The sequence below is a fragment of the Geomicrobium sp. JCM 19037 genome, assembly GCF_000698105.1.
GTDB lineage: Bacteria > Bacillota > Bacilli > Bacillales > Marinococcaceae > Geomicrobium_A.
Genome location: NZ_BAWZ01000003.1, coordinates 1 through 56,475, shown reverse-complemented (window position 1 = coordinate 56,475; position 56,475 = coordinate 1). Strand labels below are relative to the sequence as shown.

Annotated in this window: 60 protein-coding genes, 1 tRNA gene, 14 pseudogenes and 1 riboswitch (1 of these 76 only partly in view); of the genes and pseudogenes, 21 read left to right on the top strand and 54 right to left on the bottom strand. The window is 44.5% G+C overall.

Annotated elements, in window-relative coordinates:
- The 16 genes and pseudogenes from lysA to JCM19037_RS02435 form a co-directional block, all read right to left on the bottom strand.
- Positions 1-814, bottom strand: a pseudogene (lysA, locus tag JCM19037_RS02505) (diaminopimelate decarboxylase); it reaches 472 nt to the left of the window's first position.
- A gap of 64 nt (positions 815-878) precedes the next feature.
- Positions 879-2,360, bottom strand: coding sequence for a spore germination protein (locus tag JCM19037_RS02500; RefSeq protein ID WP_042397522.1), 1,482 nt, complete (start codon positions 2,358-2,360; stop codon positions 879-881).
- Positions 2,361-2,364: 4 nt separating this feature from the next.
- Positions 2,365-2,922: a stage V sporulation protein AE gene (locus JCM19037_RS02495; RefSeq protein WP_042397518.1), complete on the bottom strand. Its 558-nt coding sequence runs from the start codon at positions 2,920-2,922 to the stop codon at positions 2,365-2,367.
- A gap of 151 nt (positions 2,923-3,073) precedes the next feature.
- Positions 3,074-3,759: pseudogene (sigF, locus tag JCM19037_RS02490) on the bottom strand (RNA polymerase sporulation sigma factor SigF).
- Positions 3,760-3,828: 69 nt separating this feature from the next.
- The gene (gene spoIIAB / locus JCM19037_RS02485; RefSeq protein ID WP_042397515.1) at positions 3,829-4,269 is read right to left on the bottom strand and encodes an anti-sigma F factor; all 441 of its coding nucleotides are present in this window, start codon (positions 4,267-4,269) and stop codon (positions 3,829-3,831) included.
- Positions 4,270-4,621: pseudogene (gene spoIIAA, locus JCM19037_RS02480) on the bottom strand (anti-sigma F factor antagonist). It abuts the gene before it with no gap.
- A 117-nt stretch (positions 4,622-4,738) separates the two neighbouring features.
- Entirely contained in the window at positions 4,739-5,926 is a 1,188-nt protein-coding gene (locus tag JCM19037_RS02475; RefSeq protein WP_042397513.1) for a D-alanyl-D-alanine carboxypeptidase family protein, read from the bottom strand.
- Between the two features lie 154 nt (positions 5,927-6,080).
- Complete coding sequence (locus JCM19037_RS02470; RefSeq protein WP_152548909.1) at positions 6,081-7,376, bottom strand: pyrimidine-nucleoside phosphorylase; 1,296 nt, start codon at positions 7,374-7,376, stop codon at positions 6,081-6,083.
- Positions 7,377-7,400: 24 nt separating this feature from the next.
- Positions 7,401-8,210 carry a purine-nucleoside phosphorylase gene (locus tag JCM19037_RS02465; RefSeq protein WP_042397508.1) on the bottom strand — a complete coding sequence of 270 codons (810 nt, stop codon included), beginning with the start codon at positions 8,208-8,210 and terminating at the stop codon, positions 7,401-7,403.
- Positions 8,207-9,365: pseudogene (deoB, locus tag JCM19037_RS02460) on the bottom strand (phosphopentomutase). The gene JCM19037_RS02465 and the pseudogene deoB overlap by 4 nt, the downstream one beginning before the upstream one ends.
- A gap of 62 nt (positions 9,366-9,427) precedes the next feature.
- A pseudogene (locus JCM19037_RS26555) lies at positions 9,428-10,053 on the bottom strand (tyrosine-type recombinase/integrase).
- Entirely contained in the window at positions 10,050-10,337 is a 288-nt protein-coding gene (locus JCM19037_RS24830) for a site-specific integrase (RefSeq protein WP_152548906.1), read from the bottom strand. The pseudogene JCM19037_RS26555 and the gene JCM19037_RS24830 overlap by 4 nt, the downstream one beginning before the upstream one ends.
- Positions 10,338-10,615: pseudogene (locus JCM19037_RS29810) on the bottom strand (DUF4227 family protein).
- Between the two features lie 65 nt (positions 10,616-10,680).
- Positions 10,681-11,169 carry a Fur family transcriptional regulator gene (locus tag JCM19037_RS02445; RefSeq protein ID WP_042427450.1) on the bottom strand — a complete coding sequence of 163 codons (489 nt, stop codon included), beginning with the start codon at positions 11,167-11,169 and terminating at the stop codon, positions 10,681-10,683.
- 112 nt (positions 11,170-11,281) lie between these two features.
- Entirely contained in the window at positions 11,282-11,929 is a 648-nt protein-coding gene (gene spoIIM, locus JCM19037_RS02440) for a stage II sporulation protein M (RefSeq protein ID WP_042397504.1), read from the bottom strand.
- Between the two features lie 52 nt (positions 11,930-11,981).
- Positions 11,982-12,533 carry an NUDIX hydrolase gene (locus tag JCM19037_RS02435; protein WP_042397502.1) on the bottom strand — a complete coding sequence of 184 codons (552 nt, stop codon included), beginning with the start codon at positions 12,531-12,533 and terminating at the stop codon, positions 11,982-11,984.
- Between the two features lie 83 nt (positions 12,534-12,616).
- Here JCM19037_RS02435 and mciZ point away from each other — a divergent pair, with 83 nt between their 5' ends.
- On the top strand, positions 12,617-12,760 hold the full coding sequence (gene mciZ, locus JCM19037_RS02430; protein WP_042397500.1) for a Z-ring formation inhibitor MciZ: 144 nt from the start codon (positions 12,617-12,619) through the stop codon (positions 12,758-12,760).
- Here mciZ and JCM19037_RS02425 read toward each other — a convergent pair whose 3' ends face one another.
- On the bottom strand, positions 12,761-13,309 hold the full coding sequence (locus JCM19037_RS02425) for a TlpA disulfide reductase family protein (protein WP_042397497.1): 549 nt from the start codon (positions 13,307-13,309) through the stop codon (positions 12,761-12,763).
- 58 nt (positions 13,310-13,367) lie between these two features.
- On the opposite strand from JCM19037_RS02425, the gene JCM19037_RS02420 reads away from it, so the two are divergent.
- The 9 genes and pseudogenes from JCM19037_RS02420 to JCM19037_RS26535 all read left to right on the top strand — a co-directional run bounded on the left by JCM19037_RS02420 (position 13,368) and on the right by JCM19037_RS26535 (position 19,721).
- Positions 13,368-14,093 carry an undecaprenyl-diphosphate phosphatase gene (locus JCM19037_RS02420; protein WP_307189705.1) on the top strand — a complete coding sequence of 242 codons (726 nt, stop codon included), beginning with the start codon at positions 13,368-13,370 and terminating at the stop codon, positions 14,091-14,093.
- A 262-nt stretch (positions 14,094-14,355) separates the two neighbouring features.
- Positions 14,356-14,455, top strand: a riboswitch (purine riboswitch).
- Positions 14,456-14,534: 79 nt separating this feature from the next.
- The gene (locus tag JCM19037_RS02415; protein ID WP_042397494.1) at positions 14,535-15,110 is read left to right on the top strand and encodes a xanthine phosphoribosyltransferase; all 576 of its coding nucleotides are present in this window, start codon (positions 14,535-14,537) and stop codon (positions 15,108-15,110) included.
- 12 nt (positions 15,111-15,122) lie between these two features.
- The gene (locus JCM19037_RS02410) at positions 15,123-16,619 is read left to right on the top strand and encodes a uracil permease (protein WP_042397493.1); all 1,497 of its coding nucleotides are present in this window, start codon (positions 15,123-15,125) and stop codon (positions 16,617-16,619) included.
- A 94-nt stretch (positions 16,620-16,713) separates the two neighbouring features.
- On the top strand, positions 16,714-17,595 hold the full coding sequence (locus tag JCM19037_RS02405) for a carbohydrate ABC transporter permease (RefSeq protein WP_042397491.1): 882 nt from the start codon (positions 16,714-16,716) through the stop codon (positions 17,593-17,595).
- A pseudogene (locus JCM19037_RS02400) lies at positions 17,592-18,400 on the top strand (carbohydrate ABC transporter permease). The gene JCM19037_RS02405 and the pseudogene JCM19037_RS02400 overlap by 4 nt, the downstream one beginning before the upstream one ends.
- 23 nt (positions 18,401-18,423) lie before the next feature.
- Positions 18,424-18,720, top strand: coding sequence for a hypothetical protein (locus JCM19037_RS26550; RefSeq protein ID WP_238544506.1), 297 nt, complete (start codon positions 18,424-18,426; stop codon positions 18,718-18,720).
- Positions 18,707-19,156, top strand: a complete 450-nt coding sequence (locus JCM19037_RS26545) for an extracellular solute-binding protein (protein ID WP_238544505.1) — start codon at positions 18,707-18,709, stop codon at positions 19,154-19,156. The genes JCM19037_RS26550 and JCM19037_RS26545 overlap by 14 nt, the downstream gene beginning before the upstream one ends.
- Positions 19,153-19,368 (top strand): hypothetical protein, encoded by a 216-nt coding sequence (locus JCM19037_RS26540; RefSeq protein ID WP_238544504.1) that lies wholly within the window; start codon positions 19,153-19,155, stop codon positions 19,366-19,368. The genes JCM19037_RS26545 and JCM19037_RS26540 overlap by 4 nt, the downstream gene beginning before the upstream one ends.
- Complete coding sequence (locus JCM19037_RS26535) at positions 19,365-19,721, top strand: extracellular solute-binding protein (protein ID WP_238544503.1); 357 nt, start codon at positions 19,365-19,367, stop codon at positions 19,719-19,721. Before JCM19037_RS26540 ends, JCM19037_RS26535 begins: the two co-directional genes overlap by 4 nt.
- Here the strand turns inward: JCM19037_RS26535 and JCM19037_RS24825 are convergent.
- The 15 genes and pseudogenes from JCM19037_RS24825 to JCM19037_RS02325 all read right to left on the bottom strand — a co-directional run bounded on the left by JCM19037_RS24825 (position 19,711) and on the right by JCM19037_RS02325 (position 35,874).
- Positions 19,711-20,058, bottom strand: a complete 348-nt coding sequence (locus JCM19037_RS24825) for a hypothetical protein (RefSeq protein WP_152548905.1) — start codon at positions 20,056-20,058, stop codon at positions 19,711-19,713. The genes JCM19037_RS26535 and JCM19037_RS24825 overlap by 11 nt on opposite strands.
- 356 nt (positions 20,059-20,414) lie before the next feature.
- Positions 20,415-20,498, bottom strand: a complete 84-nt coding sequence (locus JCM19037_RS26530; protein WP_238544509.1) for a carbohydrate-binding protein — start codon at positions 20,496-20,498, stop codon at positions 20,415-20,417.
- A 155-nt stretch (positions 20,499-20,653) separates the two neighbouring features.
- A pseudogene (locus tag JCM19037_RS02385) lies at positions 20,654-23,164 on the bottom strand (5'-nucleotidase C-terminal domain-containing protein); the annotation flags it as partial.
- Positions 23,165-23,334: 170 nt separating this feature from the next.
- Positions 23,335-23,934, bottom strand: coding sequence for a DUF4166 domain-containing protein (locus JCM19037_RS02380; protein WP_052363467.1), 600 nt, complete (start codon positions 23,932-23,934; stop codon positions 23,335-23,337).
- 133 nt (positions 23,935-24,067) lie between these two features.
- A complete protein-coding gene (locus JCM19037_RS02375) occupies positions 24,068-24,835 on the bottom strand; it encodes a DoxX-like family protein (protein ID WP_152548904.1) in 768 nt (255 codons plus the stop codon).
- Positions 24,836-26,413: 1,578 nt separating this feature from the next.
- The gene (locus JCM19037_RS02370) at positions 26,414-26,620 is read right to left on the bottom strand and encodes a copper ion binding protein (RefSeq protein WP_042397487.1); all 207 of its coding nucleotides are present in this window, start codon (positions 26,618-26,620) and stop codon (positions 26,414-26,416) included.
- Positions 26,621-26,765: 145 nt separating this feature from the next.
- Positions 26,766-26,906 (bottom strand): glutaredoxin domain-containing protein, encoded by a 141-nt coding sequence (locus tag JCM19037_RS23905; RefSeq protein WP_081828990.1) that lies wholly within the window; start codon positions 26,904-26,906, stop codon positions 26,766-26,768.
- Between the two features lie 13 nt (positions 26,907-26,919).
- The gene (locus JCM19037_RS02360; protein ID WP_052363466.1) at positions 26,920-27,753 is read right to left on the bottom strand and encodes a hypothetical protein; all 834 of its coding nucleotides are present in this window, start codon (positions 27,751-27,753) and stop codon (positions 26,920-26,922) included.
- Positions 27,750-30,181, bottom strand: a pseudogene (locus JCM19037_RS02355) (heavy metal translocating P-type ATPase). Before JCM19037_RS02355 ends, JCM19037_RS02360 begins: the two are co-directional and overlap by 4 nt.
- Positions 30,182-30,273: 92 nt before the next feature.
- Positions 30,274-31,613 (bottom strand): annotated as a pseudogene (locus tag JCM19037_RS02350) (MATE family efflux transporter).
- 465 nt (positions 31,614-32,078) lie between these two features.
- A pseudogene (gene asnB / locus JCM19037_RS02345) lies at positions 32,079-33,909 on the bottom strand (asparagine synthase (glutamine-hydrolyzing)).
- A 214-nt stretch (positions 33,910-34,123) separates the two neighbouring features.
- Complete coding sequence (locus JCM19037_RS28115; RefSeq protein ID WP_152548903.1) at positions 34,124-34,306, bottom strand: fructosamine kinase family protein; 183 nt, start codon at positions 34,304-34,306, stop codon at positions 34,124-34,126.
- Positions 34,303-34,920, bottom strand: coding sequence for a fructosamine kinase family protein (locus tag JCM19037_RS02335; RefSeq protein ID WP_042397483.1), 618 nt, complete (start codon positions 34,918-34,920; stop codon positions 34,303-34,305). Before JCM19037_RS02335 ends, JCM19037_RS28115 begins: the two co-directional genes overlap by 4 nt.
- 13 nt (positions 34,921-34,933) lie before the next feature.
- A complete protein-coding gene (locus JCM19037_RS02330) occupies positions 34,934-35,407 on the bottom strand; it encodes a low molecular weight protein-tyrosine-phosphatase (protein WP_042397481.1) in 474 nt (157 codons plus the stop codon).
- 17 nt (positions 35,408-35,424) lie between these two features.
- Positions 35,425-35,874 (bottom strand): YaaR family protein, encoded by a 450-nt coding sequence (locus JCM19037_RS02325; RefSeq protein ID WP_042397477.1) that lies wholly within the window; start codon positions 35,872-35,874, stop codon positions 35,425-35,427.
- 142 nt (positions 35,875-36,016) lie between these two features.
- Between JCM19037_RS02325 and prli42 the strand changes: the two genes are divergently transcribed.
- Positions 36,017-36,115: a stressosome-associated protein Prli42 gene (prli42, locus tag JCM19037_RS25460; RefSeq protein ID WP_193744223.1), complete on the top strand. Its 99-nt coding sequence runs from the start codon at positions 36,017-36,019 to the stop codon at positions 36,113-36,115.
- 58 nt (positions 36,116-36,173) lie between these two features.
- Here the strand turns inward: prli42 and JCM19037_RS02315 are convergent, their stop codons facing one another.
- The 12 genes and pseudogenes from JCM19037_RS02315 to JCM19037_RS02265 all read right to left on the bottom strand — a co-directional run bounded on the left by JCM19037_RS02315 (position 36,174) and on the right by JCM19037_RS02265 (position 46,946).
- Positions 36,174-36,635: a L,D-transpeptidase gene (locus JCM19037_RS02315; protein ID WP_081829009.1), complete on the bottom strand. Its 462-nt coding sequence runs from the start codon at positions 36,633-36,635 to the stop codon at positions 36,174-36,176.
- A gap of 64 nt (positions 36,636-36,699) precedes the next feature.
- On the bottom strand, positions 36,700-37,725 hold the full coding sequence (locus JCM19037_RS02310) for an aromatic acid exporter family protein (RefSeq protein ID WP_238544502.1): 1,026 nt from the start codon (positions 37,723-37,725) through the stop codon (positions 36,700-36,702).
- 249 nt (positions 37,726-37,974) lie between these two features.
- A tRNA-Arg gene (locus tag JCM19037_RS02305) sits at positions 37,975-38,048 on the bottom strand.
- 55 nt (positions 38,049-38,103) lie between these two features.
- Positions 38,104-38,475 carry a hypothetical protein gene (locus JCM19037_RS02300; protein ID WP_307189704.1) on the bottom strand — a complete coding sequence of 124 codons (372 nt, stop codon included), beginning with the start codon at positions 38,473-38,475 and terminating at the stop codon, positions 38,104-38,106.
- A gap of 61 nt (positions 38,476-38,536) precedes the next feature.
- A complete protein-coding gene (locus JCM19037_RS02295) occupies positions 38,537-38,941 on the bottom strand; it encodes a BrxA/BrxB family bacilliredoxin (protein WP_042397772.1) in 405 nt (134 codons plus the stop codon).
- 91 nt (positions 38,942-39,032) lie between these two features.
- Positions 39,033-40,267: pseudogene (locus JCM19037_RS02290) on the bottom strand (dihydrolipoamide acetyltransferase family protein).
- Entirely contained in the window at positions 40,221-41,021 is an 801-nt protein-coding gene (locus JCM19037_RS28110; RefSeq protein ID WP_255357833.1) for an alpha-ketoacid dehydrogenase subunit beta, read from the bottom strand. Before JCM19037_RS28110 ends, JCM19037_RS02290 begins: the two are co-directional and overlap by 47 nt.
- Positions 40,922-41,257, bottom strand: a complete 336-nt coding sequence (locus tag JCM19037_RS26520) for a hypothetical protein (RefSeq protein ID WP_255357832.1) — start codon at positions 41,255-41,257, stop codon at positions 40,922-40,924. Before JCM19037_RS26520 ends, JCM19037_RS28110 begins: the two co-directional genes overlap by 100 nt.
- Before the next feature lie 14 nt (positions 41,258-41,271).
- On the bottom strand, positions 41,272-42,264 hold the full coding sequence (locus JCM19037_RS02280) for a thiamine pyrophosphate-dependent dehydrogenase E1 component subunit alpha (RefSeq protein ID WP_042397469.1): 993 nt from the start codon (positions 42,262-42,264) through the stop codon (positions 41,272-41,274).
- Between the two features lie 14 nt (positions 42,265-42,278).
- Positions 42,279-43,694, bottom strand: a complete 1,416-nt coding sequence (gene lpdA / locus JCM19037_RS02275) for a dihydrolipoyl dehydrogenase (RefSeq protein ID WP_042397467.1) — start codon at positions 43,692-43,694, stop codon at positions 42,279-42,281.
- A 24-nt stretch (positions 43,695-43,718) separates the two neighbouring features.
- A complete protein-coding gene (locus JCM19037_RS02270; RefSeq protein WP_042397465.1) occupies positions 43,719-44,789 on the bottom strand; it encodes a Glu/Leu/Phe/Val dehydrogenase in 1,071 nt (356 codons plus the stop codon).
- Positions 44,790-44,907: 118 nt separating this feature from the next.
- Positions 44,908-46,946: pseudogene (locus JCM19037_RS02265) on the bottom strand (sigma 54-interacting transcriptional regulator).
- 145 nt (positions 46,947-47,091) lie between these two features.
- Here JCM19037_RS02265 and JCM19037_RS02260 point away from each other — a divergent pair.
- Complete coding sequence (locus JCM19037_RS02260) at positions 47,092-47,343, top strand: DUF2627 domain-containing protein (protein WP_042397462.1); 252 nt, start codon at positions 47,092-47,094, stop codon at positions 47,341-47,343.
- Here the strand turns inward: JCM19037_RS02260 and JCM19037_RS02255 are convergent.
- The 3 genes and pseudogenes from JCM19037_RS02255 to JCM19037_RS29805 all read right to left on the bottom strand — a co-directional run.
- Entirely contained in the window at positions 47,340-47,705 is a 366-nt protein-coding gene (locus tag JCM19037_RS02255) for a hypothetical protein (RefSeq protein WP_042397458.1), read from the bottom strand. The two genes, JCM19037_RS02260 and JCM19037_RS02255, sit on opposite strands and share 4 nt — an antisense overlap.
- 74 nt (positions 47,706-47,779) lie before the next feature.
- Entirely contained in the window at positions 47,780-48,367 is a 588-nt protein-coding gene (locus tag JCM19037_RS02250) for a hypothetical protein (RefSeq protein WP_042397457.1), read from the bottom strand.
- 155 nt (positions 48,368-48,522) lie between these two features.
- A pseudogene (locus tag JCM19037_RS29805) lies at positions 48,523-48,615 on the bottom strand (sporulation transcription factor Spo0A); the annotation flags it as partial.
- A gap of 125 nt (positions 48,616-48,740) precedes the next feature.
- On the opposite strand from JCM19037_RS29805, the gene JCM19037_RS02245 reads away from it, so the two are divergent.
- A complete protein-coding gene (locus JCM19037_RS02245) occupies positions 48,741-49,580 on the top strand; it encodes a tyrosine-type recombinase/integrase (RefSeq protein WP_042397454.1) in 840 nt (279 codons plus the stop codon).
- A gap of 56 nt (positions 49,581-49,636) precedes the next feature.
- Entirely contained in the window at positions 49,637-49,762 is a 126-nt protein-coding gene (locus tag JCM19037_RS28105; RefSeq protein ID WP_152548901.1) for a hypothetical protein, read from the top strand.
- A 55-nt stretch (positions 49,763-49,817) separates the two neighbouring features.
- Here the strand turns inward: JCM19037_RS28105 and JCM19037_RS02240 are convergent, their stop codons facing one another.
- Positions 49,818-50,039, bottom strand: a complete 222-nt coding sequence (locus JCM19037_RS02240) for a helix-turn-helix transcriptional regulator (protein WP_052363465.1) — start codon at positions 50,037-50,039, stop codon at positions 49,818-49,820.
- A gap of 275 nt (positions 50,040-50,314) precedes the next feature.
- Between JCM19037_RS02240 and JCM19037_RS02235 the strand changes: the two genes are divergently transcribed.
- The 7 genes from JCM19037_RS02235 to JCM19037_RS02205 all read left to right on the top strand — a co-directional run bounded on the left by JCM19037_RS02235 (position 50,315) and on the right by JCM19037_RS02205 (position 53,863).
- The gene (locus tag JCM19037_RS02235) at positions 50,315-50,530 is read left to right on the top strand and encodes a hypothetical protein (RefSeq protein WP_042397448.1); all 216 of its coding nucleotides are present in this window, start codon (positions 50,315-50,317) and stop codon (positions 50,528-50,530) included.
- A 4-nt stretch (positions 50,531-50,534) separates the two neighbouring features.
- Positions 50,535-51,746, top strand: a complete 1,212-nt coding sequence (locus JCM19037_RS02230) for an FtsK/SpoIIIE domain-containing protein (RefSeq protein WP_042397446.1) — start codon at positions 50,535-50,537, stop codon at positions 51,744-51,746.
- Between the two features lie 175 nt (positions 51,747-51,921).
- On the top strand, positions 51,922-52,335 hold the full coding sequence (locus JCM19037_RS02225; protein WP_238544501.1) for a replication-relaxation family protein: 414 nt from the start codon (positions 51,922-51,924) through the stop codon (positions 52,333-52,335).
- Positions 52,336-52,427: 92 nt separating this feature from the next.
- The gene (locus JCM19037_RS02220) at positions 52,428-52,841 is read left to right on the top strand and encodes a hypothetical protein (RefSeq protein WP_042397439.1); all 414 of its coding nucleotides are present in this window, start codon (positions 52,428-52,430) and stop codon (positions 52,839-52,841) included.
- A 66-nt stretch (positions 52,842-52,907) separates the two neighbouring features.
- On the top strand, positions 52,908-53,183 hold the full coding sequence (locus tag JCM19037_RS02215; protein ID WP_052363464.1) for a hypothetical protein: 276 nt from the start codon (positions 52,908-52,910) through the stop codon (positions 53,181-53,183).
- A gap of 13 nt (positions 53,184-53,196) precedes the next feature.
- The gene (locus JCM19037_RS02210) at positions 53,197-53,409 is read left to right on the top strand and encodes a hypothetical protein (RefSeq protein ID WP_042397437.1); all 213 of its coding nucleotides are present in this window, start codon (positions 53,197-53,199) and stop codon (positions 53,407-53,409) included.
- On the top strand, positions 53,393-53,863 hold the full coding sequence (locus JCM19037_RS02205; protein ID WP_042397434.1) for a hypothetical protein: 471 nt from the start codon (positions 53,393-53,395) through the stop codon (positions 53,861-53,863). Before JCM19037_RS02210 ends, JCM19037_RS02205 begins: the two co-directional genes overlap by 17 nt.
- A 16-nt stretch (positions 53,864-53,879) precedes the next feature.
- Here JCM19037_RS02205 and JCM19037_RS02200 read toward each other — a convergent pair whose 3' ends face one another.
- From JCM19037_RS02200 to JCM19037_RS25450, 6 genes are all read right to left on the bottom strand, one after another.
- Positions 53,880-54,134: a hypothetical protein gene (locus tag JCM19037_RS02200; protein ID WP_042397431.1), complete on the bottom strand. Its 255-nt coding sequence runs from the start codon at positions 54,132-54,134 to the stop codon at positions 53,880-53,882.
- Positions 54,134-54,826 (bottom strand): N-acetylmuramoyl-L-alanine amidase family protein, encoded by a 693-nt coding sequence (locus JCM19037_RS21885; protein WP_052363463.1) that lies wholly within the window; start codon positions 54,824-54,826, stop codon positions 54,134-54,136. Before JCM19037_RS21885 ends, JCM19037_RS02200 begins: the two co-directional genes overlap by 1 nt.
- A 208-nt stretch (positions 54,827-55,034) precedes the next feature.
- Complete coding sequence (locus tag JCM19037_RS02190) at positions 55,035-55,379, bottom strand: hypothetical protein (RefSeq protein ID WP_042397430.1); 345 nt, start codon at positions 55,377-55,379, stop codon at positions 55,035-55,037.
- 52 nt (positions 55,380-55,431) lie between these two features.
- Positions 55,432-55,584: an XkdX family protein gene (locus tag JCM19037_RS23890; RefSeq protein WP_081828986.1), complete on the bottom strand. Its 153-nt coding sequence runs from the start codon at positions 55,582-55,584 to the stop codon at positions 55,432-55,434.
- 2 nt (positions 55,585-55,586) lie between these two features.
- Positions 55,587-55,787, bottom strand: a complete 201-nt coding sequence (locus JCM19037_RS02185) for a hypothetical protein (protein ID WP_152548900.1) — start codon at positions 55,785-55,787, stop codon at positions 55,587-55,589.
- Between the two features lie 12 nt (positions 55,788-55,799).
- Positions 55,800-56,475: hypothetical protein (locus JCM19037_RS25450; RefSeq protein ID WP_042397424.1), on the bottom strand; the 676-nt coding region annotated here is incomplete at its 5' end.

Genomic DNA, 56,475 nt, shown 5'->3' with positions numbered 1-56,475 from the left:
CTTTCTGATTGGATTTCATTCACAACCGCATGGACGAATGCTTGCGGATGAATCGGGTCATCTTCATTCGTATACCGAATGCCAAACCCTCCGCCTGTGTTCATTACTTCAGGCACAAAGGAGAATTCGTCATTCCAACTCTCAATATGTTTGTACAATACTTGAACAGCTTCTTTAAACCCAGCTGTCTCAAAAATCTGTGATCCAATGTGGCAATGAAGCCAAGTACATGTAGATTCGCATCATGAGTTGCTTTTTTCACAGCTTCCAAGGCTTGCCCACCCGTAAGATCGAAACCAAATTTCGAGTCTTCCTGACCGGTAGATATATATGCATGTGTGTGTGCCTCGACACCAGGCGTAACACGGAACAGTACGTTGGCGACACACCCAAGCCGTTTGCTTTCTTCAGATAGCATGTCGAGCTCATGGAAATTGTCTACGACAAAACAACCAATATTTGACTCTAAAGCTTCAACAATCTCTTGTCTGCTTTTGTTATTTCCGTGAAAATGAATCTTTTCTGGTGGGAAGCCTGCCAATTGCGCAGTGTATAATTCACCACCAGAGACGACATCTAAACTAAGACCAAGCTGGTCGGCAAGCTCGACCATCGCTATACAACTAAATGCTTTGCTGGCGTATGCCACTTGATAGCTTACACCTGCGGTTTCAAACGCTTCTTTAAATGCTTTTGCCTTCTCTTCGATCATTGCCGTGTCATATGCATACACAGGCGTTCCATAAGAGGCAACGATCTCATCTACATCCACGCCTCCGATGGTTCGTTCGGTTTTTTCTACATTTTTGGACATGCCCTCACCTCTTACATTTCATGCCCATTATTGTATCATCTCCACTTCTCAAAAAGAAGCGTTGTTACTTGTTCCCTTGTTTGACCACATCTTTTGGATTCACAATCTTTGGTCGCAACTTCATACTTGGTACAGTCGTTCTCGAAACAATTTGCCACATCCCCACAGGATCAAACGGTAAAAATGGCCATAAATACGGTTTATGAAACGGTTTCATTCGTACCATCCAAATAAAGGCAATCGTGAGTGACAACACGAACCCATATGCGAAAAACAAACCGGTTGCAATGATAAAGAAGATCCTCAAGATCTTTAAAGCAACGCCAAGCTCCGCACTCGGAACTGCAAAAATCCCGACAGCGCCTAAGGAGATGTACAAAATAACTTCAGGAGTTAACAGCCCGACTTGAATCGCTATATCGCCAATAAGTAATGCAGCAACGAGACCTAGGGCTGTCGCAAGAGGTGACGGTGTGTGGATGGCTGCCATTCTCAACAGTTCAATCCCGAACTCTCCAATGAGTACTTGGGCCATTAAAGGGACATTGTTTTCCTCTTCAACCCCTAAATAACTAAGTGTTTCTGGAATCATATCCGGTTGCAACACGAGCAACGTCCATAACGGTACGATTAATACAGCAGAAAGAATACCGATAAACCTTACCCAGCGCAAAAACGTTCCGACCGCTGCAGACTGTCGGTATTCCTCTGCGTGCTGTACATGATGAAAAAACGTAACCGGTAAAATAATGACAGACGGTGATGTATCAACGAACAAGACGATGTGACCTTCTAAAAGGTGAGTCGATGCTACATCGGGTCGTTCCGTATATCTGACGAGTGGAAATGGATTCCACCCTTGGTCAACGATGTACTCCTCGATCGTTTTGTCAGCCATTGAAATTCCGTCAATATCAATACTCTCAAGTTCTTTTTTTAGAATGGTTACAAGGTCTGGGTCTACAATTCCGTGTATGTAGGAAATGCAGATATCGGTTTTTGAACGCACACCGACTTGCATAATTTCATTTCGCAAATTCTCATCACGAACGTGCCTTCTCGTAAGCCCAGTGTTCTCGATGATGTTTTCTGTGTACCCGTCTCGTGCACCACGAACGACACGCTCAGTATCAGGCTCTTGAGGGGAACGTCCTGGATAATTTCTAACATCTACGACGAACGCCTGATTTTCCCCTTCTAGCGTGATAAAGATCAAACCAGAAAGCATGTAAAAAATACAATCCTCAATCGTTTCCGTGTACTCCACTTGCAAATGAGTAAGGTGATTTTCGATCGTCTCTTGAACAGTCGTTGCCTCAGGATCTAAATGATCGAGATGCATGAGCTCTTTTAACACTTCTATGACGTTTTCAATATTCGTAAGTCCGTTACAATAGTAGATTTGAATTTCTTTTTCTAATACATTTAGCTTACGTACACCGACATCAAAACTTTCTTCCATGCCGAGACGTTGTTTGAAGATCTTTTCATTTTTATGAATGTTGGTCGAGAGCGGTGTATGTTCTCGTTTTGATTTTTCTTCCATCGAATTAGCCACTCCTTTCCAATATTAGGTTTAACGCTCGCTGCGTGACAGGTGAGCCGTGATGAGGATGATCTTTGCCGCCCATTTTCCCTAAATCACCTACACCCACGATGATCGGTAAAGCCAATTGATCTAAGATGTAGACCGTATCTCCGTAAACTCGGTGGTCATCAAGCTCTTCGATTCCTTCTTTATCGACCCCATTGGACACAAGGTTTCCATTACGGTCAATGGACACATTGACCCTCGTCCAATCTCCAGACCGATTTGCTGAAGAAACAGCCAATGCCCCGAGCACATGAATGTGACCCTCTTCAACAAGTCTTTTCATTAATCGTTCACCAGGTCCAACGCTCGTCGTGCCTGCATCATCAAACATGACGACTGTCGTGTCATGCTTACTGTGCAAGATCGCCTTATTAAGATCTTCATACGTGCACACAGAGGGATTTCCACCAGACAAAATGATACACCCGAGGTGGAGAACTTTTGTAGCGGCTAGAACGGCCTTAACAGCTATTGCATCCCCGTCCGTGACAAAAATCACTTTACTCATCGTCATTATCCTCTCTCTAGTCTTTCCTATTATGATTCAAGACGTTTTGATTCATGCAGAGATTATGAAACAATACGGTATGTGAAATTTAATGACGATGCACAAAAATCCTCCAAAGTTCCACAATTCATGTGGGGCCTTGGAGGCAAAGATCATTCTACCATTCTTTTCGCATTTTTTCTAATATTTTTTTCTCTAGTCTAGACACTTGCACTTGGGAAATACCGAGCGTTCAGCCACTTCTGATTGTGTTTGATCTTTGTAATAGCGTAAGAATACGATCAATCTTTCCCTTTTTTCCAAATGTGTGACCACATCTCGGAGAGCCAGCTCTTCAAACCACTTCGAATCATCTGGGTCTGACAATTGATCCATTAACGTAATCGGATCTCCTTCATTCTCATATACCGTTTCATGAAGAGATGACAACGTTCGTGTTGCCTCGTTTGCAAATACAACATCTTCAGGTGTGATGTCTAACGATTCGGCAATCTCATTTAAAGTCGGAACGCGCCCTAATTTTTTCGTTAACTCTTCTTTTTCTTTTCGAATTTTGTGATTCAATTCTTTTAATGATCGGCTCACTTTAACCGTGCCATCATCGCGGATAAATCGTTGAATCTCTCCGATAATCATCGGTACGGCGTATGTTGAAAACTTCACTTGATACGTTAAATCAAATTTATCAATCGCCTTCATTAAACCGATGCAGCCGATTTGAAATAAATCTTCTGCTTCATATCCACGGTTTAAAAAGCGCTGAACGACAGACCATACAAGTCGTGTGTTTTTCTCGACGAGCTGATCTCGTGCCGTACGATCGCCTGCTTGACTATCCTCAATCCATTGTCTGACCGTTTCATCGGAAGGTTGTTTTCCTTTTTTTTGTTTTTGTCTCCATAACAACGCCCCTTAATGATTAAACACTTTATTCTTGGACAGCTGTTTCTTGACGTAGACGGTTGTTCCTTTACCAACGACAGACGTAATGTTCATTTCATCCATGAAGTTTTCCATGATGGTAAAGCCCATACCTGAACGTTCCAACTCGGGTTTTGATGTATACAGCGGTTCCCTCGCTTGGTTCACATCCGGTATTCCGCCCCCTTCATCCATCACCGTAATTGCGATTACATCTTCTTCTAAATGAACAGCAATTGTGACAGTCCCTGCAGGGTTTTCATCATACCCGTGAATAATTGCATTCGTGACGGCTTCAGAAACAACCGTTTTAATTTCAGTTAGTTCATCCATAGTCGGATCAAGCTGGGCAATAAATGCACCGACACTTACGCGGGCAAACGATTCATTTTGACTTTGTGCGGAAAATTGGATTTGCATTTCATTTTTCATTTATACGGCCTCCCCCAATGTCCGTAATGCCTGTGATTCTCGCTCCTCGACGTTTAGAACTTTAAATAACCCTGCCATCTCAAACAAACGGTGAACCGGTGGGCTTACACCGCAAACGACGAGCTTTCCATCTCGTGCTTGCAATTTCTTGTACCTACCAAGTATGACACCAATGCCCGAACTATCCATAAACGTAAGTCCTTCAGCATTTAAAATAATATGGCGAGTAGCTGGGTCGTCCAATTCGGCATCGACGACTTCTTAGCTCACTTGCCGAGTGATGATCCAATTCCCCGTGAATCCTCACACAAAGAATGTTATTCCTTTTTTCAATGTCCACCATAAAACTCATAACCGCTCCTCCGTTCTCTGAACTGCAATAGATCAATTGTGTCTCATGATAACATTCAACGTAACTTTATGACTTCCTTTTCAGTTGACAAAAGCAGTGCAAAACTTCTCCCATTGCTCATGATTCGTCAGAAATCGTCCCATCATCTGTGTTTACACCGATGATCTTTAACGCTGAGCGTTTAAACAATTCCCACCAAGACGCGCTATCTACCGATTCTGCAGCAACAATTTTGGAAGAGGCTACTGGCTCACCGTTTTGAATTAATTGAAATTCTCCAATCGTATCGCCCTCGGCAACTGGCGCTTTCACATCATTCATTTGGATGCGTTCTTCAACTTCTTCAGATTCTTGATTCTTCTTCAGCAATAGACTGATTTTACTTTCCAGTTTCCCAACGACCGAGTTTTTCGTGCCTTTCTCAACAGGAACAGTTGTTACCGCAGCCCCTTTATCAAACAGCGATTCTACTTGATAGTTACTAAAACCATGATTCATTAAATCGGTAATCGTGTTATTTCTCACTTGCGGAGTTTCAGCGCCCATAACAACTGCAATTAAGCGCATATCATCACGCTTGGCAGTTGCGGTTAATCCGTATTTTGATTCGCTCGTATACCCTGTCTTTAACCCGTCCATCCCTTCATAAAACTTAATCAGTCGATTCGTGTTTACGAGCCAAAATTCATCTTCTGTGCCTTGCCGTAAATAATCTTCATAAATACTTGTAAACGTTGTGATTTCCTCATGCTTTAACAGCTCTCTTGCAATTTTTGCTAGATCATATGCGCTCGTTTCATGACCACTTGAAGGCAAGCCGTTCGTATTATGAAACGTCGTATTTTTTAAGTCGAGTTCCTTCGCTTTATCATTCATCATCTCAACAAAATCTTCTTCAGTCCCTGCCAAATGTTCAGCCATGGCAACCGATGCATCATTACCAGAAGCTACAGCGATCGCTTTAAGCATATCGCGAACACTCATTTCTTCTCCCACTTCCAAAAACACTTGAGAGCCACCCATGGATGCTGCTTTTTCGCTAGTAGATACCATATCTTCATACTCTAATTCGCCTTCGTCGATTGCCTCCATAATTAAAAGCATCGTCATAATTTTAGTCATGGACGCTGGCGGAAGGGCTTGGTCCGCATTTTTCTCCATTAGAACTTCTCCAGTATCTGCTTCAATGAGTATGGCAGACTTTGCATCATCAATCATAGATTCCTCGACCGCTAGTGTTGGTTTTGCGCCACTTGTGAACAGCAAAACAACTGCAACAAATAATAGTGCCCCTTTACGTATCATGTGTTTACGCTCCTCCGTTTTTTTTACTAGTTTCACCAACGAAGAGGCGTTCTATACACATCTTTTGTAGCTTTATAGACTTCAATTAGCGGGTTTATCTTGACGTTAAACAAACAAAAATCCAAGAAGCATATGCTTCTTGGATCGGTATTCTCTACATTTCATCTAAAATAAGTGGCCTTGCTTCAACACGTTCCTCTGTCATTTCATAGCTTTCTTGAATAAGTGCCTTTACAGAGGCAACGTCTTCTGTATTGCTGTGCAAGTACACAAGTGCTTCCCCTTTTTCAACATAGTCGCCACGCTTTTTCTTTACTTGTACACCGACACTATGATCAATCGGGTCATCTTTTTTCATTCTCCCAGCACCAAGGTGTCCGGCAGCTTGTCCAATTTTTGCTGCATTCATTTGTTTTACATAACCGCTCGACTGTGCAACAACTTCAATGACGTGTTTAGCAGTTAAGAAGTCTTCTGGTCGGTCAACGAGCTCACCTTGACCTCCTTGACGGACAACAAACTCTTTGAATGCTTGTAACGCTTTTCCGGAGTGAATAAGATCTTTTGCAAGCGCTTCTCCTTCCTCTACATCTTTGACGCGATCAGCGAGAACGAGCATATGAGCAGCTAAACGAATGCTCAACTCCCTAACATCCTCTGGTCCTCCACCTTTTAATACGTCAATGGCCTCTTTCACTTCTAATGAATTGCCGACCATCTCACCTAACGGCTGGTCCATATCTGACAGTACCGCAACCGTCTCCCGGCCGAGCTCATTTCCGATATCGACCATCGTAGAAGCAAGTTCTCTTGCAGCTTCAATATCACTCATAAATGCGCCGCTACCGACTTTTACATCCAAAACGATGCCGTCAGCACCCGCCGCAATTTTTTTGCTCATAACAGAACTTGCAATGAGCGGCATCGCATTGACCGTCGCTGTCACATCCCGAGCGTATAATTTCTTATCTGCAGGCGTCAAGTTACCTGTTTGACCTACGAGAGCAAGTTTGTGGTCATTTACTGTATCAATAAAGTCTTCGACTTGCATTTCTGTTTGGAATCCAGGGAACGCTTCAAGTTTATCAATTGTACCGCCGGTGTGACCTAAACCTCGTCCTGACATTTTTGCAACCGGCACACCTGCTGCAGCAACAAGTGGTGATAAAATGAACGTCGTTTTATCGCCTACTCCGCCCGTTGAATGCTTGTCTACTTTTTTCCCTTCGATATCCGAAAGGTCTAGTTTGTCACCAGAGTCTGCCATTGCCATCGTTAGTGCAGCACTTTCACTTTTCGTCATGCCTTGAAAATACACGCTCATCGCCCAAGCCGATGCTTGGTAATCAGGGATAATGTCCGTTGTGTATTCACGAATAAATTGTTTGATCTCTTCATCGGTGTGCGCTCCACCGTCTCGCTTTTGTGCAATAAAATCTACCATTCTCACGACGATCACTCCTGTACTTATAATTTATAATGAACGAACAATGGCTCGTACAAGTGTTAAGAAATTCCCTTTGACTTCGTTCGTCGTTTCAATCACTTCTTCATGGCTAAGCGGTTGATCTAAAATGCCAGCTGCTGCATTTGAAATGCAAGAAATGCCAAGCACACGCATGTTCCGATGCACAGCAACAATCACTTCGGGTACAGTGCTCATACCAACAGCGTCTGCACCAAGGGTACGAAACATCCGAACTTCTGCTGGCGTCTCGTACGTCGGACCCGTCGTTCCAGCGTACACGCCTTCTTTTAGTTGTAGTCCCAGTTTTTCGGCTTCTTGTTTGGCGAGTTGTTTATACGCCCGGTCGTATGCAGAAGACATATCCGGAAAGCGCGGTCCAATTGTATCATCATTTGGGCCAATCAGTGGATGACTGTGCATATGGTTAATATGATCATCGATAAGCATCAAGTCTCCTGGTGAAAAATTAGTATTTACACCACCAGCAGCATTGCTTACAATTAACGTCTTTGCACCAAGGTCTGCCATCACTTGAACAGGCAATACGACATCACTCATCGGATAACCTTCATAAAAATGAAACCGCCCTTGCATCGCTATAACTGATTTTCCTTCTAGTGAACCGATGACAAACCTTCCGGCATGACCGGACACAGTAGAGCGTGGAAACCCGTCCAATTCTTCGTAAGGAATGATGGCATCTGCTTCAATCTTGTCCCCTAAGTCACCAAGGCCAGATCCGAGAATGATGGCAACTTCTGGTACAACATCGGTTTTTGACCTCATGTATTCAATCGTTTTTGCAGTCGTCTTCATGACGGTTGATTCCCTCCTAACAAGTCCAAAAAGCTCGTCCCATACTCAGGCATCTTCACACCAAAATTGTCCGCAATTGTCGCACCAACATCGGCAAATGTATCTCTTGTGCCTAAATTAACTGACTTGTTCTGTCCTTTTTGGTAAACGAGCAACGGCACTTGTTCTCTCGTGTGATCAGTACCTCGGTACGTGGGGTCATTGCCGTGATCAGCTGTAATCATGAGTAAGTCGTCGGCATTTAAGCTCTCAAACAGTTCAGGCAGCCGCTCATCAAACTCTTCAATCGCCTTACCATATCCGTGTGGATCTCTTCGATGCCCAAATAAAGCGTCAAAATCGACAAGGTTTAAAAATGATAATCCCGTGAACGATTTATTAGTAGCTTCAATTAACTTATCCATACCATCCATGTTTGACGACGTTCTCATCCGATCGTTTATGCCTTCTCCATCAAAAATATCATCAATCTTTCCGATCGCTTGTGATGTAAATCCACCTTCTTCAAGCGCATTCAAAGCGGTTGGTTGAAACGGTTTCAATGCATAATCATGGCGGTTCGACGTTCTTTCAAATGCCCCTTTTTCACCAACGAACGGACGTGCAATAATACGACCGAGCATGTACGGCTCATCAAGTGTGAGCTTTCGTGCTTTTTCGCAGATCTCATACAACTCTTCTAGTGGAACGACTTCTTCGTGAGCTGCAATTTGTAATACCGAATCCGCGGATGTATAAACGATAAGGCTCCTGTGTCGACATGTTCAGCACCAAGTTCTTTAATGATCTCCGTTCCTGACGCAACACAATTGCCGATAATTTTTCTGCCCGTTTCTTCTTCTAATTGGGAGATGAGCGCATCGGGGAATCCGTTCTCAAACGTACGAAATGGCTTGTCCACAAACAGGCCCATAAGTTCCCAATGTCCTGTCATTGTATCTTTGCTTTTGGATAGCTCATTCATTTTGCCAAAATCTCCAAGCGGGGTTTCTACTTGCTCCAAGCCAGGGCCATCTTTTAAGTGACCGAGCCCGAGCTGGTTTAAATTTGGGATACGTAGACCTCCAACAGCACGTGCAATGGAACCGAGCGTGTCCGATCCTCATCTTTGTATTCTAAAGCATCGGGTGCATTTCCAATGCCAAGAGAATCCATCACGACTAAAAAGACTCGGTTGTATTTTCGTTCACTCACAAAAATCTTCCTCTCTGTTCAATTTACGCTCGTGGATGATGATCCACATACACTTGGCGTAAATGTTTTTTCGATATGTGCGTATAGATTTGCGTTGTTGTAATGTCCGCATGCCCTAGCATTTCCTGAACAACACGCAAATCGGCACCGTTTTCAATTAAGTGTGTGGCAAAAGAATGCCTTAACGTGTGCGGTGTCACTTCTTTTGATATACCCGCTCGTTGTACAGTTTTTTTGAGGAGCTTCCAAAACCCTTGCCGACTCAACCGTTTACCTTCTCGGTTGACAAACAAATATTCATGTGACTCGTTTTTCGTCATCACTGGTCTTGCTTTATCCAAATACGTACTGATCGCTACTTTTGCCGGCTCTCCAAGAGGATGATTCGCTCTTTGTTTCCTTTCCCAATACAGCGGACAAATCCCATCTCCAAATGAACATCTTTAAAGCTGAGTTCACACAGTTCGGATACGCGAATGCCGGTCCCGTACATGAGCTCTAGCATCGCAACATCCCGGAGTTGAAAATGGCTTTTCGACTCATCGGCTGCTCCAATGAGTTTCTCAATTTCATTGATCGATAAAACAACAGGCAGTTTTCTCCCTGCTTTTGGTGTCTCGACTAAATCTGATGGATCATGATCTGTCACACGATCTCGAAGTAAAAACTGGTGGAATGCCCTAACCGACGACAACACCCGAGCGAGGAAGACGTCGTTCTTCCATCATTTTTAAGCGTATAAAAAAAATCCAAAATATGAGTGCGTTGCACATCGTTCCATTGCGTAAAATGGTACTCCGCTTTCATATGTTGCGCGTAAAGAAGCAAATCCCGCCGATATGCTGCTATCGTATTGTCAGCCAACCCACGTTCAACAATACAATAGTGTAAAAAATCTTCTATCGGATCGTTCAGCAACGCCTGTTCAGCCATTTATTCACCTCGCTGCCAGAAATGCCACAACCTCTCTTGAAAAGAAGGTTGTTGACTCACATCACTTTCAAACACTTTGATTGCATTTCCTTCAGGCTCATCAAATCGATGATCGCTTGGTATTCTGCCATTACAAACAGGATACCATAGTAAAACATGGCTGTGCATGCCACAAAAACAATTAAAATTTTCAGGCCATTCCAAACAGCTCTAGTCGTAAAAACATCGTCGTTGCCTCCTCTTTGTACACATTCGGACTCGTACCATCTTATGCCCAAAACCGTCCGAATTATACGTTTGAAGACGACAAAAAACCTTATCCGGAACTGGATCCGAATAAGGTTTACTCTTGACCGACCGTCTCTTTTTGATGTGATTGCTCTGCTGCTTTCGTCTGACAAGCATTACACACCCCATGAAAGGTTAATCGATGATCTTTTATTTTGAAGTTCCATTCTCGTTCGACCTTCGTCTCTACTTCTGCAAGCAGGTCTTCTTCAATCTCTGAAACGTCGCCACACTGAATGCAGACGAGATGGTGATGCGAATGGTCAGCCCCTTCTTTTCGCAAATCGTAACGGGACACACCGTCACCAAAATTAATCTTGTCAACAATCTCAAGTTCATTCAAAAGCTCTAACGTTCTGTACACAGTTGCAAGGCCAATTTCTGGGGCTTTATCTTTGACGAGTAAGTAAACATCTTCAGCACTTAAATGGTCTTCTTCATTCTCAAGAAGAACTTCAACAGTTGCTTCCCGCTGGGGTGTCAGCTTATAACTTTGAGAATGCAACTGCTTCTTTATAAAGGTCATACGCTCTTCCACAGCCATAATCTCCCCCCTTGATGTCTATCGTTATTATAATGATTCAAAATAACACTGTCAATACTAATCGATAATCATTATCGTTTTCAAATTGTAATCATTATAATTTAATAGTTATTCAAAGGAGTTGTTCGGTCACATAAGAGAGCAACGACGGTGACACAAATGCTTCAATTGCAGCAGCCCCAACAATGACAACGATTGCGACAACCATAAACATACACATCCTAACAAAGTGAGGGAAGATTGGTTCTGGGCGAATCGTCTTAATGAACTGTTGGCGGATCAATCTCAATGAGAATGCCACTGATAAAACAGCAGAGATCATAATGATTGGCACGAGCAAAATATTCTGGGGTAATACGGTGACAAGGGAAAGTACAAACCCCTCAATTCCCATCTGATTAACGAGAAAACCGACCGTAAACCCAATCGCGATCCCTTTCAAAAATAATAGAAGCAAGATGAGCGGCGAGCCAATGACCGACAACCCAAGAACGAACATGAGTCCGATGTATTTAATGTAATGAACGAAACTCTCCCAAAACAAATCGCCATCAGCGGTAAGCTGGCCATCGCCTACTTGTCCAAAAAATTGCTGCAAGTAAATGAACAAATCCTCTTTTTGGGATAAGCTCAGACTGTTAACGACAATTGCTCCGAAGATAATGCCCATAAAAAATAGAACAGCTGAAAACACGTATAATGATCGATATTCGGAAATATGAATATGGATTTGCCTTTCTACAAATGGCTTTAACTTCATGATAAAAAACCTCCTCTACCCGTTACTAGAACGTATGAGAAGGTTCATAGATTTATGACGAAGAAATAATAGAGTGTTTGTTCGCTGCTAGATAGAGCAAACTATACGCCGTTTTTGCATCCCGAAACTTCCCTTCCATTGCCTCGCTCAAAGCTCGATTCAGTGACCACATTTCGACGGTAACGTATTCATCTTCATCAAGAGCCTGCTCTTTATGTTGGAGATCTTCGGCAAGGAATACGGTAATAAATTCATCAGCGAAACCTGGCGATGTGTAAAAGCCGCCAATTTCCGTTAGCGAGCCTGCCTGCAATCCTGTTTCTTCTAGCAATTCTCTCTCTGCTGTCTGGATGGGTTGTTCGCCCGGTTCACACTTTCCAGCGGGTATTTCTAGTAAAGACTCTTCAGGCGCTTTACGGTATTGGCGCACGAGAGGCACCCGCTCGTCATCGGTCACAGCAATTACGGCGACAGCACCTGGATGCTTGACGACCTCTCTCACTCCGCTCTTGCCTTCGGGTAATTGTACGTCATGAACTTCTAATTGAATGATTTTCCCATCAAATACCGTTTTCTTCGCGATCGTTTCTTCTTTGTTTGTCATCTCGTCATCCTCCAACGTTAACGTATATTCCTTCTCTCACCTGCATAAGACTGATAGGACTAAACGAGCAAGGGGGTCTTGTGATGAAAGTGTACGTACAACCTAAGCAAGTGATCATCCAAGGAAAGAGCTGGCAAGTGCTCTATCAGTTGAAAAAATATCAAAAACATTACCGAACTGTCCAAGAATGGTGCGAAGCTACTCATTCACCGACGAAAAAACAATAACTAAGCATCGGCTGCCATTTTCTCTTCGATATGAGGCATGACCCTCGCTTCAATGATTTGCTCATCAACTTCACCTACAATAATGTCAGCGATAATGCCATCTTCATCAATCACATAAGTGGTCGGCAGCCCTTGCAGTGGATACATGTCAAGAAAATCACCTTCATAATCCATAAGTACAGGCATTTCCACTGGGTGTTCCTGCAAAAATTCAAAGGCATTTTCGATTTGTCGTTCACGAGTTGTGAGATTGTTGGCGAGGACTACGACGCCTTCGTCTTTATACGTTTCGTGTAAGTCACTCAGTAAAGGTAGCTCATCCACACACGGCTCACACCATGATGCCCATAAATTAAGAATCACTAGATTCCCTTGTTGGTCCGATAGACTCATTTCTTCTCCTTCACCATCGGCAAGCTCTAAAGAAAACTCTGGCGCTGCCATTCCGTGGTTGACACCAACGGGTGGAGAGGATACATTTTCATAGACGATACTTACGATAATGATGGCGGCAATCGCAACAGCTGAAATCGTCATCCATTTTTTCATTGGTCTTTTCACCTCAATATGAATACAATTGGTTTACAAACGGAAGGAGTAACAGGTTATGTCGGTTTTTGAAGCAATTATTTTTGGAATTGTACAAGGGTTAACAGAATTTCTACCGATATCAAGTACGGCGCACCTTGTCATTTTACAATTTATTTTTGGTACAAACTTTCAAGGCTTAACATTTGAAATTCTTTTGCACGTCGCTTCGATGCTTGCGGTCGTTCTGTTCTTTCGAAAAGATATTCTCGCAATCGTCACAGGCAGCTTGCGTTTTATGTTTGAAAAGAAACGTGAAGACCGTGGTGCCTTTCTTTTTGCATTATACCTCATTATTGCAACAGCCATTACCGGGGCACTTGGACTTATTCTGGAAGACGCAGCGGAACAATTTCTTAAATCACCGTTCGTCATCGCTGGCGCGTTGTTTTTAACAGGGGTCTTTCTACTAATCATTGAAAGAATTAAGTTTACGCATACCCGCTCAGTTAACGAAATGAATTTTATCGATGCAATTGTTGTTGGGTTAGCGCAAACACTTGCGGTCATTCCTGGCGTATCACGCTCTGGCTCAACACTCATCGCCTCTTTAGCTTTAGGTATTGATAAGAAGACTGCCATTCGCTTCTCATTTTTGTTATCGATTCCGGTCATTCTCGGTTCATCGGTGCTTGCAATTGGTGATCTTTTCCAAGGCGGCATGACTGATGCAGGCACTGTGCCACTCATCACAGCTTTCGTCGTTACATTCATTTTCTCGATTATTGGCATCAAGTGCTCATAGGTTGGCTTGAAAAGAGCAAGTTATTCTATTTTGCGATCTACTGTTTTATACTTGCCGTTTTCGTCGCGGCCTTTTTAGAGCCTGCGCACATCTAATCTCCTTTACGATAACGAGCGAAAGCTCGGATGTCAAAGAAGAATCTTCCCCCCTAACGAAACTATCATAAAACCTTCAAAGAGTGAAAGGCAAACCGCCTCTCACTCTTTTTTGTTTGCAAATTCCTCACATTTCCATCTTTCCAAACAGATCGTGGATACGTTATAATTCTAAAATATCTACCACTCGTATAACCGCAAGGATTGGCTTGCAAGTCTCTACCAGGAAACCGTAATTTCCTGACTACGAGTGAACATTATCGTGCTTTTTTTGGCGACTTGTGTTCACTTTTGTGCACACAAGTCGCTTTTTTTGTTCATGAAGCACTTCGGGGGTTTTAGACAAATGAAGCAACTAGAAGACAGAATTAAAACTGACGGAACAACTTTAGGGACAGGCGTTCTGAAAGTTGACGCTTTCTTAAACCATCAAGTTGATCCAGAGTTAATGGACGGGATGGCTAAAGAATGGAAACATCGCCTAGGTGACGCACCCGTTACGAAAATTGTCACATTAGAATCTTCGGGGATTGCCCCTGCACTTATGCTCGCGAAACATTACGGAGTAGATATGGTGTTTGCGAGAAAGCAAAAATCGATTACGATGGATGACTCTGTGTACACAGCAGAGGTCTACTCATTTACGAAACAAGTTTCAAGAACGATTACGATCTCTAAATCATTTCTACATGCGGATGACCACATCGTTATTGTCGACGATTTCTTAGCGAATGGTGAAGCGGCATTAGGTTTATGCCAAGTTGTTGAACAAGCTGGAGCTACAGTTACTGCGATCGCCATTGTCATCGAAAAATCGTTCCAACCTGGGCGCGATAAACTAACCGAACAGCACTACCGTGTTGAATCGTTAGCAAGAATTGCTTCTTTAGACAAAGACAACATCCAATTCATCCCACAATAAGGAGCTTTTGTTTTGACACACCAAACTGTGCAGTACCCACTTTTCAAAAGACAAGACATCGATGCTTTTTTTGCCCTCTTCCAAAACAATCTTGCGAACTTCGTCATTATCTCAGCAACGATGCTTGCCATCGGCTTTCCTGCCGATATTGTGTTTGGGAAAGTCATCCCTGGTGCTGCAATAGCGGTTATTGCTGGCAATCTATATTATGCCCAGCAAGCAAAACGGTTGGCGGTTAAAGAAAATCGCACGGACGTAACAGCGATGGCTTATGGAATTAGTACGCCAGTTATGTTTGTTTTTCTTTTCGGTGTACTCGCCCCTGCGTATACACTTACCGGTGGAAATGCGGAGTTGGCTTTTCGGATTGGACTTGCTGCCTGTTTGCTTAGCGGCTTAATCGAAGTAATCATTTCTCTAAGTGGAAATTGGTTAACGAAACACTTGCCAAAACCAGCGATGCTCGGCGCTCTCGCCGGCGTTGCGCTCACCTTTATTGCTGGTGAGATGCTGTTTGAAATCTTTGCGGTTCCAATGGTCGGACTTGTTGCCCTCTTTATTATTCTTATGGGCGTCCTTGGAAAAGTAATGCTTCCATTTCGTATCCCGTCCTCCTTATTTGCGATTATCGTCGGAACGTTACTCGCTTTTTCAATCGGTGAAATTACGGTTGCTGAAGTTCAGGACGCACTCGCTCATGTCGGATTTTATCCATTTATCCCTACATTGGACGTATTCTTTGGTTTTCAAGCATTGTTTACAACATTCGTCGGTTTACTTGCAATTATTTTACCGATTACACTTTACAACGCTATTGAAACGATGAACAACACAGCGGCTATGGCTGCTGAGGGGGATCGCTATGATGTGCGAGAATGCCAAGCCGTTGATGGTGGCGGAACGATACTAGGCACATTTTTTGGTGGCGTTTTTCCGACGACCGTTTATGTTGCTTCCATTGGCTCTAAATGGATGGGAGCGGGACGTGGCTACAGCTTATTAAACGGCATTGTGTTTGCGATAGCGGCTGTATTCGGCTTAATTGGGGCTCTTTCTTCTGTTATTCCAACCGCAGCCGTTGCCCCCATTCTCGTTTTTGCAGGGGTCTCGATGCTCGCCACTGCTTTTCATTCGAACGCAAAGAAATATTATCCTGCCGTTGTGATTGCCATCTTACCTTACGTGGCCAATTACATTATGACTCGCTTTCAAAATGATGCTCCAGAAGTGATGGAAAGCATTTCGCTTGGATTGCTACCGCTTGGCCAAGGGGCGATGTTTACAGGTATTGTGCTCGGTGCACTCACTGTATTTATTATTGATCATAAGTTTGCCCATGCAACCATTTATAGCGGTATCGGCGCGCTGTTATCATTCTTTGGATTTACCCATGCGCCAGAGCTTTCCGTAAACGCTGCCCCTAGTTTTACAATGGCCTATTTTCTACTCGTACTCTTCTTTGGGTATTATGCGATACAGGCGAAACGAAAGAGAATTGTACAAATCTAAAACATTTATGAATAAATGGGATGTGAACAACCATAGAGATGATGTGAGGATATCGTCTCTATGGTTTTTTATGCTCACATAAGGAGAATGGTCTATGCGTAGAAACGAATGGAAAAACTTTGGGGAAGCGATGTTGTATATGCTTCCTGCACTCGTCATTCTCGGAATATTCTTATTTTACCCGATGATAATGACAGTCATCTACAGTTTGTCGGAGACGAGCCCAAGAGGTGAAGTACTTTCATTTGTCGGTCTTGAAAACTATTGGCAATGGATGCAATCCTCTCAGTTCATCCAAAGTATGAAGAGCACATTTATCTTCACGCTTCTCACCGTGCCAACAACCGTTGTGCTTGCTCTCTATTTAGCGGTACTTGGCAACGAAAAGCTTAAAGGCATCGCTTTCTTTCGGGTGTTATTCTCCTCAACGATGGGCGTGTCCGTTGCCGCTGGCGCAGCCATTTGGCTGTTTCTGTTTCATCCGAGTCTCGGTGTTTTCAATGAGTTTTTACGATTTTTCGGAGCTGAAGGCATTCCTTGGCTCACATCTTCGACGTATGCCATCTATTCTGTGGCGATTACGACTGTTTGGATGAACGTCGGCATTTGTTTCATTATCTTACTTGGTGGTTTGCAAAACATTTCTGATGAACTATACGACAGCAGCAAAATTGATGGGGCTGGATATTTTCAGCGATTGTTCAAAATTACGATTCCGATGCTTTCACCGACATTATTTTTCGTGTCGACCATTACACTCATTAACTCTTTTCAATCATTTGGGCAAATTCATATCCTTACAGGTGGGGGACCGAACCAATCGACGAACGTCATTGTGTACTCCATTTACAGAGAAGCTTTTGAGTTCGCACGCTTTGGAACAGCTAGCTCACAAGCAGTCATCTTATTTTTCATCATACTACTCGTCACCTTTTTACAATTTAAGTTCGGTGAGAGGCGGGTGCACTATCAATGAAACGAAAAATTTTTCTCTATGTTTTACTCGTTATCTCAGCGTTTTTACTCACCTTCCCGTTATTATTTGCCTTGCTTGCGAGCTTTTTAAACTCGGGAGAGTTACATCGTGGCGTCTACATTCCAGAAAGTTTTAATTTCAATAGTTATGTGCAAGCATTTGCTTCCATCCCGCTGTTTCGGTTTTTAATTAACAGTTTGATCGTAAGTGTTAGCGTAACAATCGGGCAACTCGTTCTTTGCAGTCTAGCGGCTTTCGCGATTGTGTTCATCCCGTTTAAAGGTCGGAATTTCTTCTTCTTTTTATTTATTTCAACGCTACTTGTTCCTTGGGAATCAACAGTTGTCCCCAATTACGTAACGATTTTGAATGCAGGCTGGCTAAATACGTACCAACATTAACGCTACCGTTTCTAGCTACAGCATTTGGCATCTTTTTACTCAGACAACATTTTATGACCATCCCAAAAGAATTGTATGAATCTGCAGAGATCGATGGGTGTAGTCGCTTTCGCTTTTACCGTTCATTTGCCTTACCGTTGTCCAAACCCGTCCTTGTTGCTCTTGGGGTTTACGGGTTTTTAACGACGTGGAACATGTATTTGTGGCCACTGCTTGTCACGAGTGATACGACCGTAAGAACGATTCAAATTGGCATTAACATGATGATCTCTCAAGAAGCTTCTACGAACTGGAGCATGGTCATGGCCGCGGTCGTCATTATTTTGATACCGACGTTGCTTTTATTGTTTATTGGCATCAAACACATTCAACGAGGTTTGACGTCAGGAGCATTGAAAGGATAATCATTTTTTTAAGGGGGATTTAGATGAGAGATAAAAAGCGTTTAATGACAGCTCTATCCATTCCTGCATTGATTGCTGCAGGATGTAGTGGTCAAACATCAGACATTGCTTACACAGAAGATGATCGAATTATCGTCGATTTTTGGTACGCACTTGGAGGCTCTGCAGGAGAAGCGGTGGAAGCAATGGCCGATGATTTTAATGAATCCCAAGATGACATCTATGTACAGGCCAATTATCAAGCAGTTATGAAGAAGCCTCACCCAAATACGACAGTTAGCGGGAACGCCCGATGCACCTGCGCTCATGCAAGTTTTTGAAGTCGGCACGCGCTATATGATTGATTCTGGGTTTGCAGAGCCGATGCAAACGTTTATTGATGATGATGGGTTTGATGTATCAACACTTGAAGAGAATATTCTTAGCTACTATCAGTACGAAGATGAACTGTACTCGATGCCTTTTAACACGTCCAACGCCTTAATGTTTTACAACAAAGATCTTTTTGAAGAAGCAGGATTAGACCCTGAAGACCCACCCCAAACATTTAGTGAAGTACAACAATACGCTGAACAACTAACGGATGGAGATACGTACGGGTTTTCCCTCCTCATTTACGGATGGTTTATTGAGCAATTGCTCGCCAACCAAGGTGCCGAACTTGTGAACGAAGAAAACGGTCGTGCTGGTGATCCTAGCGAAACGTTTATTAATGGCGAAGAAGGCTCGCCATTTACACGTGGATTGAAGAAATGATTGCGGATGGCACTCTCGGAAACTTCGGCAGAACGTGGGATGACATTCGCGCTGCTTTCATTGCAGAAGATGTTGCGATGTACCTTGATTCAACAGCAGCTACGTATGACAATATTACGTCACCAGACTTTGAAGTGGGCACAGCGGCAATCCCGTACCCGGATGGTCAAGACCCAGAGGTGTTATCGTTGGTGGAGCTTCCGTATGGATGATGGCGGACATTCCTGAAGAAGTCCAAGAAGCCGCTTGGGAATTCGTTAAGTACACTGTCCAACCTGACGTGCAAGCAGAATGGTCAGCGGCAACTGGATATTTCCCTGTCCACACCGCCGCTTATAATGAACCGGTTTTAGAAGAACTCTATGAAGAATTCCCGCAATTTTTAACATCGGTGGAACAGTTGCAAAATACGACCCCTTCTCCTGCCACACAAGGGGCACTCATGGATGCATTTCCAGAAGTGCGAGAACAAATCATGATATCGCTTGAGCGGATGCATGAAGGGATGAGCGCAGAAGATGCTTTAAATGAATTGGAGTCAGAAATCAACACGATTATAAATTAACAGCAACGACACTTTCTAAAAATGGTTTACTATATAGAATGGACTTAAGATTTTCCTGATTTGCGCTGTTAGTTGTTGGGGCGGTGCTGAGTGCTATTTTGCGCTCAAGTTTACAATTTCTGCGCTCAAGTTTGCCTAGTTTAGCAATATTGGCGTTCATTCCGATAAACTTGCGCGCAGTTTGGTCCAACTGGAGCGCAGATTCAATGCCCATAAGCGAGCACCCTGTCCGAACCCAAATCGGACTCGGTTCGACGCGATCCGCGCCGACGTCTTGTGGGTACTTCGGGGCGGGGATGTGCACGTAAACTTGTGATCTGTTACCGAGTTCGCTCATTCTGTTACCTAGTTTATAGGAATATACCGCTTTTCCTGCGATGTTTCCCAACTTGAGAACAGTTTGGTCTCAACTCGCGCACAGTTTCCACTTTACCAAGCTTACCGCTGGTTCTTGAAGAAATTCTTTAGTTAAACTTATATAGATCTGAATAACAGCAAACGAACGGAGCGGTCACGCCACGATTAAGAAAGTCATATCTACTTTCATCCTTTGAAAAAGCGTCTGGAAAAGCTAGGGAGTCCAACATCAATACGTCTTAAAAAGACTGACGAACATAGCCACCTAAACGAGCATTGTTGCAAGATACTCAGCCTAAAAAACGCTCTGGAGTGTACTCCAGAGCGTTTTGCTATTTAACCGTCGATCCGTTTCCAAACGTCCCACTCATCCGAATCTGTTGGTTTCTCTCCACGGGTCCACCATTTCGCCTCATACAAATTCCCTTCGTATGAAACGACATCTCCAGCATAATACGTGATCGTCTCCCCCAAACCTGTACACCTTCTTCTTCATCTTGGCAGTCTTTTACTAGTTGCCAAACGTCCCAAGTTCCTGATTGGGTCGGATTTTCACCCGTCGTCCACCATTTCGCTTCATACGTGTTCCCTTCATGTGAAACTCGGTCGCCAGCCGTATATACAACCTGATCTGACCATTCTTCATACACACACTCAGGCCCCGGCCCCGACTCGGTGACCCACTCATATCCAGTTGGACTCCTCATGCCCGGCGTTCCAAAATACGTATCCAGTTCACCGGTAATCGTCACATGCTCACCTACGTGCTCTGGATGTGAAACGAGGTTCAACCCATGTCTAACCGGTGTATTGTTGACGAGTTGCACAGGTAGCATTTTCTCTCGATCCGTTTCACTCGGATCGTCCGCTAAAAGTAGATTCGACGGTGCGTGCACTCCTTCACCAAGGATCACTTCTTGATTGTTAATGCTCCCGACAATGTATCCTCTCACATTTCGAATTCCTTGATTGTTCTCCAGTGCCTCTTGTACACTAACCGCTCCTGACGGATCTGGTTCAACGTCTAAACCTTCAATCGAGATGCGGGAGCCTTCTTCATAGTTAATCGATCCATCGTAGTCGGTTACAAAGTCAACGACCGCTTGCCATACTGGTCCGAAACTATCAAGCTCGTCACCAAGATTATAAAAGCTATTCGCATGCATGAAGTCATTATAAGCAACCGTATACTGCTCATCGTCTATAAACGGCTCACCATTGACGCGTTCAATGTGAATATCATCAAACCCATTGCCTGATTCCGCAGGAATCAACGTATAGTTGAGACCAGCAATTTGCAAGTCGACGCCTTGGTGATAATTCGACTGCTCAAGAATCATTTCTTCAATTCGTTCCCCCGTCGCTTCAACGAGTACGATCTCGTTTCCAAACGCATCTAGCGATTCAATCTGCTCATCCGTAATTTCACCCGGAGGAATTTGCCCAGTCACAGATGAACCATTCAGCATGGCAATTTCAGCATCGGTACGTTCGATAAGGCTATCTGTGTACAAATTACCGATCCCTGTGTCTTGCAGACGCTTGTTTGCTGAATACAGACCCGTTTCTGTAGCACCGATGATCGTTCCTGGCAACGGCCCTTCTGGATCAATGGTGATACTAATTCTACCTTCTTGCTCATAATCGAGCGTTTCTCCGGCATCGGTAAGACTACGTGCCCATTGGGTCATCGCATCCGTCATGAGTCCAATCGTTTCTGAAATTACTTCACCTTCGAATTCATATCCAGACCCGCCAGTACCGATATAATCCGCAACGGCAACCGTATACGTCGCCTGTTCATCGACCGGCTCACCATCGATCGTCATTTGCGTGTCTAAATAGTTGCCTGTCATTCCGGTGACAATTTCGTATTCCATCCCTGATACTTGTAGATCAATCTGGTTTCTTTGATCTCTAGAATACGAATACTCCAACACATTTTCAATCGCCTCGCCTGTCATTTCAATGAGCATAATCTCATTGGCAAACGGTTCAATCGTATAGATCTCATTTAACGTTACATCACCGCTCGGAATGCTATCTCGTATTCCCCCGTTGTTTGTAAACGCAATGTCAGCGTCTCCGAGCGAACGCATCGCATCTGTCCAAAAGTTGCCGAGAGGAGCATCCCCATTAAACCTGCCATCACGCGAAAGCCCGTTCTCTGAATAGCCAATGACTTCACCTAGTATTTCGTCCATTTCATCATTGTACTGATCAATTATCGGCTGCACATTCTCATCCACTTCTTCTAATGTGTCTACGGAAATGAGCTCAGCTTCGACATTTGTAACCTCGCCATCATTAAGCGTAAGGACCGCATCCCCGACGTGACTCAAATTCGCACCTGCTTGGAGGATTGGCGTGCCATTCACAACACGAGGCTCTTGAAGTGTTGTATGGGAGTGACCGCCAATAATCAAGTCAAAATAATCAACATCTTCAGCAAGCGCGACGTCTGCATTCACTCCGATATGTGTGAGGGCAACGATGACGTCGGCTTCGCGTTCGAGTTCTTCTTGGTACTCATTTGCAACTGCAGCATAATCAGATTCAAATGCCATCCCCTCAACATTACCTGGTGCTGTTGCAGGAGGCGCTTGCGTGATTCCTAATACACCAACCGTCGTTCCGTTAACATCAAACAATTCATACGGTTCAGGGTTTTCAACACCCGTATCTAACGTATCAACATTCGCCCCAAGCCACGGGAAATCCGACGAGTCCATATTGTTGATCAGGTGGTCCTGTCCGTAGTCAAATTCATGATTACCGATCGTAAGCACGTCAAGTTCTGCTGCGTTAAACACATCCACCATTGGAATCCCAAAGTTCAAGTCAACGACAGGATTCCCGCTCGCATAGTCACCAGCATCCATATACAATACGTGATCATCGGTTTGTCTTACATCTTGGATATAAGCAGACGCTTTTGCATAATGATCAAAAGAAGCATGAATGTCATTCGTATGAAGAATCCGAATCTGCTCTGGTGAATCTGCATCAATCGTAGGCGCGAGAATTGCTGATGCGACCAACACCCCTGCAGAAACTCCTAGCCCTTTTCTAAACCTATACTTCATGAGATACTCCCTTTCTTTTTCATAGATTGTAAGTATCCCAACAATAACAAAAAATGATGGATCCTCCGTAAATTCTGTGTAAAATTTTGCGATATTGTGACAATCAAGAGGATCGTCCTTGTAGAAACGTTGTTCCTTTTTCCTATGAGTAAACTTCATTACAACAATGGTCACTTTTGTTCAACTATTGTTGCAACGCCTTCATACATCATGACTGTACCGATGAGCGTAATATGAACAAATATATGAATGTGTTCATCGTCAATCGCTTCCTCATATACATTCACTTTTGCACTCATTCGCTTTGGCAATTTTACATACCGACCGAACAATCGTATGAAACTTTGTTCAGAGGTGATGAGTAGCGCTCCATTTGAGGTGACCGTAAACGCTAATGGTTGCATAAACCTTCCTGACCGACCAAGTCGATCAAGAATTTGCTCACTCGACGTATCCCAATACATTCGTGCAAAAAACGTTCGCACATTTTTTTGAAAATAAAAGGTACGTTCCCAATCGACAACTTGCGGCGACAGGTGATACGTGTTCGTAATCGTGAATGGTACGTTCCTTCCTCTTTCAGGAAATAAAAAATCATCCCTTGCAAATATACGGGCAACCGGCCGATAGACGACCGACCCTCGAATGTGATTCATTGTACCCGTTGCTGTAAGCGTACCTAATTGTTTTCCATATTTCTTCTTAAGCAATGGATGCAATTGCTCAAATCGTGCACCGATGGCTTGTTCATATATTGATTTCACGTTCATTTATGGCCTCCGTTTGTTTCGTCTCGCTCGAGCAACACCGTTAAGATTCACCCAACCAATGAATGTCAGAGCGATTACACCAACGTTTAACGTAACCATATTAAATGGTTCGTTTAACACTCCCGTATTAGCGCTAACTGCAGCCCCTCCGAGGACGACCATAAGTATGGCTGTCACAGTGAACATCACCTTTTTGTTGACCGGCAGCAAACAACACCGCCCATAAGATTTGTGCGCTGCCAATAATCGCAACGACTTCGCGTTCAAAGCCGTGTATGAACGAAACCGCTGAGACGAGGTCCAATTCACCGGTTTCAGGAAATAGTAGTTTTGGAACGAGACCTTGGTAGAAAAAAATGATAAAAAGCGCAATACAAATGATTGAATGAATCTTCAGTTTTTGCAATGTTTGTTCCGGTGGAATACTCTTCTCTAACCAAATCTTCATTGCGTCGAAACTCCAAGCAGTCGCCCAACCGATAATCGGACGAAACATGATGCGGTCAATCATTTTCCCGAAAAAGCCAAAACGAACGGAATAATCATATTGGGTAAGAAAGCGAATCCCCTCCCCAGTATCTTCATACTGCCAATACCCGCGCCCTTTTTTTATTAAAGAGATCGGCATTTCACTCGAAAATTGCAAACCCGATGTTCTCTTGCCATCATCTCCAGTAACATCTCCTGTCGCCATGCCTCTGCCTTTCACCTTTAATCCAAATGCAAGTTTCGTTTCGTAAGTAAATGAAGCTTGATCATTATGTGGCTGTTTCTCGTCATAATCTATGTGTGTAAACCTCAAATCCCACCTCTCATGCAGATTCGGCTCTTGAGTAGTGTGCCACAATGTATCCATATCGGTATCAATGTTCGTCTCAACATAAACAGGTTTCCTTTTCACAATTTCCACCTCCCTCCTTCCAACATACCACTATTTGTAAAGTTACGCCTTTTACATCTCGAATTTTCTATATCAGTTGAACAGTACTATAAATGACTCAGCCTTCATGCTCGCTTCCTCATTGTGCTGAGCGATAAGTACCGACGTTGCCGTAATGTTTGCTCACAAACACTTCTATATAGATTGAACTTAACATTTTCCTAATTGCAGAGTTTGTTGCTTTCCACTGCAGGCGGATGCTTGTACTCCGGAGTATAAGTGCGACATCATCTCACCCGGCGCTGCCGCTTGTGTTCGCTGTGTCTACTTGACCGCGGAGGACCGGCAGAGCTCCTCGGTCTAACGACCTGCGGGGTCTCGTCTCGGCCCTTCTTCCGCAGGAATCACCGCCTTTCGTTCCAATCAACGGTCCTGAATAGACGACGTCGCTGAACTGGGGTTGCTCAATATTGGTATTCAACTCGATCCGTACACTTTGGAGTCTAATAGCAGTAGATACCCATCTTTTCTACGTCTATTGTAACCGATGACGATTGATCTCAAAGTCGATGAACTTTAGGCTTTAACGGTTGGTCTACCATTCGTTCGTGAAGAAATTCTTTAGTTCAACTTATATAGCTGAATCACATCTGGGAATGATCAGGAGATTAGTGATCGATATAGAATGAACGTAACATATTTCTAATTCGGTAGCTTGTTGTTGCTTTCAACTATAGTCGGATGCTTGTAGTCCAGAGCACAAGTGCAACATCAGCTCTCACTGCGCTGGTAGTGACCCCCAAAAGACGTCCCCCGTGTTTTCTTTGAACTCCAGAATACAAGGACGACATCGGTTCACGTTTCTGCCTCCTGGCTACGGTGTGTGGAAAGAAGTCCAAATTGCCCCATATATTCATTTAAGTGACATTTGAGAAAGAAAAATCATGTTTTTAAACGTGAATGCGCACATAAACGGTGTCAACTGTCACAAATCGTGCGATTTGTGACAGTTGCGTGCCGAAAGTGCCCGGTTTGAAGGCTGGATTGTCACATACGTGACCGGCCGTCACATGCTTGTGCTAGGTGGTGACCCTCGGTCCCAACTTTTTACCCTTAGGCAAACGTTTTCGTTTTGCCCGCAACCCTTGCAGTGACGAAAAACGATCGACAACGAAGTTGTCGATGTGCAATGAGAAGAATTTCAACACGCAATATGCAAGCACTCACCCGCAAAGGCCCAACTCGGTCATCCGATTCAATGAAGTTCTTTCGCTCAACTTATATAGATCGCTTTTCATTGATTTCGGCACGCAGGTGGCGATGGCCGTCTCATATTTAGGATGTTAGCGATCTATATCGCATAAAAACGATGATTTTTTCCAGATACTGGTGGATCGATAAACGTTCGTTTCTAAACCGAACTTAAACCGTGTTTTAATCATGTAAACCTCAAGAGCTACCAACCTTCGGCACCTCTGGTGCCGAAGATAAACCGAACGAATAAAATTCAGCCGATAGATCGACGCTCAGTCCCTAACTCATCTACACACAACATAAGAAAAAGGCAAGAAGAACGGGTGCGCTCTCCTTGCCTTTTCGTTACGCTACATCATAACCTAGATCTTCAACGGTATCTTTTAGATCTGCTTCTTGAACTTGACTTGCATCAAAAGAAATCGTCACGAGCCCTTTCTCTAAGTCAACGTTTACAGAATCGACACCTTCTTTTGAGCCAACACCGTTTTCGATTGACGAAACGCAATGTCCACAAGACATGCCAGTAACTTTTAGTTCGATCGTGTTCATATTAATCCTCCTTACTCATTTGTTGGATGAATGGTTGAATTTTATTTTCGTTTTGCTCATAACCGGTAAAAACAATCGGCTTTTTTAATTGGTTTAGTATTCCCTTTTCCTTAAACACAACCCCCGGAACAATTCTTGTTCCGGTTTACTTCTTCAGCACTTGCTCTTGTTCTGGTTGTTGTTCGAGATCTTTTTCAATAAAACTGATGTTCACTCGTGCAAGATCTTCTTTTAACTTCGCACAATCTGAACACATTGGCCGTGTATAAATTGTTAATTGATACATGTTTACGCCTCCGTTACTGAACGTCAATCACGTAAGGAAAAGCAATGACTCCTGCATCTTCAAACTTAAATTCTGCCCACAATTTGTACTTGCCTGGTTGATCAAAGTGAGCTTCAAAAACCGTCTCATCATCAGCAACAGGATGGACATGAATAAATTGTTCACCAGCCTCGTCGATGACGACGACGTGGCCGAGGGCACCGAGGTACGGCTCAAGCGTGTCCTGTTCTTCTGAGTTAAACGTTAGCGTAGTGACGTCACCTGACTGTAGACCATCGATTTCTAGCTCGACTTCTTTCCCGTCAACACTTTTCACAAGATCTGCATCTGGGGTTAAGTTTGCTTCACTCGTCATCACATCGCCGACTTGAACGTCGATCGGTTCTGGTTTGTAGCCCAAGTGTTCAGGAGAAATATCAACAAAGATTCGGTACGTTCCAGGAGCGAACGAATGGTCCACTTTGTATACGCCATCTTCCACACGCTCCGGATGCAGATGGTGGTACGTTGCTAAGTCGTTTGAAACAGCGATCATATGCATTTCCTTCTCATGATGAACCGCTAATGCCGGAGCGTTTCCATCCGCGTCTTGCACCGTTACCGTAATTTGTTGATCGTTTTGATCCACAATGACTTCAACTTCTGACTCGGTAGACCCATGATGATTGTGATGAGCATGTTCATTCATATCATTTTCCTCCTCAATTTCAGCGGCTTGTGCTTCATGTGCTTCATGTTCCCCATGATCTCCACCGTCAATGACCGAATTTCCGGTAATAACCGCATAACCGACAACGACAATGGTCAAGTAAACGAGTCCACTGATAACCCACGTTTTGATTTTCATGATGAACGTTTCACTCCTTTAAACGACATGCGCTGTAAACGAAGTGCGTTCCCGACAACACTTACGGAACTAAAGGCCATTGCCGCTCCTGCGACCCAAGGCGCAAGTAAGCCTGCTGCTGCAACGGGTATCCCGACAGAGTTATAGAAAAACGCGAAGAACAAGTTTTGCTTAATGTTGCGCATCGTCTTGTTACTAATCACAAAACTGTCGGCCACACTGTGAAGGTCCCCGCGCATTAATGTCACGTCAGACGCTTCAATGGCAATGTCGGTTCCTGTACCAATCGCCATACCGATATCAGCAACCGCAAGTGCAGGTGCATCGTTAATGCCATCCCCGACCATCGCGACATACTTATCTTTTGCTTGTAGCTTTTCAATTTCTTTCGCTTTTTGTTCAGGAACGACTTCTGCGATCACACGATCGATGCCTACTTGTTTCCCAATCGCTTGTGCAGTACGTTCATTGTCTCCCGTTAGCATAATGACTTCCAGACCGAGGTCTTGCATCCGTTCGATCGCATCAACTGACGTTTCTTTGATCGTATCTGCGACAGCAATGACACCAGCGAGTTCATCATCAACGGCAATTAACATCGCGGTTTTGCCGTCGGATTCAAACTGTTCCATTTCTGCTTGGAAGAACTGTAGATCGACGCTTTGTTCACGCATAAGCTTTCTCGTTCCGACCAACACTTGCTTGCCTTGAACCGTTGCGCTAATTCCAGCACCAGGCAATGCTTCAAACGTATCAGGATTGTCAAACGAAATGTTACGTGCTGCAATCCCTCTAACAATGGCCGATGCAACGGATGTTCTGAACTTTTCTCAGCTGAGGCGACCATTTGTAAAATATCGGCTTCGTTAAACCCGTCGGCAACGCGAACATCTGTCAGTTCAGGTTCGCCTTTTGTAATCGTTCCTGTTTTATCTAGAACAACCGTTGTTACTGACCTTGTATTCTCAAGGTGTTCGCCACCTTTAAAGAGTACACCCATTTCCGCCGCTCGGCCTGAACCAGCCATAATTGACGTTGGTGTCGCTAAGCCAAGTGCACACGGACAAGCAATCACGAGAATCGTAATTAACGGCACGAGTGCTGAACGAACGTCACCTGGTTCAATTAAGAAATACCATGTTAAGAATGAACCGATGGCAATGAGGACAACAATCGGGACAAATACACCAGATACACGGTCAGCAACGCGTTGAATGTCAGCTTTACTGCCTTGTGCATCTTCAACAACCTTAACGATTTGTGCGAGCGCCGTATCTTTGCCGACACGTGTCGCTTCAAACGTTAAACTTCCGTTTTTATTCACCGTTGAACCGATCACCGAGTCACCTGTGTTCTTATCTACAGGAATACTCTCACCGGTAATCATCGACTCATCAACGGCTGAGCTTCCAGCTTGGATCGTACCATCTACCGGAATCTTTTCTCCTGGCCGAACGATCACACGATCACCGACAACAACGTCTTCAACAGCCACTTCAACTTCCTCGCCATCGCGTACGACGATGGCTGTTTTTGCTTGCATATTTAGCAGTTTCTCAATTGCTTTTCCTGTACGGCCTTTCGCACGTACTTCAAACAATTTCCCTAGGATAACGAGGGTAATAATGACCGCCGCTGCCTCGAAGTACAGCTCTGGCATTCCTTGTTGCCCACCGACATGCCATTCATACCCAAGGAAAATACTATAAAAGAATGCGGTTGTCGTACCGAGCGCGATGAGTACGTCCATGTTCGCACTTTTTCCTTTTAACGCTTTGTAGGCACCTTCGTAAAACTGGGCACCCGCGATAAACTGAACGGGAGCGGCGAGCGCGAGTTGCACCCAAGGGTTCATAAACATCTCTGGCATATAAAGGAACGAAGTAAATTCAAAATGCGTCACCATCGTCCAAAGGAGCGGTAAAGTTAGTATTGCTGCAAAAATAAACTTCCCGGTTTGGTGGCGAATTTCTTTCTCTTTCGCATCAATGGTTTCTTCTTTCGATTGTTGTTCGTGCAAGGAATAACCAATCTTCTCAACAGATTCAACAAGCCCTTGCTTGTTGACAACCCCTTCATTGTAGTCAACGGTGACGTTCTCAAGCGCAAAATTGACGCTCGCCTTGTTTACTCCGTCTGTTCTAGATAATTTCTTTTCAATCCGGCTTGCACATGCCGCACACGTCATACCCGAAATATCAAACGTGATGGACTCATGCTGCACGTGATACCCGAGCTTTTCTATTTTATCTTCAAACGCTTTAACATCGACTAGTTCAGAATCATACGTGACATTGGCTTTTTCGACTGCAAAGTTTACATGTGCGTCGTCTACCCCGTCCATACGTTGTAAACCTTTTTCAATTCGATTCGCACATGCCGCACACGTCATGCCTTGTATCGGCAATGATATGTCTTGCTTCGCCATCGCATTTCCTCCTAACTGCTCACAGTCAGCGAGCTTCTTCAATGATTGCTACAGTCATTATAATACAATACCCCAGTAGGGTATGTCAAACATTAATAATTGTTCACGCACCCACTTACATGTGCATGCTTTACTTGCGGATTGCAGTGACACCGTAACTCCTCTTTTTCGCTAACTTCCTTCTCTGGTTTAATCCATCGGTCGGTTTCCACGCGATACCAAAGAACAATGGCTCGTATGACAATATCAAGTCCAATGGCAACCCATACACCTGCAATCCCCCAGCTTAATTGAACCGCTAACACATAGACGGCGACCGTTCGAACGACCCACATACCTATTGTCGTTAAATACATCGGGAATTTTGTGTTGCGCGCTCCTTGATAAGCGCCTGTTAACGTAAGCACAATCGCTAGAAATGGTTGAAAGAACGCTGCAATCATTAATGCTGTGCCAATTTCTTTTATAACAACAGGATCATCGGTAAATAGCTGACCAATGGTTCCACCAAAAATGAAGAGCAAGGCACCCATCCCAACCATAAATACAGCTGAAATGATAGCAATTAACTTCGCGTATTGCTTCGCTTGTTCATACCGATGGGCACCGACGAGTCGACCGACTAAAATTGTTGCCGCTGCGGCAAAGCCATAGGCGATCATATAAGAAAATGTCTCGATGTTCCCAGCAATTTGATGTGCTGAGAACGTCGTTGTACCTAATGCGACAATAAATCCAAAGTAAACGACTTGCCCAATCCGCATCGCCAACTGCTCACCTGCGGCTGGGGCTCCTAGTGAAAGTAACGCTTTTTGATCTTTACCATTAAAGCGAAATTGGCTTCGCGTAAACGATAGACTTGAATTTCTTTTCATATAATAGAGTAACATAGCTGTTCCAACTATCCGTGATAAAACGCCTGCAAGTGCTGCACCAACAATACCTAGTGGTGGTATAAATAAAAATCCAAAAATCAATACATAATCCAAAAACATATTTACGATGTTGGCACCAATCACTGCCTTCATCGGTGCTCTCGTATCTCCTGTCCCTCGCAAGATGCTACTAAATACGAACATAAGTGCCATAAGAATTGAAGGGACCGCAAGAATCTGGAAGTAGACCGTCGCAATTTCAAGTACTTGCGGGGTGACACCGAGTACTTGGATCATTTGCTCTGCAAACAGCAATGTAGCCATTCCTAGCAATACCCCAACAATGGTTGCTTGAATGATGCCTTGTTGTGCGATGCAGATGCTCGTTTTTGGTTACCGTCCCCGATCGCATTGGCCATAAGGACGTTTACTCCTACACCGATCGCCATAAATATCGCAAAATAGATGGCAAGAATTGCATTTGTTACTCCGACTGCGGTTACTTCTTCTAAGCCAATTTGGGCCACAAATAACGTATCAACAAACCCGAGTAACATTTGAAAGAAATTCTCGATCACTGCAGGCATCGCGATAATGAGAATGATCTTTATTTTCTCTGTCGTTATTAATCCTTCTTCGAGTACGCGATCAGCCGTGTTCATTCGCTTCATCCTCTCTGTTGACAATTAATGCCAATATACCCCCCTATAGTATACAACAGTAACATTTCCCAATCGGAGTAAAAACAAAACGTGCACATGTGTAAAACGCACACGTTTTGTTAAATAGCCATTTCCCCGTAAAAACAGCAACGTTGTCCCTTATTATGAACGTGCGTCCTCGTCATCATACTTTCTGAAGTTCTTTCCTGAAAGAACCACGTTAGAAGCGTTATCAACCATTTAGAAGTACAAAAGATTGCATCTAACTGTCTGCTCGGTGTGTGAATTCTTAGTTGTTTTCTGAATTGATATTTACATGTGCCCACACAAAAATCCGCATGTTTACCCATGCGGATTTTTTTATTTAATTTTGACGTTATGCAGTTTCATCCACTCGTTCATTTGCCAAATATACGCGAGCAATTGAGGGCCGGTCATTAATTGTCCGAAAAACGGCGTATCTACTTTTTTTGCCCGTGTTCTTACGAGCTCAGTGAGAACCGTGCGATCTAGAAATTCATGAACAGGAGCATCGCGATCTTCGAGCATCTGTTCACAAAGCGCGGCTACCATTTCCGTATACTTCGGATGATGGGTTTTGGGATACGGACTTTTCTTTCGATAAAGGACATCGTTAGGAAGCACGCCTTCTAACGCTTTTCTTAGCAGTCCTTTTTCCCGGTCTTGGTACCGCTTCATCTCCCACGGGATATTCCAAACGTATTCGACGAGTCGATGATCGGCAAATGGAACCCGTACTTCAAGGCTTGCCGCCATACTCATCCGATCTTTTCGGTCTAGCAGTGTCGTCATAAACCAGATCATATTCAAGTAAAACATTTCTCTTCGTTGCCGGTCTTCCCCGGTTTCACCATCTAGGTGCGGGGTCTCAGCAATGGTTTTGTCGTACCTAGCTTTGGCGTATTCCTCTAATGGAAGTTTCTTTTTCCACTTTTCATTCAATAAGCCTTTACGCAATTCAAGTGATGACATCCACGGAAATAGAGGTCGGGACAATAACTCTTTTTTGTAAAACCATGGGTAGCCACCAAAAATCTCATCCGCACACTCTCCAGAAAGTGCGACTGTTGCTTGCTTTTTAATCTCTTTACTAAACCATAACAACGAACTGTCTACGTCTGCCATACCTGGAAGGTCTCGAGCCACTACAGCATCTTTCAGATGGTCTTTTAACTGATCAATCGTAATAATCTTGCGATGATGAACCGTCCCGAAAGCATCTGTCATTTTCTCGATATACGATTGATCATCATCCGGTTGAAATGCATTGCTTTTAAAATGAAGGTCATTGTCTTCATAATCAATGGAGAATGTATGGAGTGGCGCCTCTGCTGTTCGAGTATTCGCCGCAAATGCGGTAAGTGCACTCGAATCTAATCCCCCGGACAAAAATGAAGCGACGGCACATCAGAGACGAGCTGCCGTTCGACCGTATCCTTGAGTAAATCGTGTATCGCTCCCGCGGTCTCTTCTGCATTTGCCTGATGAACTTCACTTTTTACTTGCCAATACCTCTGAACATTAAAACCATTTCGATCAAACGAAAGGTAATGGGCAGGACGAAGCTCTTCTAGCCCATCAAATACACCAAAACCTGGCGTTCTTGACGGGGACAAGCTCATTACTTCCGTCAAACCTGTTTCGGTTAGGCTAGCCTCAACATCGGCATGCGCCAAAATCGCTTTTATTTCTGACCCAAAAATCATTCCTGAAGATGTTCTTTTATAAAATAACGGCTTCACACCGAGACGATCTCTTGCAATAAAGAGTCGTTCGCCATCCCAAACCGCAAATGCAAAAATGCCGTTTAGCCGCTCTAAACACGCTTCCCCCCATGCCAAATACGCATGAAGCAACACTTCTGTATCGGAATGTGTCGTGAACGTTCTCCCTAACTGTGTCAATGCTTTTCTAACTTCATCTGTGTTGTACAATTCACCGTTATACACGATGGTACCCGTACGATTTTCGTGTGTTCTCGTCATCGGTTGCGACCCACCACTCGGGTCAATTACGGCAAGCCTTGTATGCCCAAGCAAAAGATGTTGATCGGTCCAAATGTTTGAAGCATCAGGACTCGGTGTGCCAACACATTCGTCATCGTTTCAATTTGCTCGACTTGTGCGCGCAAATCTTTTTTCCAATCTAACCAACCCGCAATACCGCACATCGTCATCCTCCCTTTCAACGGTTGTGCGAAGATCGCTCTTCACCCAGTCACTTCTCTACACTATGCAAACACACTAGAAATCGTCATTCTCACACACAAATTGCGAGGATGAGTCAGGCGGTTTTTTCAAGCGATGGCACAGGTCAGGAGCGGGCGACTCATTTTACAAAAAAACCGAAAGCGGCATCAAAAAACTGATGCCCGCTTTCGTCGTTTAATTCCCATACTTATTAAGAATCCGGTTCACTGCCGGTACATACATTTCACCAAACATCATCACATGAACGAGCAAGAAATATAGTTGATACACATCTATCGCTGAAGCGCTTGGGGCACCGATGGCCTCTTTGTATAAACCCCACCCGTCTTCAGGGAATCCGCCGAACAATTGAATCATCGCCACATCGTAGGCGGATCACCGTAAAAAGAACACGGGTCAATGAGGTATGGCAACCCTTCTCCATCATACACCCAATTACCTGACCATAAATCTCCGTGCAACAATCTAGGCGATGCGGGTTCTTCAATCAGATCAGATAACCGATCGCTTAAGCGATTCAACTGTATGATTTGTTTTTCACTAAGCTTATTCGCTCGCATGAGCAGCTGCTTTTGCACGAGTATCCGCTTTTCCCGGAAAAAACAAATCCACGAATCGTACGTGCCATTCGGTTGCTCAACTCGACCGATGTAATGATCTTCTTTCAAACCAAAATCGTTTGCTTCGTGAAGGTGCATCTTGACTAGCTCACTGGCAAACGCCTCGGACTGAAGCGTCGCTTGCCCCCCATCCACCCACGCGGTAAGAAGAAACTCCTCGCTTTCGTCGATAATCGGAGGCACTCGAACACCCGCTTCATCTAATCTACGTAAACTATTGGCTTCTTTTGCTAACGCGTCAGTGGGACCGCTATGCTGTTGTTTTAAGCAGTAAAAGTGACCAAATTGATCGGTAAGCTTTGAAACGGTCTGCCAGTCGTTTTTACTCACACGTTCGATTGTACAACCCATTCAAATCCGTTCATTACGATACGAGCCAGCGATTTCGAACATCCGCCAACAGATTCTCACAACTCTCAGAAATGAGCGCATACACTTCCTCAAAATCCCCAGTAAAATAGGGATCAGGCACATTTTTATCTCTTTGCTCGGGTAAATAATCGAGCAATAGAGAGATCTCGACGTCATCTTCAACTTTCCGCATGTTTTGTAAATCTGAAAAGTTTTGCTCATCCATCGCAATGACAAGGTCATATTTCTTTAAATCATCTCTCGTTACTTGCCTCGCGATCAAGTCATCGTGTGCGATCTGCTTTTGTTTTAGAAGCCCAAGTGTTCCGTCATGAGCAGGCTTTCCAATGTGCCAATGACCTGTACCTGCAGAATCAATATCGACTTCATTTAAAAGACCAGCCTCGCTTACTTGACTCCGAAAAATTGCTTCTGCCATTGGCGAACGGCAAATGTTGCCTAGACAAACAAACAACACAGCTACCATAGAAAAAACTCCTTTATTTAACCGTATAAATTAACTAATAACCCTTCAATCTGTCCCACTTGTTGCAAAATATGCAAGTGTGGTCGTTCAGCTTCCAATATGTCTCTCGACAAGTCGAGCAACTTTTGATCTACTTCTTGAACGAGCAGGTATGTCTTCGATTGCCCGCGACGATTAAATCCCGATTGCTGCTTCGCATCTAACCCTTCATCAACGACTTCTTTTACAAACCCTTTGACTAACGCCTTATACGCCTGAAGTTCTTTTAACGTTCTGTTTTCAGCAAGGCGAATGCCTTGTTCTTTTATTTTGGAAAATGATTCATTCAAACGCGCGACGTACTGATCCATCTTCTCTTTAGCGAGTATGTTTTGAAAACCATTTGATGAGTTCGCCCGTGCCGCACGAGTTGTATGGCGTGCTGGAATGGTTAGACTTGCCTTCGTGCCCACTCGTTCAATGTCCATGACAGAAACTCCTTTACTTCTTGGCATCCTCTCTTTACTATATCGGTCATTCGTGTTCAAAATCAACAGTAAAGAAATTGGACTTGTTCCAAACGTAATTAGGCTTTACAATGGAAGTAATGAATTTAGTGGAGGGATCGAGATGCCTCGCAAACGTATCTTTCAAAAGGTCATCATTTATACGATGATTTTTGTACTCGTTGTCGGCACATTCTTTGCCGGAGCAGCTTCATTTATGTAAGGATAATGTTCATACGAAGAGGCATGAAATGTTCCCATTTCATGCCTCTTCGTTTTGTTTATTCATATAAGAGATTCAACTCCCCAGCAATCATGTCAATTGACTTGTGCTGTTCAGCGCCTACCCACACTCGTGTTCCGACAGGGGCTTGGTCAAATAAACGAATGACATCATCGTTACGTAAACGAATACAACCATTAGAAACATACTCGGATATTTTTTCTGGTTCGTTCGTTCCATGAATGCCGTACATTCTCCCATCCGTTCCTTTAGCGTCAAATCCTAGCCAGCGACTGCCGAGCGGGTTATCCTTTGATCCACCTTCAATGTCGAGCTTTCGGTAATACGGATCTTTCGCTTTAACAATGAGCGTAAATTCACCTTCAGGCGTCAAATCCTTCGTGCGTCCAGTAGCTGCAGGAAACACGTCTTGTACGTTCCCGTCATTGATCCAACCGACTTCATTACTCGCCTTGTTTACAATAATGTATGGGTCGCCTCGTTCAGGGGGCACGTCCATCGGCCATAAAGAAGACAACAATACTGTAATGATCAGTAAAATGTTCACGAATGTATGGCACCTCCTATGAAGACACGCCTTTTCTTTTCAGCTTCTTCTTTTTCTTGATCATATGCGTTCGATTCTCATCGGGTTTAAACATCTGCTTAATCGTCAAATACGCTTCCATCTCATGAATGATGTAGAAAAGCGATGCGCGTGTCATAAACTCAACATGATCTTTCGGTAATTGATGTTCTGAAAAGGTATGTCTAAGCATATCCAATTCTTCTAAAAAATGCCCAGCCGTATTACCTGGATTCACTGCATCACTTAATCGTCTTAAAAATGACGCCATCTGTTTCCCTTCTGACGTTGTATCCAATGTCGAGATAAATGGCAGAATGCGTTCGAGGATGGCAAACTGCTTTTCTCTCATATCAAAGTAATGATAAAAATAGTCATCGTGACGCAAAAAATGATTATCAATTGCACGAAGTGCCTTCGCTTTACCGTTCTTAATTAAATCCCCTGCAGCAGTCAGTTCTTTTCCATCCCAATCATCATCTTTGTTATATAGATATTTGGAATACTCTTTTAGTATCCGTTCAAAATATTCCTCTAACTGAATCTGATCCTCATAAATATCATCATCTAAACTAGGCATATACAAATTCATAATAAGACCGACGGTAATCCCAATGACGATTAGCAAAAATTCATTCCAAAGAATTGTGAATGATACTGTACCTACCGTGTAGATATGGAGCAAGATGACAATGCTCGTTATAATGCCGTCAATGGCTTTCAACTTAAGGAGTGCGGGGATGAACAAGACGATGAGTACGGCCAAAGATAGCGGATGATAGCCAAGCACCTCAAAGATTACTACGGCAAAGAACAAGCCTGTCATCGACGCTACAAATAGTTCCCAAGCTTTCCGTAACGACCCTTTTTTCGTACCGCGAATGCAAAGTACAGTTATAATTGCTGCAGCAGCGAAAAAGTCTAAGTTTAGCCACTGTGCAATAAAAATTGCTACCGCTGCACCGATGGCTGTTTTTAACGTGCGATACCCAAAAAACACTTGTTCCCGTTGCACAAGCTTCACGCTTTTGCAACAGTCCCCCCCATCTTCAACCCTCGTTATTTATGATGCATCTAGGTCCGTGTTGCTATTCAAGAAAGAATTTCATTAAAAAAGCACGTCAGTAGACTTACCGAAAGGAGAGCAACAGCTGTACATCCTCAAAAGCTCATATCTATTGAGGAAGCTGAAGCGTTCACCGATGGAAAGCATTTGCTGATCGTGCTTCTAATTTATTATATGTATGGGTACTCGCCCACTTAAGGTACTGATTGGCGCGCTACCAGGATTCGAACCTGGAATACGAGAACCGGAATCTCGCGTGATATCCCTTTCACCATAGGCGCATGAAACAGACAACTTATATTATATTGGAATATAAGAACGTCTGTCAATCATATTCTAGGAATCTTTCGGATTTTCTTCGCGCTCTTCTAACATTTCATGAAAACGCTCATTAATCTGCTCATCATTGTACCCTAAAGCAGTGAGACGTTTTGTAATGTTTTGCGCCCAAAGCTTCATACGCTCGTTCATTCGCTTGTATTTCTTTACTTCTGGGCCTTTACGAATCTCTTTCGCACGGTTGGAAGAGTTGGATGCAATGCTTTCCACAACGAGTAGGCCTTTCCACAAGTTCTCCTCTTCCAAGTCTTGTCCTTCTGCTTGTAAATAGTCTGTCACTTTCTTGTAGTACGCTTGAAATTCTTTAAAGTCAATTTCTTCTTCCATGTTTAAGTAATCTTGTACTCGTTCATACAGTTCATTCATCATTCTTTAATTCGACTCCTCTATCTACATCATGAAAGCCGCTAAGAAGCGGCTCAGGTTGTTATTAACAATGGTCGTCAAAAGCTTTTTCAAGTTTTTGAACAACTTCAATAGGCTCATGTCCTTCAATTTCGTGACGCTCAACCATCATTTTAATTTCTCCATCTTTCACAAGTGCAAAGGATGGTGAAGATGGTCCAAACCCTTTGAAGTAAGAACGCGCATGATCTGTTGCTTCGCGGTCTTGTCCTGCAAATACGGTTGCAAAACGGTCAGGTTTTGTTTCATAATTTCTCATGTACGCCGCTGCTGGACGTGCAATCCCACCTGCACAACCACATACTGAGTTTACCATAACTAGTGTTGTTCCTTCTTGCGAAAGTGTTTTATCAACATCTTCTACGGATCGTAAATGATCGTAGCCAGCTTCAGACATTTCTTCACGTGCAGCGTTGACTACATCGTTCATAAAATATTGAAATTCCACGTTGATGCCCCCTTTAATCAATCTTTATACATTGTAACGAGTTCGAGGGAAAAACTCAAATCTCTTGCTCAATTTAATCTTGCGAAAATGACTCTAGTTCGTGTTTAACATCTTGTAAAAATCGGCCTGCAGCTAAGCCGTCGAGAACTCGATGGTCAATGGATAAACATAAGTTCACCATTGAGCGAATGGCGATGCTGTCATCTTTTTGTACGATCGCTCGTTTGACAATTGATTCTACTGACAAAATCGCAGCCTGTGGGTGATTAATAATCGGTATAGATTGAATCGACCCAAAAGAGCCGGTGTTGTTAATCGTAAACGTACCCCCAGCCATATCAGTGTTGCTTAATGTATTGCTTCTCGTCTTATCGGCGAGTTCATGCAACTTTCGCGCAAACCCATTCACGTTTAACTCATCTGCATGATGGACAACCGGCACGAATAATGCATCATCAGTGGCAATGGCGACAGAAAGATTGATCTCCTTTTTGTAGACGATCGCATCCTTATCCCACGTTGCATTGAGTACAGGGTGTCTTTTTAATGCTTGGGCAACGGTTTCCATAAAGAATGGCATGTACGTTAAAGAATAGCCTCTTTTTCTTTCCAAGACCCTTTAATGCGCTCTCGGTAACGAACGAGGTTCGTCACATCGACTTCAACCATCGTCCAAGCATGAGGGATTTCTTGAACACTTTGCGTCATGCGATTGGCAATTGCTTTACGCACCCCACTGACTGGCACGCGCTCGTCACCTGCACGTAAAGACTGGGACTCTTGGCGCTGTTCGCTCACATCAGATGGTGGTGATTTTGCTTCTTGTTTTTGCGGTGCGCTCCGAGTTGCGCTCCCTTTTACATATGCTTCTACATCTTTACGCGTAATCCGTCCGCCTCTACCCGTCCCAGTAAGTTGCTGCAAATCGATGCCATGTTCCCCTGCGAGGGCAAGAACAGCGGGAGAATAACGAGTTTTCATGGATGAATCCCCAGATTGCTCTTTCGTGCTCGGTGCTTCTTTAGGCTCTCTGTTCTCACGTTCTTGCTCACGTTCTGATCCTTCTTCATCATTTGTTTCAATATAAGCAATCAGATCGCCAACAGCAACTGTTGTGTCTTCTTTCACGACGAGCTCTTTAATGGTCCCACTAAAAGAAGATGGGACTTCCGCGTTCACTTTGTCCGTCGTCACTTCAGCGAGCGGGTCATACTTATTCACTTGATCGCCAACTTCAACGAGCCAACGATCGATTGTCCCTTCAGTTACACTTTCGCCCAGTTGCGGCATCGTAATTTCCTTCGCCATCCGAACCCCTCCTAAAACTCAGCAAGTTCTTGAATTGCTGATTGGATTTTGTCTTTTGTAACAAGAAATTGTTTCTCAAGCGGTGACGCATAAGGCATTGCAGGAACATCTGGCGCTGCAAGTCGTTCCACAGGGCGTCGAGGTCAAATAAACACTCTTCAGCAATAATAGCTGCTACCTCACTCATCACGCTTCCCTCTTTATTATCATCAGTGACGAGAAGGACTTTACCTGTTTTCTTAGCTGCTTCAACAATGGCATCTCGGTCCATCGGATACACGGTTCTAAGATCAAGGATATGTGTGCTTATTCCTGTTTCTTCTAACTCCTTCGCCGCTTGTTCGGCAAAATGGACGCTCAGTCCGTACGTAATAACCGTCACGTCTTCTCCTTCTTGTTTGATGGCAGCTTTGCCGATGGGCAGTGTGTAATCCTCTTCTGGTACTTCACCTTTTAAAAGGCGGTACGCACGTTTATGCTCAAAAAACAGAACCGGGTCTTCATCTCGAATGGCGGCTTTTAATAGTCCTTTTGCGTCATACGGGCTTGACGGAATGACGATTTTAAGACCCGGAATACTATTAAACATCGCTTCCATCGATTGAGAGTGATACAACGCCCCGTGGACCCCTCCGCCGTATGGCGCTCTTACAGTTAATGGCACGTGAAAGTCGTTGTTTGACCGATAGCGAATCTTCGCAGCTTCTGAAACGATTTGATTGACAGCCGGCAACATGAAGTCAGCAAACTGCATTTCAGCAACTGGCTCATCCCGTACATCGCAGCCCCAATTCCGACACCGGCAATTGCTGATTCTGATAAAGGTGTATCAAGTACACGGTCGCCAAACTGTTCGTATAACCCTTCAGTTGCAAGGAATACGCCACCACGCTTGCCGACATCTTCACCGAGAATGAAAACCTTTTCATCTCGCTCCATCTCTTCTTTGAGTGCAAGATTAATTGCTCCGAGGTAGTTCATCATCGCCATAAGAAAATCCTCCTCTATTGATCATACACATGCAGCATCGCAGATTCTGCATCAGCATACGCCGCTTGCTCTGCGTGATCTGTAGCCTCATCAATTTCTGATTGAATCTGTTTATGGATGGTTTCTTCTTGTTCGTCGGTAAGCAACTTCGCATCTTTCAAGTATTTCGTGAATGTCACAATCGAATCTTTTTCTTTTGCAGCTTTCACTTCTTCTGCTTCTCGATACGTGAGCTCGTTATCATCGCTAGAATGGGCAGTCAATCGATACGATACGGCTTCGATCAACGTTGGCCCTTCTCCTTTTCTTCCGCGTTCCACTGCCCGGCTTACAGCTTCATAAACCGCTAATGGATCGTTTCCATCGACGGATACACCATCCATCCCATACCCTGCGGCACGATCGGCAATGCTCTCACAAGCGAGTTGACGATCAGCTGGGGTTGAGATTGCATATTTATTATTTTCACAAAAGAAGATGACGGGTAAATCGTGTACACCTGCAAAATTCGCTGCTTCATGAAAGTCTCCTTGGTTTGAAGAGCCCTCCCCAAATGAAGTGAGGCAAACAAAATCTTTTCCTTCCATCTTGCCAGCTAGTGCATAACCTACCGCATGAGGCACTTGGGTTGTCACCGGTGATGATCCGGTCACTATGCGAAGCGCTTTGCTACCATAATGCCCAGGCATCTGACGTCCACCTGAGCTAATGTCTTCAGCTTTTGCAAAGTTGGCCATCAAGATGTTTTCGGTCGTCATACCAAAGTGCATGACCATCGCCATATCTCGGTAATATGGAAGCAAATAATCTTTTTTGCCATCAAGTGCCATTGCGGCTCCTACTTGCATCCCTTCATGCCCTTGGCAAGAAATGACAAATGGGATTTTGCCCGCACGATTTAATAGCCATAATCGCTCATCTACTTTCCTTGCTCGAATCATAGATTCGTACATATACAAAACGTCATTATCAGATAATCCTAACTGTGCATGCTTGGATGTGGACATGTAAATGCCTCCTTTTAGAAATGAATCGCTCTCGAATCAATGGCGAGTGCAGCTTCTTTCATGACTTCAGAAGATGTTGGATGCGGATGAATCGTCTCGGCAATTTCAACGCCAGCTGCATCGACAAACAACGCTAAAGCCGCTTCGCTAATGAGCTCAGTCGCATGAGAACCGATGATGTGAACACCTAATAAATCGTTGTTGTTCTGATCCACAATCACTTTACAAAAACCTTCAGCATCCCCATTTATGAGCGCTTTTCCAATTGCTTTAAAAGGGACTTTTTCAGTCACAATCTCATACCCTTTATCTTTCGCCTCTGTTTCTGTAAAACCAATGGCTGCGGCTTCCGGTGCACTATATATACAGCGTGGAACATAAAAACTGTTCAACGGCGCAGGATCTAGGTTAAACATATGCTCAACCGCTGTCACGCCTTCATTGGACGCGGCATGCGCTAGCTCAGGGCCTAAAACGATATCCCCAATCGCATAAATATGATCTTCTGCGGTTTGACCGAACGCATTCACTTTAATTTTTCCTTGTTCACTTACGATGTCTGTGTTTTGTAGACCAATGTCTTGAATATTGCTCTCTCTGCCGACAGAAACAAGCAGGCTCTCCGCTTCATAGTCACTTCCATCATCAGCTTGGACACCCATCTTGCTGTCTTTTTCCGCGTATGTAGACACATCGATGGAAGTTCCAGTCACGATGTTGACACCTCTTGCCTTTAATCGCTTTGTCATTTCTTGTGCAACATCTTCATCTTCGGTCATGAGAATCCGTGGGGCAGCCTCAATGATGGTCACATCCACGCCAAAGTCGACTAGCATTGACGCCCACTCTGTTCCAATCACACCCCCACCTACGATGACGACAGAAGCAGGTAACGCTTCTAATTCAAGCGCTTCATCTGACGTCATGATGAGAGGAGAGTTGGCGTTTAATCCTGGTAGATGACGCGGTTTAGAACCTGTCGCTAAGATGAGATTCTTTGGCACAAGGATGGCATTTTCTTGGTCCCCAGACAATTCAACAGAAATACTACCAGCGCTTGGTGAGAAAATTGACGGACCGAGCATACGACCGTATCCTTCATAAAGATCGATGTTGTTCTTTTTCAAGAGGTGAAGCACCCCTTTTTGTAACTGGTCAACAATACCGTTCTTTCGTTTTTGCACTTCTGGAAAATTAAGCGTAATCCCACTCGCTTCCACACCAAACGTTGCTGCCTCTTTCATTTGTCGGTATACGCCTGCGCTTTTTAGGAGTGCTTTACTCGGAATACACCCCCGGTTTAAGCACGTACCTCCAACCGTACCCGCTTCTACGATTGCGACCTTTTTCCCTAACTGCGCGGCGCGAATGGCGGCAACATATCCACCCGTTCCAGCTCCAAGTACGACAAGATCATATTCTACAGTCATAAGAATCCTCCTCCCAGAAAGAAACTACTTATGCAAATAGGTTTTTTGTACAGCACCAATGCTTCGAATTCTTTCTTCAGCCATGCGATCTGCGGCTTGATATGACGGGATATTGTCTCGCTTTGACACTTCAAATACTCTCGTCATTGAATGATACAACTCTTCGACTTTTTGCATGACACGCTCTCGGTTGTATCCAAGCAATTCATCATACACATTGATGACACCACCAGCATTTATAACATAGTCAGGTGCGTAAATAATTCCTTTTTCATGCAAAACGTCTCCGTGACGTTGCTCTTTTAGCTGGTTATTCGCTGCACCCGCAATGACGGAACTTTTTAATCTTGGAATTGTATCGTCATTAATGACAGCTCCAAGCGCACAAGGAGCAAAAATATCACATTCTTGATCATAAATATCTTCTGGGGCAACAGCGGTTGCATTCCATTCGTTTACCGCACGGTCCACCGACGGTTGATGAATGTCACTTACAATCAGCTTTGCTCCTTCTTTGTGTAAGTACTTTCCAAGTTCAAACGATACATTGCCGACCCCTTGCATCGCTACCGTTCTCCCTGAAAGTGAATCGGTACCGAACGCTTCCTTAGCCGCTGCCTTCATTCCAACGTACACACCATAAGCGGTTACAGGTGAAGGATTTCCTCCTGAACCAAACGCTTTTGACTTTCCGGTTACATAGTTGGTTTCTTGGTAAATGGTGTCCATATCCGCTTCTGTTGTACCGACATCTTCAGCAGTAATATACCGGCCGCTTAACCCTTCAATGTATCGACCAAACGCACGGAACATGCCTTCATTTTTATCTTTACGCGCATCGCCGATAATGACAGCTTTCCCACCACCTAAGTTCAAGCCAGCCGCTGCATTTTTATAGGTCATTCCTTTCGCTAGACGCAAAACATCACGGAGGGCATCTTCTTCGTTGTCGTAGTTCCACATTCTCGTCCCACCTAAAGCAGGACCAAGTGTTGTATCATGAATGGCAATAATCGCCTTTAAGCCTGATGTCTTCTCCTGACAAAAGATGACTTGCTCATATTGATCGGTTTGCATCTCCTCAAACAATTCCATCGTCCATTCCTCCTCTTACGTTGAGCTTCTTGTTGTCTATAGTAATTGCAAAAACTGTGCCAACCGTTTTGTCTAGAAATTTGCCGAAACACCCTGCAGAATATTGCACATACGCAAATTATTGCAGGTCACTTTCTGCAAGCTGGTGCTTCTCCAACTTATAATATAGATTTCTTATCGAGATTCCAAGCGCTTTTGCCGCCTGCGTCTTATTTCCGAAATTTTCTTTCATTGCGTCAGCGAGCAGCTGTTTCTCATAAACACCTAATTGCTCGTCTAACGTACCTCCTGTTTTACTGGATGTTTGGAGTGTACGAGACGAAGGTTTTTGCATGAGTGAAGATGGAATCTCTACATTGTTCATAACCGCTGAACGATAGTCTAAATGAATAAGCGCCCGTGCGATCACATTTTCTAACTCCCGAACATTCCCTGGCCAATCATATCGTTGCATGCTTCTTTGATTTTGTTCAGTAATGGACTGGACGAACCTTCCATACTCACTGTTTAGCTTCTCTAACAAATGATGGCTAAGCGGCTCAATATCTTCTCTTCGTTCGCGAAGGGAGGGAATATGGATCGGCATCTTATTTAAACGATAAAACAAGTCAGAACGAAAATCACCGTCGCTCATTGCCTCTTCTAATTTCACATTTGTTGCTACGATGACGCGTGTATCAATGGGGATCGACTTCGTACCTCCAACGCGTACAATCTCTTTCTCTTGAAGGACTCTAAGAAGCTTTGCTTGCATTGGCTTTGGTAACTCACCAATCTCATCTAAAAAAATACTGCCTTTATGAGCTTCTTCAAACAACCCTCGTTTTCCTCCGCGTTTCGCACCGCTAAATGCTCCTTCTTCATAACCGAACAGCTCACTTTCTAACAAAGAAGGGGCTAAAGCGGCACAATTCACACGAATAAACGGCTCGTATTTACGGTTACTTTCATTATGGATCGCGTGGGCAAACAATTCCTTACCTGTGCCCGACTCCCCTCGTAATAGTACATCAACTGGAGTATTTGCACTTACCCTTGCCTGTTCTTTAGCTAGCATGAGGGCAGCGGATTGACCAACAATGTCATCAAACGTGTATTTGGCCTCTAACGTGCGTATTCGCTGCTTTGCCTCTTCAAGTTGAACGGTAAGTTCACGAATTTCGGACACATCGTGCAAAACACCTACGCTACCTTTTAACTCTCCATTAACGAGGATAGGAGCTACGTTTACAATTACATCCCGACGGGCATTGCCTACTTTCATTTGCGTGCCACGCACGGGCTTACGAGTACGTAACGCTTTCATATGCATGCTTTCGCCTTCAGCAATGTCTTTCGTTGCAGGTTGTCCAATCACTTCTTCTTCTTTTAATCCAGTTAACCTTGTGTAAGCTGGATTAATCATAAACTGTGCCTTGTTCATCTACGACCGAAATGGCTTCATCTGAAGAATGGATAATCGCTTGTAGCATACGTTGAACACTTTTTAAGTTCGTAATTTCAGCTGTGATTTCTACATGCTCGGTAATGTCTTTAAATACAGACAATGCGCCTATACAACGTTGGCCATCCCAAAGAGGAACACGTGTTGTAATAATTTGCTGACCGTTTTCAAGTTGTTGTTTTTGGTGATGCTCGCTTTGTTTCGTTTCAACAACACGAGGCAAGCGACTGCTAGGCATGTCTTGGACGAGTGGTCTTCCAAGCATGTGCCGTGCGCTTAGACCTGTCATCGCTTCTGCGCTAGGATTAAAAACCGTCGTCATACCCGCTTCATCAATGGCAATCATCCCGTCATGTAGATTGTAAGATCGCCCGGTGCAAACGTTGGTTTGCATCTTTTTCTGTAAGCATCTGGTAAAGTAAATTACAGACGTGAGCGGGCACAATCGCAGCAGTATGACGAACATGATTTTGCAATGACCGAAGCGCTTTTGTGTCTCCTGTCGCCTCAAAAATAACATCGGGTTTGACATCTTCATATAAAGCGATTGCATCCGTTCCCGTTTGAATGTTCTGCTGTTTAGCTAAAACAATTCCTGGAGCGTCCTTCTTTAAGTCTGCAACGGCATACACTCGCATCTGTTCATACTGCAACAGTAGATGGTACAACGCCGTCCCTCCACGTCCTGCTCCGACAATTAACGCTTTCTTCACTCCATTCACCCGCCTCGCTTAACTACGTATCCTCTCCCTCCACTATCCATGAACTTTTAAGAATACGCAAGTGAGCACCCAAAGACGAGTTGGACGATTTGTGCTATGATAAGAACGTACACTTTTGCTGTAGGAGGGTCTTCTTTTGCGCCTAATTGCCTTGATCGTCTTACTCATTCCTGTTTTTCTCGCAGGTGTGGGTATTAAGTGGATGCGGGATGTTGTTTTCGCTGTCCAAGTGAGCCCTTTTCCGAACTTCACACTACAATTTATAGCTGGGCTCTTGCTATTTGTCCTTGGAATGGGCTTTATCGGTGGGTTTATCTTTCATCGTGACCGTAAAAATGGCAAACTCGCACCTCGTTTCCAAAACAAAAAAGAAGCGACGAATGATTAATACCATCCGTCCGCTCCAGACATAAGCGCTCTATTTTTTATCCACTCTAGTGGGTCTTCTCGTAATCCCGCGCCTAATAGAGAAGCGATTGAAGTTAACGAATGAATTCGCTTCTCTTCCATTAGAAACAAAAGCCCCATTTCAGAATCATCAATAACCCTTCGATCTGTTAACGTCCACACAGCTCCACTCGTCGTTTGTAATGCGTACAATAACGCTGTACTCATTGATGACCCGACCCCTTCATGAATTCGATAACTAAGCTCCCTTTTCTCTGCTTCCATAAGCGATGCTGTGTCTTCTTTAGCAAGATGAAGTGTACGATTTTCATGAACACTTTCATATAAAGTGATCGCATCCATTAACTTTACTTCCCCAAACACTATGTCCGGCTTTATACTGCGCTTTCTTAAATCTGGAACGATATCATTTACTGCTATGATGATGGGCGCAAGTTTCCGAATGTACTTTTTGATGATTGTAAGATCACGTAAAATGTTCGCATAACGCTCAACGATGAGAATGGGCCGATCAACCGTAGCTCATTCGCGAATTTCATGGAGCGAATCGCCTCTCCCATATGTACCAATTTTTGTTCAACCGTTCGTTGCTTCTCCGATACTTCCTTTTGTTTTGCGCTTTCTATTAGTCGCTCCACACGTTCTGGGTCATAATATTTGATTTGACCTAACATTTCCCATTTTCCCGACCTTCGAATGTGCAATGCGCCATTTTTCACGCGTACTTTACGATTTTGCTGAATTTGCTTTACATCACCACGATGCACCAAATCAAACACGGGAATATGATTGGCGATCAGTTTTTTTACACCTTGATGCCATTTCCTCCCCGTTAATGACGCTCTCGCATTAATGACGGCAACGGTTCGCTTTTCTATGAAATCAAGTGCTCTTAACTCGGTAATGTCCTCTTCTTCAATCACCACAATTCTTTGATAAGGAATCTCTTCACGGTTTGTCGTCAGTAGCCGACATACAACGTCTTCAATCATTCCGACACGCATGTTTCTTACCTCCTCCAGACATGTTCCTCCATACTATGCCCGAAGCCGATAAAAATCATCATAGATTAAAAAAGAACAGCCCTTCATGCGGACTGTTCTTTTCGTTCTTGTCGACATCAGTTGAAACGTTAAGCTCTTTAAAAGTCTTCTTTACGTTAGCTTACTTTATGTTCAATCCGAAGCTTATCAGCGACCATCGCGATGAATTCACTGTTGGTCGGTTTAGCTTTTGACATACTGACCGTATATAAACGCCGTAGTTACGGTATTTTCAGAAAAACTTATCGGAATTGAGTTTATGTGAATCCGATAAATTGGGCGTTAGTTTATTGCAATCTCAAGCGCAAATTTATAAGAAAGGATTGGCGCAAAATTGGACAAGCAATTTACGTTTTTATCACGCAAAGATAACGCAATTACTCGCTTTGACATCGAAGAAAAAACCGAAGAGTTTTTAGAAGTTAAGCGAAAGCTCGGCCGTTCCCCTAAAACTCTACGCACCTATCGCCAATCGTTAGAACAGTTTTCGAAATGGTACAAGGAAGTCGGTGAACCTACGCTAACTCAACCGGTCATAATCGACTACATTGATTACTTGCGCAACAAAGATCGCTGGGACGAACATCCGACCAGCCCCACGAAAAAAGGAGGCGTTACAGGACGATCACTTAATAATGCTTTGCGCAACCTAAGCTCGTTTTTCGGCTATTTTACATCGATCGGTGAGATACGGGTAAATATCGTGAAAGGTATCGGTAAGTTTAGCCAAGAAAGCGATACGTTTTCGATATTTACCGACGAAGATGTTAAAGCTCTGATTTCAGCGCCCGTTCAACGAACATATACAGGATTCCGTGACTACTGTATGATGCTCGTACTTATTGACGCAGGGCCGCGTTCAACTGAACTAACGCAAATAAACGTATCAGATTTCGAAAGTAAGGTCGGACAAATTACGTTACGTGCTGAAACAACGAAGGATAAAAAGTCGCGTATATTACCGCTGTCACGCTTTACCGTTCGCAACCTTAACAAGCTGGTTGCATTTACAAACACGGACGGTGATGATCCGTTGTTTTTAACGCAATTCGGTGAACGTTGCCATCGCGATACTTTTGCTAAGAACTTACACAACTATGGGCGGCGTGTTGGTGTTAAAACGCGCGTGTCTCACCGCACACCTTCCGCAACTATTTTGCCGTTAAGTACCTAAAAAATGGCGGTGATGTATCGTCACTCATGCGCATACTCGGGCATACGAGCTACAACATGACGCATGTCTACGTTAAGTACGCAGAAGTTGACGTGAAACAATTGCACGAAAAGTCTTCTCCCGTAGACTCTTTAGTCAACAATGGCGCAGAAAAGAAGCGTGGCACTGTACGTTTTAAATAGTGGAATATAAAGACCCGACATTAAGTTGTGTCGGGTTTCTTCCTTATAATATGCGTCAACTTGTCCAAAAGTCATCATCTCCTACCGCATACCCCTCCGCTCTCAACGTCAAAATCAGCCGACGCCCCACGCTATACGACGGCTCATGCCGGTCACTTTGCGCAAGTCTGCTGATGGTACTGCTCGGCACGCCGGCGGCAACTGCCAGTTTACTTTGCGTTATGGATTGCGCGTCCAAGTAGCGTCCAAACTTTGATCGTTCTTTTCCGAGTCCCATCAAAACCACCTCCGAAATTTTATCCCGAATATTGGAATTATGTACGAGCCGCCTACCATAGTATCTACTAAAGCAGTTGCGTCGGCATTTCGCATTTCCCGTTTAGTTGCTACTAAAGTATCCGCTAAAGTAACGCTGCTATAGTAATTTGCGCAAATAACGTAGTCTAACGGCAAAAACGTAATCTGTTTAAAACGCGGCGGAGGAAAGCGAAGCGAGTGATTGTAATTGGCGGGGCGGCGCCGGCTGAAATCTGAATAATCGGAGGGTTTTGTATGTACGCAATTAATGACGTAATTGTGCAAGGCTACGCGGTCGTCCTCGGCACGGGCGGCGTATTGATCGGCATGGCGCTAACCGAGCGCAAGCAAGTCCGTAGGTCGACGCAGACAGCACGTATTATCGCCGGCACTGTAGACGCAGTATTGCCGTTTTTGTTGATCGGCGGCTTGGTCGCTTTTGTTGCGCTAAATCCGTTAATGAGGTGGTGACGTCATGTTACGCAATTATCTAGCGATGCGACGCCACAGGACGCGCCTCACCGATTGTTTTCATGCGGCCGGTCTATATTTGCGCTACAAGCACGACAAAACTGAGCGCTACATTTATCCCAAGATACACGACGTTAAGTTGACCGCTGACTATACGCGTTATGTATTCACGTTGCCTAACGGCTTAGACCCGCAGACAGTCCGTAAGGGCGAATACGCGTTTTACCAGTTTTACGGCGCGCAAATTAAGCTGACTTCCGACGACATCAAAAAGTACGTCCTTACGATATTCCACGGCGGGGCGCTAAAATCCTTCCGGTGGCGCTACGAAGACTTTGCGCAATCTATGGCAGGGCTACGCTTACCTGTCTATTGCGGTAAAGATGCGTACGGTCAACACGTCACCTACGACATGGCAGACGCGCCTCACTTGCTGATCGCTGGCGAAACGGGTAGCGGCAAGTCTACGCAGGTGCGGTCGATACTGACTACGCTCATATTGACGCAAGACCCGCAAGACATCGAAATATACCTCGGCGACTTGAAGCGCTCGGAGTTTCATTTGTTCCGGCATGTCGCGCACGTAAAGTCATTAGACGTAACGGCAGACGCTTTGTTATCTACTTTGCGCAAATTAAGGCGGTTACTTACGACACGCGGCGCTCTTTTAGACGCTAATGGTGCGGCAAATGTCGTTGACCTTCCGGCTGCCCTACGTCCGCCGACCGTTTTACTTTGCATCGACGAAGTGGCTCTATTAAAAGGTGATAAGTCTGCGCTCGAAATTATCGAAGAAATTAGCGCGTTAGGGCGTGCTCTTGGCGTTTATTTGATACTGTCGATGCAGCGACCGGACGCAAAGGTACTCGACGGTAAACTGAAAGTTAATCTGACGGTACGCATGGGCTTTCGGACGGCAGACGCAATCAACGCAAGGATTATCGGCACGCGGGGCGCGGAGTCCATTACGTTAGCCGAGCGCGGGAAGTACGTATTCAAGCACGAAACTTTGACGGAATTACAAGCGCCGCTGTTAACGTTAGACGACGCTGTAAAGACGCTGACGCCGTTTTATGTTACGCCTGACACAAACGTTCACGCAACGGAAGAAAACGCCGTCATCGGGCGCACAGAAGCGCCTACAAACACGCCGTCAAAATCGCAACAAATATTCGGTCTGTTGGACGGCAAAGGAGGCGGTCAAAATGAACGCTAGAGATCGCGCAATACTGGCTGACTTGCGTAACTTTCGCGCGCTAACACGGACGCAAATAATCACGCTACACTTCGGCGGACTTAAAAACGCCGTGGCGTCGTGTAACCACGTACTCTTACGGTTGAGGCGACAGGGACGCGTAAAGGCGGTGACTGATCGTCAGGAATACGTGTATATGGCGGCAGATACGCAGATAAAACCGGACAGCACGAAACTGCCGCACTTTTTACGGATTGCCGACTTTTATATAGATTGCGCAAAGTATGAGGATCCGGCGTTATTTACGGTCGAGCCGCGCGTTGGTGCGAAAGGTAGCGTCGAGCCGGACGTGTTTATGATATGGAAGAACGCGCCCTTTTACGTGGAAATACAGCGCACGCAATACTCCGCCCGCGTATTTAGCGACAAACTGGCGCGGTATGAACGCCACTATAACGGCGGCGATTGGCGCAATTACGAGTGGCAGCCGGCGGATGGCGCATTGTTTCCGCACGTGTGGATCGTTGGTGCAACGCAGTATGACGTGGGCGGGACGCCGTTTAACGTACTACAGTCGCGGAGTGTTGGCGAGTTATTTGCATTGACTTAACAATAATTAAATTAATTTCAGATTAATACTTGATGATTGTTATATTAACATGATAAAATTAGGTAACAAATTAAACAAGGAGCGTGACGAAGATGACAAAATTAGAAATGTATGAGGCGATCGAGAAAGCAAAAGAAGAATTGGAAGGAGAATACAACTTCATCGGAATCCGCTTCGAAGATAAAGAACGTCAAGTCGGTGAGATCATCGAAGACTACAGCCGCCATAACGACGAACGAGAAGACGAGCGAGAATTTCCTGATTACGGGACCGAAGAATACGAAGAAATGGAAGAATTCGACGGAGTAAGTGCTTGGGACGTCGTTGCATCAGACGAACAATACTCTTACCGCAAGGAGCAAGCTGACGAACCTGCAAAACGAGGATACATCACAAACCACTGCTACCTTATCGCAAGCAAACACGTGATGGGCGACCCGGAAAGTATCTTAGACCACAACGAGATCGTCATGATCGACGCTAAGGTGATTGCGCAATTATTCTAACGAGGGGCTTCGGCTCCTCTCAATAAAACTTAGGGTAGCGACCGACGCTGTGAGGAGATAATAAAAATGGACAAGTTTAACGGATATGAGGAAAGAGCAGATTTTGGATACGATGTAGAATTTGAAGGATCAACTTACAGACTTTTGGGACAAGCGCAAATAAGCCACAAAACGGAATACATGGATACACCAAACGACGAACAAGACCTTTACTATTCAGCGCAAGCAGTAAGCGAAGAAGGCGAAGAAGCAACCGTATACTGGTTGGCGAACGACAACTGGCGAGAAATCGAAGACGAATCAGAAGTATGTGAGTGGGATACAGTGGACTACATTAGATAATGGAGTGGAAATTATGGATAAGCACGAATTTTTAAAAGAAATCCTCACACGTCAAGAAGCGCAAGAATTGGCGGGGATGACACGCCCTACCTTTTTATATCATGTAAATAAAGGTCATATAAAACCGGCGAAAGAATCTGGCACTGGCACTGGTAAGGTGCAACTATTTTGGAGAGAAGATGTAGAAAATTTAAAGGTGGGAAATTATAATGCCGAGAAAGATTGATCTAACTGGAAAACGTTACGGTGTGTTAACCGTCACCGAACAAGCCGAAACCGTCAACGGTCGTATTAAATGGTTATGTGAGTGTGAATGCGGAAATATCGTTACCGTAAAAGGTATCTATCTGACAACAGGCGAGACTAAATCATGTGGATGTTTAAAAACAAAACAAGAACAAGAAAATTTACGTAAACAATACGACAGAAAACGAGTTAATGACGTAGCAATGCCGCTATTTAAAGGCAAAGAACCACGCAAGGATAGCTCGACAGGCTATCGTGGTGTAAGCAAATACTATACGCAAAGTGCGGGCAATTTGAGGTACCGTGCGTGGATCACCGTTAAAGGTAAACGATACTATAAGACAGGCTTTTTAACCGCTGAAGATGCTTACAACAATGGTCGCCTGCCACTGGAGGAAAAATATTTACCGAAAAATAAAGCCCCCGCCAATTAAGGTGAGGCTTTTACTGTTACTTCGTCCACTCGTCCTTATGGCGCTCCAATGACGCCGCCTGTTTCCGCGCCTTGCCCGTCGTATACTTATTCGAATAAACGGTATACGCGATCACGGCTAACGCACCGCCATTCGCCAGCACTTCGAGCCAGGATTCGTCGATGACCACGCCAAACTGCGCCTGTAGCGCCAAAAATACCGCCGCAGCAAACGCCACGACGTACTCTACGATACTTTGCGCAACAGACTTCGTATTCTTATTAGCCGCCATTATTTACCGTCCTCCTGACGTTTTTGCATCGTTGTATATTGCGCACGCGTTACGGGATGATTAGGACGCTCGCCGTTAACGATGCCGCGATCCGTAAACTCCGCCCACGCGTCTTTATGTGCGTCCGGTACAGTCTCGGACGGTTGCGCGAGTAATGCTTTAGCCACTACGCCAAACGCGTCGCTCTCCGTCAAAGAGCCGTTCTTGTACGCATCATTTTCGTTCTTATTGCCGTGTCTGCGCAAAATATCCTCAAACCCGTTTTTACCGCTCGCCCACTGAAAGTTTTCCGCTTTGATAATGACCGCCTCCTGTTTCGTATATTCTGACGCTACTTCTTCCGTTGGCACAACGCCGATGCCCGCTTTGAACGCCGCAAAACCTTCGCGCAATAAGTTAGCCGGGCAGTTCTTGCCGGTCTGCGCGCGGTGCGTCTCTACGTTTGCGAGTGTAATGCCCCACTTTTTCATAAGGTAAGCGATAAGTTGCTGCCCGCGCCGCTTCGTTTGCGCCCAGTTGCCGTCGCTGTTTACGCATAGCTCGATGCCGATACTATTTACGTTGCCACTGCCGGCGTGCCAGCCGCGTTCCGTGTCCGGTAAGTGTTGACGTATTTCGCGTGAGTCAACGCTGTAGTGCCACGACACCGACCGCGCCCGTGCGTCCGCACCTTTTACGTAGCGACCGTGCATGGCAGCATTGGCGCCGCGTGCCTGTTTGCCGTTTCATGTACGATTATCTTGCGCGGAGTCTGCTGGATTTGCGGGCGGTTGCGTGCGCTTGTCGGTATTAAATCGCTGATAATCTGCATAGTTGCGTACTCCTCTCCTTCGTTGTGTTGCGCCTAATTAAACGGTAGATGCGCAGGGTCAACGCCTAGCATGACCGCCACAATTACGATTAGTGCGAGTAAAGCAACGCCGACGACGCGACCACCCAGCGCAAGGTACGCATAAGTGATTCGGCGTTATTCTGACTGCGGTCGGCGTTTTTTTCGTGCTCCGTCGTAAGGTGATCGACTTTATCGTCAACCGACTTTACTTGCGAGCTTAGTTCGAGCTCAAAAAGCTGCATCTTATGTGTAAGTTCCGTAATTTTTCCGTTAACGTCGGTAAAGCTCGCGTCTGTCGTGTGCTTGCGGTCGGCTACTTCTTTTTTTAGTTCGCCCATTTCGAGGCGTAGCGCTTCGTACCGTTGGATTAAGTCGTCAATTTTGTCCGTGTTAGTCGTGTTATTGCCACTCACTTCGTCGCCTCTCTTTCTGTTTGCGGCTTAAACTACATAAAAAATACGCCTTTTAGGCGCTCATATATTCCTCGAATGATTGCTCGGTGATTGACTCAAAACCGTCGGCGGTGAGCGCACCTAATGCGACAAATTGCGCAAGTTGATCGATGCGACACCAATTCTTTGCGTACCGTTCTTTCAGCGTTTCGTACATAAATCCCATAGTTACGCCTCCCTCATTTCTAGCGTTAGCAAACGTAAATCTTGATCCGTTTGCGCCTGTGCGATCGTCATATTTTCGATCCATAAATCCGTGATTTCTTGCGCATGAAGCATGTCGTTTAGTTGCGTATCGGTTACGTCTTGACCTAATTGCTGTATATTGCGTTCATCCGACGTTGGAAACCGTTTAATTCGCTTAGACACGAGCAACCCCTCCTAACACCTTCGTAATCCTTCGCACTTCGTCGCGTCAGGCTGAGTCATCTCGAATTTCAACTCAATCTCTGCCGGCTCTAATAGCTGTATCGAAAACTGGTCTTCGTTGCCTTCAGTTTCTTTGTCCATCTGCTGGTCGTTAGCAAAGGCGGTTATTTCAAGATCCTCATCCCTCTGCACCCAAACGATTAATTCATCGGTTTCACGGTTGATATAGTAGATGGCGGTGGATTGTTCCAGCAGTACCTCTTCGCCCTCTTGCCATTTGCCGTAAAATCGAACACTTGGATCGTCGCCTTTATCTACCGCAAAAGTTAGCGGAGGAATGTCTTCTTTGACGCTGAACTTAAAATAAGGATCGTAGAGGGTTTGCGGCTGAATGTGATCTGACCCCATTTCTGTAAACCATGCCGAAATTACACGATTATAAGACCACTCGCCATCGCTATTTTTACTCAGAATCAATAACCTCGGGGAATGTCCAGATGCCGCATGTTCTGAGCAAGCAATAAACACGTCATTGTTAGCGTCTACCGTAATTGAACAGTTCTCAATGTCGTGATCGCTAAAGTACCCTGCCACTTCCGTCTCCCAATTCTGCCCACCGTCCTCAGACTTAGCGTAATAAATAACCGTAGCTTCATAGTCCGCATGCTCACCGTGCCACGCTACGTGG

What these genes read in the sequence shown, in the direction of transcription:
- JCM19037_RS02330 (WP_042397481.1), bottom strand. Translation starts at nt 35,407, where the DNA reads ATGGTAGCTGTGTTGTTTGTTTGTCTAGGCAACATTTGCCGTTCGCCA.
- lpdA (WP_042397467.1), bottom strand. Translation starts at nt 43,694, where the DNA reads ATGACTGTAGAATATGATCTTGTCGTACTTGGAGCTGGAACGGGTGGA.
- JCM19037_RS28110 (WP_255357833.1), bottom strand. Translation starts at nt 41,021, where the DNA reads ATGCAGTTTGCTGACTTCATGTTGCCGGCTGTCAATCAAATCGTTTCA.
- spoIIM (WP_042397504.1), bottom strand. Translation starts at nt 11,929, where the DNA reads ATGAAGTTAAAGCCATTTGTAGAAAGGCAAATCCATATTCATATTTCC.
- JCM19037_RS02250 (WP_042397457.1), bottom strand. Translation starts at nt 48,367, where the DNA reads ATGCGTGTCGGAATGATTGAAGACGTTGTATGTCGGCTACTGACGACA.
- JCM19037_RS26540 (WP_238544504.1), top strand. Translation starts at nt 19,153, where the DNA reads ATGATTGCGGATGGCACTCTCGGAAACTTCGGCAGAACGTGGGATGAC.
- JCM19037_RS02235 (WP_042397448.1), top strand. Translation starts at nt 50,315, where the DNA reads ATGTACGCAATTAATGACGTAATTGTGCAAGGCTACGCGGTCGTCCTC.
- JCM19037_RS26535 (WP_238544503.1), top strand. Translation starts at nt 19,365, where the DNA reads ATGATGGCGGACATTCCTGAAGAAGTCCAAGAAGCCGCTTGGGAATTC.
- JCM19037_RS02255 (WP_042397458.1), bottom strand. Translation starts at nt 47,705, where the DNA reads ATGGATGCGATCACTTTATATGAAAGTGTTCATGAAAATCGTACACTT.
- JCM19037_RS28115 (WP_152548903.1), bottom strand. Translation starts at nt 34,306, where the DNA reads ATGATTCAATTGTTCGGCGGATTCCCTGAAGACGGGTGGGGTTTATAC.
- JCM19037_RS02295 (WP_042397772.1), bottom strand. Translation starts at nt 38,941, where the DNA reads ATGAACGATGTAGTCAACGCTGCACGTGAAGAAATGTCTGAAGCTGGC.
- JCM19037_RS02465 (WP_042397508.1), bottom strand. Translation starts at nt 8,210, where the DNA reads ATGAAGACGACTGCAAAAACGATTGAATACATGAGGTCAAAAACCGAT.
- JCM19037_RS23890 (WP_081828986.1), bottom strand. Translation starts at nt 55,584, where the DNA reads ATGGGATTTATGTACGAAACGCTGAAAGAACGGTACGCAAAGAATTGG.
- JCM19037_RS24825 (WP_152548905.1), bottom strand. Translation starts at nt 20,058, where the DNA reads ATGAGCGAACTCGGTAACAGATCACAAGTTTACGTGCACATCCCCGCC.
- JCM19037_RS02210 (WP_042397437.1), top strand. Translation starts at nt 53,197, where the DNA reads ATGGATAAGCACGAATTTTTAAAAGAAATCCTCACACGTCAAGAAGCG.
- JCM19037_RS02240 (WP_052363465.1), bottom strand. Translation starts at nt 50,039, where the DNA reads ATGGGACTCGGAAAAGAACGATCAAAGTTTGGACGCTACTTGGACGCG.
- JCM19037_RS02380 (WP_052363467.1), bottom strand. Translation starts at nt 23,934, where the DNA reads ATGAACGTGAAATCAATATATGAACAAGCCATCGGTGCACGATTTGAG.
- JCM19037_RS02205 (WP_042397434.1), top strand. Translation starts at nt 53,393, where the DNA reads ATGCCGAGAAAGATTGATCTAACTGGAAAACGTTACGGTGTGTTAACC.
- JCM19037_RS02230 (WP_042397446.1), top strand. Translation starts at nt 50,535, where the DNA reads ATGTTACGCAATTATCTAGCGATGCGACGCCACAGGACGCGCCTCACC.
- JCM19037_RS02370 (WP_042397487.1), bottom strand. Translation starts at nt 26,620, where the DNA reads ATGAACACGATCGAACTAAAAGTTACTGGCATGTCTTGTGGACATTGC.
- JCM19037_RS02445 (WP_042427450.1), bottom strand. Translation starts at nt 11,169, where the DNA reads ATGGCTGTGGAAGAGCGTATGACCTTTATAAAGAAGCAGTTGCATTCT.
- JCM19037_RS02215 (WP_052363464.1), top strand. Translation starts at nt 52,908, where the DNA reads ATGGACAAGTTTAACGGATATGAGGAAAGAGCAGATTTTGGATACGAT.
- JCM19037_RS02325 (WP_042397477.1), bottom strand. Translation starts at nt 35,874, where the DNA reads ATGGACATTGAACGAGTGGGCACGAAGGCAAGTCTAACCATTCCAGCA.
- JCM19037_RS02415 (WP_042397494.1), top strand. Translation starts at nt 14,535, where the DNA reads ATGAAGCAACTAGAAGACAGAATTAAAACTGACGGAACAACTTTAGGG.
- JCM19037_RS26520 (WP_255357832.1), bottom strand. Translation starts at nt 41,257, where the DNA reads ATGGCGATGATGAACTACCTCGGAGCAATTAATCTTGCACTCAAAGAA.
- JCM19037_RS02500 (WP_042397522.1), bottom strand. Translation starts at nt 2,360, where the DNA reads ATGGAAGAAAAATCAAAACGAGAACATACACCGCTCTCGACCAACATT.
- JCM19037_RS02280 (WP_042397469.1), bottom strand. Translation starts at nt 42,264, where the DNA reads ATGTCCACATCCAAGCATGCACAGTTAGGATTATCTGATAATGACGTT.
- JCM19037_RS02220 (WP_042397439.1), top strand. Translation starts at nt 52,428, where the DNA reads ATGACAAAATTAGAAATGTATGAGGCGATCGAGAAAGCAAAAGAAGAA.
- JCM19037_RS02435 (WP_042397502.1), bottom strand. Translation starts at nt 12,533, where the DNA reads ATGACAAACAAAGAAGAAACGATCGCGAAGAAAACGGTATTTGATGGG.
- JCM19037_RS28105 (WP_152548901.1), top strand. Translation starts at nt 49,637, where the DNA reads ATGACGCATGTCTACGTTAAGTACGCAGAAGTTGACGTGAAACAATTG.
- JCM19037_RS02425 (WP_042397497.1), bottom strand. Translation starts at nt 13,309, where the DNA reads ATGAAAAAATGGATGACGATTTCAGCTGTTGCGATTGCCGCCATCATT.
- JCM19037_RS02405 (WP_042397491.1), top strand. Translation starts at nt 16,714, where the DNA reads ATGCGTAGAAACGAATGGAAAAACTTTGGGGAAGCGATGTTGTATATG.
- JCM19037_RS02225 (WP_238544501.1), top strand. Translation starts at nt 51,922, where the DNA reads ATGGCGGCAGATACGCAGATAAAACCGGACAGCACGAAACTGCCGCAC.
- JCM19037_RS24830 (WP_152548906.1), bottom strand. Translation starts at nt 10,337, where the DNA reads ATGGCTGAACAGGCGTTGCTGAACGATCCGATAGAAGATTTTTTACAC.
- JCM19037_RS02475 (WP_042397513.1), bottom strand. Translation starts at nt 5,926, where the DNA reads ATGATACGTAAAGGGGCACTATTATTTGTTGCAGTTGTTTTGCTGTTC.
- JCM19037_RS23905 (WP_081828990.1), bottom strand. Translation starts at nt 26,906, where the DNA reads ATGTATCAATTAACAATTTATACACGGCCAATGTGTTCAGATTGTGCG.
- JCM19037_RS02270 (WP_042397465.1), bottom strand. Translation starts at nt 44,789, where the DNA reads ATGGAATTGTTTGAGGAGATGCAAACCGATCAATATGAGCAAGTCATC.
- JCM19037_RS26550 (WP_238544506.1), top strand. Translation starts at nt 18,424, where the DNA reads ATGAGAGATAAAAAGCGTTTAATGACAGCTCTATCCATTCCTGCATTG.
- JCM19037_RS02360 (WP_052363466.1), bottom strand. Translation starts at nt 27,753, where the DNA reads ATGAAAATCAAAACGTGGGTTATCAGTGGACTCGTTTACTTGACCATT.
- JCM19037_RS02200 (WP_042397431.1), bottom strand. Translation starts at nt 54,134, where the DNA reads ATGGCGGCTAATAAGAATACGAAGTCTGTTGCGCAAAGTATCGTAGAG.
- spoIIAB (WP_042397515.1), bottom strand. Translation starts at nt 4,269, where the DNA reads ATGAAAAATGAAATGCAAATCCAATTTTCCGCACAAAGTCAAAATGAA.
- mciZ (WP_042397500.1), top strand. Translation starts at nt 12,617, where the DNA reads ATGAAAGTGTACGTACAACCTAAGCAAGTGATCATCCAAGGAAAGAGC.
- JCM19037_RS21885 (WP_052363463.1), bottom strand. Translation starts at nt 54,826, where the DNA reads ATGCACGGTCGCTACGTAAAAGGTGCGGACGCACGGGCGCGGTCGGTG.
- JCM19037_RS02335 (WP_042397483.1), bottom strand. Translation starts at nt 34,920, where the DNA reads ATGGGTTGTACAATCGAACGTGTGAGTAAAAACGACTGGCAGACCGTT.
- JCM19037_RS02315 (WP_081829009.1), bottom strand. Translation starts at nt 36,635, where the DNA reads ATGGACGTGCCCCCTGAACGAGGCGACCCATACATTATTGTAAACAAG.
- JCM19037_RS02420 (WP_307189705.1), top strand. Translation starts at nt 13,368, where the DNA reads ATGTCGGTTTTTGAAGCAATTATTTTTGGAATTGTACAAGGGTTAACA.
- JCM19037_RS02495 (WP_042397518.1), bottom strand. Translation starts at nt 2,922, where the DNA reads ATGACGATGAGTAAAGTGATTTTTGTCACGGACGGGGATGCAATAGCT.
- prli42 (WP_193744223.1), top strand. Translation starts at nt 36,017, where the DNA reads ATGCCTCGCAAACGTATCTTTCAAAAGGTCATCATTTATACGATGATT.
- JCM19037_RS02300 (WP_307189704.1), bottom strand. Translation starts at nt 38,475, where the DNA reads ATGATGAATGAACTGTATGAACGAGTACAAGATTACTTAAACATGGAA.
- JCM19037_RS26545 (WP_238544505.1), top strand. Translation starts at nt 18,707, where the DNA reads ATGCAAGTTTTTGAAGTCGGCACGCGCTATATGATTGATTCTGGGTTT.